The sequence below is a fragment of the Peribacillus frigoritolerans genome (assembly GCF_001636405.1).
In the GTDB taxonomy this organism is placed as follows: Bacteria; Bacillota; Bacilli; order Bacillales; family DSM-1321; genus Peribacillus; species Peribacillus frigoritolerans.
This window is the reverse complement of record NZ_KV440950.1, coordinates 4,947,648-5,005,318: the sequence shown is the minus strand read 5'-3', so window position 1 is coordinate 5,005,318 and position 57,671 is coordinate 4,947,648. Positions and strand designations below refer to the sequence as shown.

Annotated in this window: 42 protein-coding genes and 1 pseudogene (2 of these 43 cut by a window edge); 31 read left to right on the top strand and 12 right to left on the bottom strand. The window is 39.0% G+C overall.

The window, feature by feature from the left end; all coding sequences use genetic code 11:
* The 6 genes from A6755_RS23655 to A6755_RS23630 form a co-directional block, all read left to right on the top strand.
* A protein-coding gene (locus A6755_RS23655) for a non-ribosomal peptide synthetase (protein ID WP_063592156.1) crosses the window boundary here: on the top strand, positions 1-4,484 show its 3' portion. 3,052 nt of this gene lie to the left of the window's left edge; only the last 4,484 of its 7,536 coding nucleotides appear in the window; its start codon lies beyond the left edge, outside the window; its stop codon occupies positions 4,482-4,484.
* Between the two features lie 10 nt (positions 4,485-4,494).
* Positions 4,495-4,761 (top strand): phosphopantetheine-binding protein, encoded by a 267-nt coding sequence (locus A6755_RS23650; RefSeq protein ID WP_053533736.1) that lies wholly within the window; start codon positions 4,495-4,497, stop codon positions 4,759-4,761.
* Positions 4,762-4,787: 26 nt separating this feature from the next.
* Positions 4,788-9,506, top strand: a complete 4,719-nt coding sequence (locus tag A6755_RS23645) for a non-ribosomal peptide synthetase (RefSeq protein WP_063592155.1) — start codon at positions 4,788-4,790, stop codon at positions 9,504-9,506.
* A gap of 79 nt (positions 9,507-9,585) precedes the next feature.
* Positions 9,586-17,271 carry a non-ribosomal peptide synthetase gene (locus tag A6755_RS23640; RefSeq protein ID WP_063592154.1) on the top strand — a complete coding sequence of 2,562 codons (7,686 nt, stop codon included), beginning with the start codon at positions 9,586-9,588 and terminating at the stop codon, positions 17,269-17,271.
* Positions 17,268-20,171 carry a non-ribosomal peptide synthetase gene (locus tag A6755_RS23635; RefSeq protein ID WP_063592153.1) on the top strand — a complete coding sequence of 968 codons (2,904 nt, stop codon included), beginning with the start codon at positions 17,268-17,270 and terminating at the stop codon, positions 20,169-20,171. Before A6755_RS23640 ends, A6755_RS23635 begins: the two co-directional genes overlap by 4 nt.
* 20 nt (positions 20,172-20,191) lie before the next feature.
* Positions 20,192-20,923: a thioesterase II family protein gene (locus A6755_RS23630; protein ID WP_063592152.1), complete on the top strand. Its 732-nt coding sequence runs from the start codon at positions 20,192-20,194 to the stop codon at positions 20,921-20,923.
* Between the two features lie 358 nt (positions 20,924-21,281).
* Here the strand turns inward: A6755_RS23630 and A6755_RS23625 are convergent, their stop codons facing one another.
* On the bottom strand, positions 21,282-22,673 hold the full coding sequence (locus A6755_RS23625; RefSeq protein WP_063592151.1) for a hypothetical protein: 1,392 nt from the start codon (positions 22,671-22,673) through the stop codon (positions 21,282-21,284).
* A 789-nt stretch (positions 22,674-23,462) separates the two neighbouring features.
* Here A6755_RS23625 and A6755_RS28390 point away from each other — a divergent pair.
* The 10 genes from A6755_RS28390 (at position 23,463) to A6755_RS23570 (ending at position 32,304) form a co-directional block, all read left to right on the top strand.
* Positions 23,463-23,651: a peptidoglycan-binding domain-containing protein gene (locus tag A6755_RS28390; protein ID WP_063592149.1), complete on the top strand. Its 189-nt coding sequence runs from the start codon at positions 23,463-23,465 to the stop codon at positions 23,649-23,651.
* Between the two features lie 450 nt (positions 23,652-24,101).
* Complete coding sequence (locus A6755_RS23610; RefSeq protein WP_063592148.1) at positions 24,102-24,590, top strand: hypothetical protein; 489 nt, start codon at positions 24,102-24,104, stop codon at positions 24,588-24,590.
* Positions 24,591-25,031: 441 nt separating this feature from the next.
* The gene (locus A6755_RS23605) at positions 25,032-25,553 is read left to right on the top strand and encodes a hypothetical protein (RefSeq protein WP_063592147.1); all 522 of its coding nucleotides are present in this window, start codon (positions 25,032-25,034) and stop codon (positions 25,551-25,553) included.
* Positions 25,554-26,076: 523 nt separating this feature from the next.
* Entirely contained in the window at positions 26,077-26,346 is a 270-nt protein-coding gene (locus A6755_RS23600; RefSeq protein ID WP_063592146.1) for a hypothetical protein, read from the top strand.
* 342 nt (positions 26,347-26,688) lie between these two features.
* Positions 26,689-26,838, top strand: a complete 150-nt coding sequence (locus A6755_RS27345) for a hypothetical protein (RefSeq protein WP_174878767.1) — start codon at positions 26,689-26,691, stop codon at positions 26,836-26,838.
* 736 nt (positions 26,839-27,574) lie between these two features.
* Positions 27,575-28,639 (top strand): C45 family autoproteolytic acyltransferase/hydrolase, encoded by a 1,065-nt coding sequence (locus A6755_RS23590; protein ID WP_063592144.1) that lies wholly within the window; start codon positions 27,575-27,577, stop codon positions 28,637-28,639.
* A 203-nt stretch (positions 28,640-28,842) separates the two neighbouring features.
* Entirely contained in the window at positions 28,843-29,133 is a 291-nt protein-coding gene (locus A6755_RS23585; RefSeq protein ID WP_034305497.1) for a DUF3817 domain-containing protein, read from the top strand.
* Positions 29,134-29,271: 138 nt separating this feature from the next.
* Complete coding sequence (locus A6755_RS23580; RefSeq protein WP_034305495.1) at positions 29,272-30,039, top strand: ABC transporter ATP-binding protein; 768 nt, start codon at positions 29,272-29,274, stop codon at positions 30,037-30,039.
* Positions 30,026-31,945, top strand: coding sequence for an ABC transporter permease (locus A6755_RS23575; RefSeq protein ID WP_063592143.1), 1,920 nt, complete (start codon positions 30,026-30,028; stop codon positions 31,943-31,945). Before A6755_RS23580 ends, A6755_RS23575 begins: the two co-directional genes overlap by 14 nt.
* Positions 31,946-31,950: 5 nt before the next feature.
* On the top strand, positions 31,951-32,304 hold the full coding sequence (locus tag A6755_RS23570; RefSeq protein WP_063592142.1) for a YxeA family protein: 354 nt from the start codon (positions 31,951-31,953) through the stop codon (positions 32,302-32,304).
* A 57-nt stretch (positions 32,305-32,361) separates the two neighbouring features.
* On the opposite strand, the gene A6755_RS23565 is transcribed toward A6755_RS23570, so the two are convergent.
* Both A6755_RS23565 and A6755_RS23560 read right to left on the bottom strand, forming a co-directional pair.
* Positions 32,362-33,750, bottom strand: a complete 1,389-nt coding sequence (locus A6755_RS23565) for a sensor histidine kinase (RefSeq protein ID WP_034305488.1) — start codon at positions 33,748-33,750, stop codon at positions 32,362-32,364.
* Positions 33,747-34,457, bottom strand: coding sequence for a response regulator transcription factor (locus A6755_RS23560; protein WP_063592141.1), 711 nt, complete (start codon positions 34,455-34,457; stop codon positions 33,747-33,749). The genes A6755_RS23565 and A6755_RS23560 overlap by 4 nt, the downstream gene beginning before the upstream one ends.
* Before the next feature lie 352 nt (positions 34,458-34,809).
* On the opposite strand from A6755_RS23560, the gene A6755_RS23555 reads away from it, so the two are divergent.
* On the top strand, positions 34,810-35,985 hold the full coding sequence (locus A6755_RS23555; RefSeq protein ID WP_063592140.1) for an MFS transporter: 1,176 nt from the start codon (positions 34,810-34,812) through the stop codon (positions 35,983-35,985).
* 76 nt (positions 35,986-36,061) lie between these two features.
* On the opposite strand, the gene A6755_RS23550 is transcribed toward A6755_RS23555, so the two are convergent.
* From A6755_RS23550 to A6755_RS23515, 7 genes are all read right to left on the bottom strand, one after another.
* Positions 36,062-36,799 carry an amino acid ABC transporter ATP-binding protein gene (locus A6755_RS23550; protein WP_063592139.1) on the bottom strand — a complete coding sequence of 246 codons (738 nt, stop codon included), beginning with the start codon at positions 36,797-36,799 and terminating at the stop codon, positions 36,062-36,064.
* 29 nt (positions 36,800-36,828) lie between these two features.
* A complete protein-coding gene (locus tag A6755_RS23545; protein ID WP_034305478.1) occupies positions 36,829-37,533 on the bottom strand; it encodes an amino acid ABC transporter permease in 705 nt (234 codons plus the stop codon).
* Positions 37,517-38,341: an amino acid ABC transporter substrate-binding protein gene (locus tag A6755_RS23540; protein ID WP_034305475.1), complete on the bottom strand. Its 825-nt coding sequence runs from the start codon at positions 38,339-38,341 to the stop codon at positions 37,517-37,519. The genes A6755_RS23545 and A6755_RS23540 overlap by 17 nt, the downstream gene beginning before the upstream one ends.
* Positions 38,342-38,623: 282 nt before the next feature.
* On the bottom strand, positions 38,624-40,198 hold the full coding sequence (locus A6755_RS23535) for a PHP domain-containing protein (RefSeq protein WP_063592138.1): 1,575 nt from the start codon (positions 40,196-40,198) through the stop codon (positions 38,624-38,626).
* A gap of 235 nt (positions 40,199-40,433) precedes the next feature.
* The gene (locus A6755_RS23530) at positions 40,434-41,018 is read right to left on the bottom strand and encodes a YjgB family protein (RefSeq protein ID WP_063592137.1); all 585 of its coding nucleotides are present in this window, start codon (positions 41,016-41,018) and stop codon (positions 40,434-40,436) included.
* 609 nt (positions 41,019-41,627) lie between these two features.
* Positions 41,628-42,098 (bottom strand): DinB family protein, encoded by a 471-nt coding sequence (locus A6755_RS23520; protein WP_034305470.1) that lies wholly within the window; start codon positions 42,096-42,098, stop codon positions 41,628-41,630.
* A 522-nt stretch (positions 42,099-42,620) separates the two neighbouring features.
* Positions 42,621-43,034 (bottom strand): GNAT family N-acetyltransferase, encoded by a 414-nt coding sequence (locus A6755_RS23515; RefSeq protein WP_048687239.1) that lies wholly within the window; start codon positions 43,032-43,034, stop codon positions 42,621-42,623.
* A 171-nt stretch (positions 43,035-43,205) separates the two neighbouring features.
* Here A6755_RS23515 and A6755_RS23510 point away from each other — a divergent pair, with 171 nt between their 5' ends.
* From A6755_RS23510 to A6755_RS23475, 8 genes and pseudogenes are all read left to right on the top strand, one after another.
* Entirely contained in the window at positions 43,206-43,397 is a 192-nt protein-coding gene (locus tag A6755_RS23510; RefSeq protein WP_134402179.1) for a hypothetical protein, read from the top strand.
* 193 nt (positions 43,398-43,590) lie between these two features.
* Positions 43,591-43,959 (top strand): annotated as a pseudogene (locus A6755_RS23505) (DUF1731 domain-containing protein); the annotation flags it as partial.
* Positions 43,960-44,021: 62 nt separating this feature from the next.
* Entirely contained in the window at positions 44,022-45,215 is a 1,194-nt protein-coding gene (locus tag A6755_RS23500) for an LL-diaminopimelate aminotransferase (RefSeq protein WP_063592133.1), read from the top strand.
* A 335-nt stretch (positions 45,216-45,550) separates the two neighbouring features.
* Positions 45,551-46,267, top strand: coding sequence for a hypothetical protein (locus A6755_RS23495; protein ID WP_063592132.1), 717 nt, complete (start codon positions 45,551-45,553; stop codon positions 46,265-46,267).
* Between the two features lie 23 nt (positions 46,268-46,290).
* A complete protein-coding gene (locus tag A6755_RS23490) occupies positions 46,291-46,695 on the top strand; it encodes a GntR family transcriptional regulator (RefSeq protein WP_063592131.1) in 405 nt (134 codons plus the stop codon).
* Positions 46,695-47,546 (top strand): ATP-binding cassette domain-containing protein, encoded by an 852-nt coding sequence (locus A6755_RS23485; RefSeq protein ID WP_063592130.1) that lies wholly within the window; start codon positions 46,695-46,697, stop codon positions 47,544-47,546. Before A6755_RS23490 ends, A6755_RS23485 begins: the two co-directional genes overlap by 1 nt.
* Before the next feature lie 193 nt (positions 47,547-47,739).
* Positions 47,740-48,012, top strand: a complete 273-nt coding sequence (locus A6755_RS23480) for a phage holin (protein ID WP_063592129.1) — start codon at positions 47,740-47,742, stop codon at positions 48,010-48,012.
* Between the two features lie 186 nt (positions 48,013-48,198).
* Positions 48,199-48,678 carry a C40 family peptidase gene (locus tag A6755_RS23475; protein WP_034305456.1) on the top strand — a complete coding sequence of 160 codons (480 nt, stop codon included), beginning with the start codon at positions 48,199-48,201 and terminating at the stop codon, positions 48,676-48,678.
* Positions 48,679-48,765: 87 nt separating this feature from the next.
* On the opposite strand, the gene A6755_RS23470 is transcribed toward A6755_RS23475, so the two are convergent.
* Both A6755_RS23470 and A6755_RS23465 read right to left on the bottom strand, forming a co-directional pair.
* A complete protein-coding gene (locus A6755_RS23470) occupies positions 48,766-49,302 on the bottom strand; it encodes a GDYXXLXY domain-containing protein (protein ID WP_063592128.1) in 537 nt (178 codons plus the stop codon).
* Positions 49,295-50,353 (bottom strand): DUF2157 domain-containing protein, encoded by a 1,059-nt coding sequence (locus tag A6755_RS23465; protein ID WP_063592127.1) that lies wholly within the window; start codon positions 50,351-50,353, stop codon positions 49,295-49,297. The genes A6755_RS23470 and A6755_RS23465 overlap by 8 nt, the downstream gene beginning before the upstream one ends.
* A 228-nt stretch (positions 50,354-50,581) precedes the next feature.
* On the opposite strand from A6755_RS23465, the gene A6755_RS23460 reads away from it, so the two are divergent.
* The 6 genes from A6755_RS23460 to A6755_RS23430 all read left to right on the top strand — a co-directional run.
* Positions 50,582-50,902 (top strand): PadR family transcriptional regulator, encoded by a 321-nt coding sequence (locus A6755_RS23460; protein WP_034305446.1) that lies wholly within the window; start codon positions 50,582-50,584, stop codon positions 50,900-50,902.
* Positions 50,899-51,453, top strand: a complete 555-nt coding sequence (locus tag A6755_RS23455; RefSeq protein WP_034305443.1) for an HAAS signaling domain-containing protein — start codon at positions 50,899-50,901, stop codon at positions 51,451-51,453. The genes A6755_RS23460 and A6755_RS23455 overlap by 4 nt, the downstream gene beginning before the upstream one ends.
* Positions 51,446-52,240 carry a DUF4097 family beta strand repeat-containing protein gene (locus tag A6755_RS23450; RefSeq protein WP_063592126.1) on the top strand — a complete coding sequence of 265 codons (795 nt, stop codon included), beginning with the start codon at positions 51,446-51,448 and terminating at the stop codon, positions 52,238-52,240. Before A6755_RS23455 ends, A6755_RS23450 begins: the two co-directional genes overlap by 8 nt.
* Positions 52,241-52,464: 224 nt before the next feature.
* Positions 52,465-53,229 (top strand): sensor domain-containing diguanylate cyclase, encoded by a 765-nt coding sequence (locus A6755_RS23445; protein ID WP_063592125.1) that lies wholly within the window; start codon positions 52,465-52,467, stop codon positions 53,227-53,229.
* A 555-nt stretch (positions 53,230-53,784) separates the two neighbouring features.
* Complete coding sequence (locus A6755_RS23435) at positions 53,785-54,981, top strand: MFS transporter (RefSeq protein WP_063592123.1); 1,197 nt, start codon at positions 53,785-53,787, stop codon at positions 54,979-54,981.
* Positions 54,982-55,146: 165 nt separating this feature from the next.
* On the top strand, positions 55,147-57,671 hold the 5' portion of the coding sequence (locus A6755_RS23430; RefSeq protein WP_063592122.1) for a hypothetical protein. It continues 2,116 nt past the right edge of the window; 2,525 of the gene's 4,641 nt are visible here — the first part of the coding sequence; it begins with the start codon at positions 55,147-55,149; its stop codon lies off the right edge, out of view.

The window sequence follows — 57,671 nt, the reverse complement described above, 5'->3', positions numbered from 1 at the left end:
TTCAGCATTGGCTGTTAGAGATTACAACCAAGGAAAGCAAGCGGATAAAGGACATTACCTACTTAGAGCCTGCACAGTTGCGATCATTAATCGAAATGGGGACAGGCAATGTAACTCTAGAAGTGGAAGGTCATCGTTTTGAAGATGTAATAACCAGGTTTGAGAATAAAGTGAGTACAAATTTCAATGATGTTGCCATTGTTCATGGTGATGATCAGGTGACGTATAGCGAGTTAAATGCCCGGGCAAATCAGGTGGCACAACGCTTATTCCTAAATCATGTAGGTGTAGAGGATAGAATTGGGATTTTTATGGATCGATCGATCAATATGGTTACGGCCATTTTAGCCATTATGAAAGTTGGGGCGGCATATGTGCCTTTGGACCCTTCACAGCCAGTGTCACGGTTGAAACATATGATTGAGGATTCTCAAATCACATATTGTTTAAGTAATGAAGAAGGACTTCCAAAGTATCCCGGTGATGAAGGAAAACTTTTATGTATCGAAGACATACTAAAAGAACCAGAAATTGAATGCACAGTATTCGATTCAACAAAGATATCGGAAAGTGATCTGGCCTATATCATCTACACTTCAGGAACAACGGGAAAACCTAAAGGGGTCATGATTGAACATGGAGGGTTGGCCAACCTCTGTAATTGGCATATCAATTATTATTCAGTAGATGGAAAGGATGCAGCAGTACTGGTTTCGAATACATCTTTTGACGCTTCCGTTTGGGAGATATTCCCTTATCTGACGAATGGGAATAAACTCCTGATACTGGATTACTATGATTTATTGGATGTAGAAATCCTTTCGGAGAAGATGGAAAAGGAGAAGGTCACACTCGCGTTTTTTTCAACGGGGCTGCTCGAGCAATTATTTATTAACGATATGAAATTTCCAGAATCAATCAGAGCCATTTTGACAGGGGGAGATCGTTTAAAAACGATACCCGATAGTTTGAGCTTTGATTTATATAATAATTATGGTCCAACGGAGGGCACTGTCGTTGCAACAGCATATAAGGTACTTCCAAGTGATGATCAAGTGATTCCGATCGGAAAGCCAATCTTAAATGCAGAAGCATACGTGTTCAATTCCAGGATGAAGCCTGCTCCTAAAGGTCAAATAGGTGAGCTGTATATCGGCGGGAAAGGCATTGCAAGGGGATATATAAATAATCCGGGGAAAAACGATGAAAGCTTCATTCAAAATCCGTTCAATCCCTCAAGGAAACTATATAAAACTGGAGATTTGGTTAAGTATGCGGAGGGTGGAAATCTACTCTTTGCAGGCAGGGCTGATGACCAAGTGAAAATACGCGGATATCGTATCGAACTTGGGGAGGTCAGTGCAGTTCTAAATAAATGCCCTGGTATAAAGGATTGCTTCATAGCGATAAAAGATGAATCTAAATCGAAGAAATTCATCATGGCCTATTATATCTCCGACAATGACCTTGAAGAAAATTATATCCGGGATTATATGAAGAATCATCTTCCACATTATATGATTCCTTCTTATTTCATTAAAATGGAGTCCTTTCCGCTAACCGTTAACGGCAAAGTGGATGCTAAGAGCTTGCCGGATACAAAAACGAACCCGGAAGGCACTAACAGTAAAAGTGTCATGAATGGAACGGAACAAAAATTGTTAAAGATATGGAAAGAGGTACTGAATAATCAGGAAATAACCATCTTTGATAACTTTTTCGAATGTGGAGGAGACTCCATCCTAAGCATTCAAATTTGTTCACTTGCCAAGAAAGAAAATCTTCTCATCACTTCAAAAAACATCTTTGAAAAACAAAGTATCGAAGAGCTGGCAAAGGTTGTGGAATTGACGGGCGATGTAACGATAAATCAGTCAGATGTTTTTGGAAAGGCACCATTTACACCTATTCAAAGTTGGTTTTTCACTCAACAAATAAATAATTATAATCATTGGAATCAATCTGTAACGTTAAAGGGCTACCCGCAATTGAATGAGAAACGGTTGCAAAGAATCATGGCCCATATCGTCAGACATCATGATGGGCTCAGATTAAGGTTCAATAGAGAAGAATCATTTTCGCAGGTGGAAAAGCAAATCGGCCCGTCTGAAAATTGGACTTTGAATTACGTAAATCTATCAAACCTGAATAAGGACCAACAGGAACGGGAAATAGCTAGACTCGGGACCGGTGCACAACAAGGCATCAACATTTCAAACGGACCACTAATGAAAATAGTATGTATCAATACTGGGCAAAACGAGCATGTAATCATTTGGATCATTCATCATTTACTTGTTGATGGGGTTTCCTGGAGAATCTTGATCGAAGATTTTGACCGGCTATATATTCAGGATATAAACAATCAGGAACTAAAACTGGATAATAAAACGACATCATATAAGGAATGGGCGAATAACCTCAATGAATATAAAAATAGCATTCCTTTAGGCATTAAAGAGTACTGGCTGAATGAACATGAAACGGTATATGAAAACGCCCTGGTCAAAACAGGAAATGTTTACGATGGAAAATCATTTGAAATGAAACTGAATAAAGAGATTACAAGCAAAATCTATAATGATATGACAAAAACGTATAAAGCATCTATCGATGAAATATACTTATCCATTTTCGCAGCGCTAATAGGGAAATATTTTAATAAAAAAGATATTCATTTTACTTTGGAGGGACATGGTCGCGAAGAGTTATTTGCAGGTGTCGATCTATCCAGGACAGTAGGCTGGTTTACTACCATGTGCCCGGTCTATATAGAAAATAAAGAATCGATTTCGAACACGATTCAAGGTACAAAGAAAAAATTAAGGACCCTGCCTAATAAAGGGATTGAGTATGGGATCATAACCGAATTATGCGGCGAGACATATATGAAACAAAATAGGCCGATCATCAGTTTCAATAATCTAGGTAGATTTCACCAAAACAATGAATGGGCTGCAAAAGAGGTCACCTTTTTTAGTGAACAAGATATTCAACATAATTCCTATACCGAACATGAAGTCGATATCGAATTGCTTGTAGTGAATGAGGAGCAAACCATAAAAATAAACTATAACAGACATTTCGTAAGAGAAGATTTTGAGCAATATATTCAACACAATATGCCGGAATTGTTACGGACATTGGAAGAAGAAACAAGGGGAAAACAGATGTACCGTCCGGAAGACTTTCCATTGGTGGATATGCCCGAAGAGGAACTTAACCAACTATTGCACAACGAAACAGGCATTATTGATATTTATGAATTGACGGCTTTGCAAAAAGGGATGTTGTACCATAGCTTGTTTGATAGTGAAAGCAGCCAGTATAAAGTACAGCTCATTTTTGATATTAAAGGTTTCCTGGACGTCGATAAATTAACCAATGCCATTGTGACAACTGCAGGGAAACATGACATTTTAAAAACCAAATTATATTCAAGCAGAAAAGGGGTATTCTACCAACTTTTAATGAGTTCCATGGATACCGAGATTGAATATGAAGAAATGATCAATCATCAAGAGAAGTTGGAAAAGTTGTTAGCAGAACAATATAAGATCATAGATATCGAGAATAATAAGCTGAATCGCTTCATGATCGTTAAGCTTGCGGAAAATCAATACCAATTAATATGGACATTCCATCATATTATTATGGATGGCTGGAGTTACTCGATGGTGATTAATGACATTTTTGCTGCTTATCATTCAATAACACCATCATCATCCGTGAGTCCTTCATTTAAAAAGTATGTTGAATATATGAAAGATTATACAAGTAATAAGGAACTGCGGGACTATTGGGCAGGGAAATTGGAAGGTACCCGGAATTCCGGATCCAGTTTAATGGGAGTGCAAGAAGGCGAGGGGTACATTGAGAATAGCTATTTGAAAGTATTGGATGAGGAATTAAGTGATTCCATTCAACGATTCTGTCAGGAATACAAGATTACCATGAATACTTTCTTTCTAACCATTTGGCTAGCCACTTTGAAAGAAATAAAAGGTACGGAAAATGTATGCTGCGGCGTAGTGACATCCGGCAGGAATATTCCTATCCAAAATATTGAGGCAATGGTTGGTCCATTTATCAACACTGTGCCGTTCATCAAGCATATCAGCCACGAAAAGAGCTACATGGAAATACTGGATGAGGTTCAAAATGAATTTTTGGAATTAAGTGCCTATGAGAATACACCTTTATCAGAGATTTATGAGTGGGCTAATTTGGAAAACCAACTATTTGAATCATTATATGCTTTTGAAAACTATCCGATGAAACTAGCTAATAATGATGAAATCAATGTTAGTTTGAAAGAAGGACGGGAAACGACCCATTATCCAATCGTCATCATCATCACCCCTGGTTCAAGTGTTCAAATTAAATTTAATGAGGCAGCGGTCAATCCAAAGTTAAGGTCATCCGTACTTTCTATATTTAATCAAATCTTAAGTGAAATGCTGGAAAAATCAAAAGTGAAATGAGGGGAAATATATGGAGACAACAATTGCGGTGAAGGAAAGGTTAATTGAGGAAAAACTTATTGGATTTTGGAAAGAAATTTTAGAACAAGAGACAATAGATACAGATTCCAACTTCTTTGACTTAGGGGGGAATTCTCTTTTAGCGATGCAATTTATTCAAATGGTGAAGAATAACCTGGGAGTGAGATTACCAATCAAGGTGATGTTCGAACAATCCACCATCAAGGAACTATCTGTACTCATCAAACAATTGGACGATATGCATAAGTTAAGTTGAATGGAAAAGAATTGAGGTGTTTTTCTATGAACAGGATGATCAGTGAAACGGAAAATAGGCTATTAAACTTGATTTCAATTGTTATTGAACCTTTAAAACTATCACTAGTAGAGGACATGAATGAATCACTAAGCACAAATGAAAAAAAAGATGAGTTTTTGTCTTCGATAAAACAGGAGTTTGGTATTCAATTAACACCGGAAATCATTTCAAGTCAATGGAATATAGAAAAACTGGCAAGTTTTCTGGACATGCTCCTCGACATGAGGGAAGACGAGGTAAATAAGCCTTATAAACGTGGGAAAAGTGAAGGAATGCTTTCTCATAATCAAGATCGAATGTATCTGTTCAACAGCCTGGATGAAAGGAAAATGCTCTATAATATGCCATTTAAATTCATTTTAAATGGCGTTGTGGACATTGATGACCTGCAACAGGCATTAGATTTCATGATTGAACGCCATGAAACTTTGCGAACTAATTTCAAAGGGGAAGAACATCAAATCCTTCAATTCTTATCAAAAAAAAGCCGAAACATGATTGCCTATGAAGACTGCAGGGGATTAGATCCAGAAGTCAGCGATTTAATGGTCACCTCCCATCTTACTGAAGAAATGGAAAGATGCTTCGACCTGGAAAATGATCATTTATTTAATATGAAACTATTTCGAGTTGATGAAGAAAAACATTATGTGGTATGCAATTTTCACCATATCATTTTTGATGGAGTATCGTTTGTCACCTTTTTCGAAGAGTTATTGGAGATTTATGAAAGAATTCAAACAGGCAGGGTTGGGGATATTCCCCCTCTGGACATGCAATATTTAGATTATGCTGTCTGGCATAAGGAGTGGGTCGAGGAAAGCACGCCAAGCCAAAGGAGGTTTTGGGAAAGTTATTTAGATCAAGAGGAAGAAGCATTAGAACTTCCATTTGACTTTCAACGTCCAAAATCACCTTCTTACTCAGGCGAAAGACTGGAAATGGCCATAACGAATGAACTTCGTGCATGGATTGACAGGGTTTTAAAGGAGAATGGTACGACTTTATATGCTTTTATGATGACCGCCTATCAAGTGTTTTTAAGTCGGTATACCGGGAAGAATCAAATCATTGTCGGGAGTACCGTGGCAAACCGTGGCCAAGAAGAATTTGCCCGGACAGTTGGATGCTTTGTCAATACGTTGCCATTGAAGCTGACCGTTGATCCATCAGAATCATTTCATGAAATATTGAACCGGAATCGTAAAGTGATTTTGGATGTATTGGAACATCAGGCTTTTCCATTTGAAAAAATCGTTGAAATCATTAATCCAGACAGGGATCTCAGTCATTCCCCATTGTTCCAAACAGCTTTGGCAATGGAAGAAAGCTTTGACGGGAACTTTAGCAACGCATTCTTCACTCTTGAACAAGACAAATTCGAAATTCCTTATTCAAATTATGACCTGACTATAAAGGTGAAGGGTTCTCATGACTTAATCCTGGAATTCGAGTATTCCGATGAACTTTTCAGGCGGGAAACAATTGAAAGATTCATGCTGAGTTTCGAAAAATGGTTATTCCAAATTTGCAGAAATGCGGATATACCTATCTGTCATTTGGAATATTTAGATGACAATCAAATGAATCATTTGTTATTTGAGTGGCAAGGTGAGGTTTCGGATGCTCATCAAAATGAGACGATCACCTCCATATTCAAAAGAATCGTCAAGAAGCATTCAAACAAATTAGCCGTTGCTGATAATGGTCAGGCCATTACTTATTCGGAATTAGATCAAAGATCGAATGTGATTGCGAAATTGGTCAGAAATCATACCGTAAACGGTTCTAATAAGGTAGGCCTGCATGTAAACAGATCGATTGATATGGTAATCGGCATGTTGGGAATCATTAAAGCCGGGTGTGCATACGTTCCGCTTGATCCTATGCTGCCAGCTGAAAGATTGGAATATATCGTCAATGATTCGAAAATGGATATATGCATTACGAATCAAGTTGAGGCTCCCGCCATTAAAAAAATAGCTAAGGTGATTGATCTTGAATCCGTACATTACGTGGCTACCAAGTGCTGTATCGAATCTATTGCACCTTCCGATCTAGCTTACATAATCTATACTTCGGGAACTACAGGAAAACCAAAAGGCGTCATGCTATCCCATAGAGGCGTAGTGAATTTAATAATAAGCCAAAACAAGTACTTACAACTTGATGAGACCTCAAAGGTATTACAATTTGCCACTTTTAATTTTGACGCTTCTATATATGAGATTTTTGGAAGCTTATTAAATGGTGCAGAGCTGCATATCGGGAATAATAAGGAGGAAATGTTTGATTTATACGCATTGGAAAATCAAATCAAAAGTGAAAAATTAACACATCTAGTATTGCCGCCCGCAGTATTGCAAGAGCTCAATATAGAGGGCTCCCATGTGAAATTCGTCGGTTCAGCCGGGTCTGAATGTCCAATAGCCTTGCTGGATCGCTATCAAAATATAAATTTTTATAATGCCTACGGTCCAACGGAATATTCAGTATGGACCACGTTTGAAATGTTTAAAGCGTATGAAAACAATGAGACTACCAATAATAAAGTCTCAATAGGCAAACCCATCCTGAATACTGACGTCTATTTATTAAGTCCTGAGCAAAGACTTGTACCAATAGGTGCTGCAGGGGAAATATATATTGGTGGTGAAGGGTTAGCTGTTGGTTATGTGAATAATGTTGATTTAACAAAAGAAAAGTTCATTGAACATCCTTTTAAAGCTGGAAAGCGTTTGTATCGCAGCGGTGACCTTGCAAAATTCACGAGCGATGGTGAGTTGATTTTTCTGGGGCGTAAAGATAATCAAGTGAAAATCAGAGGTTTCCGTGTCGAAGTGGATGAAATTTCGGTCAACCTCAATGCGTATCCGCAAGTAAGTGACTCATTCATTAAGGTTCAGGATCAGCCAAACTTAAATAAACAAATAATCGCTTATTTCACATCCAAACAACAAGTTGATTACGATCACTTAAAAGCATTTTTAAAAGAGAGATTACCAAGTTACATGATTCCTTCATTCTTTATGCAAGTGGACAAATTTCCGTTAAATGCAAATGGGAAAATTGATTCAGCACTTCTTCCGGTACCCGTAACCAGAAGCAATACATTGGAAGAACCTGTGACGTTCAATCAGAAAGCGCTTCTTCAAATATTCAAAAGTGTCTTAGGGTTGGATGACATCAGTATCCGGGATAACTTTTTTGAACTTGGCGGCGATTCCATTCAGAGCATTCAAATATGTTCACTAGCAAGGCAGGAAAGTATAATCATCAGTCCAAAATCAATTTTTGAAAATCAAACGGTAGCAGAGCTGGCAGCGATAGCGAAAACTGAAAACAAGGTCATGATTCAACCTATAGCCACTAGAGGGAATGTGGAACTGACCCCCATCCAAGAATGGTTCTTTGCGGAGCATACTGCTTCCATCAATCATTGGAACCAGTCCATTGTTTTTAGTAAAGATTCCTGTGCTCAAATGGAGGACATTGAAAAAATTCTATCACATATCGTGGAACATCATGATGGATTGTTAACCCTATTTGAAAAACGTGACGATAAATATATCGGGAATATAGACTCCGAACACAAAACATGGGAGTTAGTCTATAAGGATATACATCATTTGGATGAGGAAACGCGAATAAGGGTGAGAGATGAATGGGAAAGTAAGGCTCAAGGTTCATTGGACATAAGTAATGGACCGATCATGAAAATGCTTGTTTTAAAAGAACAGCCGAACAAGTATCGCTTCTTTTGGGTAATCCACCATTTATTGATTGATGCCGTTTCCTGGAGGATCTTACTTGAGGATTTCAATACTCTCCATGATCTGGCATTAAACAATCAAACAGGAAGGCTTGCTCATAAAACGTCATCATTCAAAGACTGGTCAAACTTCTTGAAGAAATACAATGAATCGTTGATGGACCCTGAAACACTCCGTTATTGGGAACAAAAAACAAAAAGTGAAATAACGGATTTTAAGATAGCGGAAGACTTTATAGCTAAAGAAGAAAGAACGATGGAGAAACCATTCAGTGAGGAAGAAACTGAATTCTTGATCCAGGAATTATCAAGGCAATCAAAAGCGACTGTGGAAGAAGTATTGTTGTCATTAATCGCAAAGGGTTTGAAACAATCTTTTGAAGTGAAGAACTTCTGGTTGGAAGTAGAAGGGCATGGCAGGGAAATGGTGGATGAAACAATCGATGTTACTAGGACCGTTGGCTGGTTTACTGCGATGTATCCAATATTGCTGCATTCAGATGGGACGTTTGACGATACTTTAAAAAACACGAAGAATGCTATAAGGGAAATCCCGAATAAAGGTTTTGATTATGGCGTCATCAAGTATTTACGACCTGGGGTCATTCAGGAGCCGGATGTCTACGTTACTTTTAATTACTTAGGAAGATTGGATTCTCAATTTGAATCATCCAATAGCAGGGACTTTGGTGAGTTTGAAAATAAACCAAAATTGCATTTCCTGTCATTTATCCAGGCTGGAAAACTAACCATAAAAATAATTTCAAAATTAGCCGAAGAAAAGATGAATCTAATAATGGAAGCTATTGGTGATGTTGTCATGGAAATCAAGGGAACTGAATTTGACCAAGGTTCTTTAATAGAAAGTGATTTCCCGGATGCGATGCTCACTGAGGAAGATTTGTTTCATATATTGAATTCTAACAAATAAGGTGATTACTGGTTTAATAGATTGATTGTGGTCAGCGGGTATGGAAGACACGAAGATAATGGAATCGGGAGGCGCAAAATTGGAGAAATCTATTCAGAATATCTACTCATTAACTCCGCTTCAAGAAGGAATCCTTTATGAATTGGAAATGAACAATTCAACAGAGAACCTTTACATTTCTCAAATGCGAATCAGGATAACGGGCGCTCTTGAAGTGGATGCATTGTTCGAGGCGTGGAGTCAGGTTGTAGAACGACATGAAGCATTAAGAATGAAGGTCATCTCTAAAAATATTGAAAATAATGTTCAGGTTGTCTTCAATACAATGGATTATCAACCGGAAATGATCGATATGACAGAGTTGAGTGAGCATGAACAATTAATGGAAATTAAAAGAGTGACTTCCAAATCCCAGGAGATGGATGTTAATAACTCCAATTTGATGAAACTCCAGTTAGTGAAAATTGAAGAAAATCAGTTTAACTTGATTTGGACTCATCACCATATAATTTTGGATGGCTGGAGTACCAGCATAGTCATCGATGAACTCTTTGTTATTTACAGCCGAATTGTAGGTAAAGACTCCAAAGGACTTATTGAAAAGCCAAAGCAATATGGAGATTTTATCCGGTATATGAATAAAACAGATGCGGAAGATTTAAATCGTTTTTGGAAAGAGCTTGCAAAGGATATTGAACAGCCGACGATCACATTTCCCGTCGTAAAACATGTGAAGGAAAACCAGCAGGACAATGATCTCTTCTGGGAGCTGAATAAAACGCAAAGTAAGCTTTTAAGAGAGTTTGCCGCTAAAAACCATGTAACGCTTAATGTATTGCTGCAGTTAATTTGGTCAATCGTCCTAAAGGAAATGTCCAATCAAAATCGAATCGTCTTTGGAATCGTTAGCTCTGGCAGGTCGAATAACTTATTCAAATCGGAAGAAATCGTTGGGATGCTCATTAATACGATTCCTATGATAGCTGAAATAAACGATACAGACAGCGTTACCGATTTACTGAAACGATTCCAGGAAACATTGAACAATATGCTGGATTACTCCCAAATTTCTTTAGTGGATATCAAAAGGCATACGAAATTAAAGAAGGAAGATCCGATTTTCGAAACTTTATTTGTTTATGAAAATTATCCGGAAGCGAAAGATGAAGGCTTTAGCATTAACTGGGAGGTTGAAGGAGGAAAAGAGTCACATAGCTTTCCGTTATCGTTACAAGCCCAGGATAATAAAGAAACGATTACATGCAAATTGTACTTTAATACCTGCTTCTTACAGCGTTCGCTAGTATATGATATCCAATCAGCCTTCATGCAGATTGCCCATCAAATTACTGAAGCTCAGCAAATTGCTGAAATATATGTGGATATTGACTTTTCAAAACTAAACAATAATGTGAGTATAGACGATCAAGCAGCAACGGATGCCCATTCGATTACATCCACATCCGTTAATCAAGGACTTAAAGAAATTTGGCAAGAGTTTTTCTTGAACAGCGATATTAATGATGATTTCTTTCAATTGGGCGGGCATTCGATAACAGCCATGAAAATGGTGTCTAAAATAAATAAAAGACTTGATGCGAATATGAAATTAGCTGATTTGTTTGAAAATCCTACATTGAAAATGCTAAATCATAAGATCTTTCCGGAAATGAGTATACCTCCAAGAAATCAAACGCAGGTCGTATCATCTTTTGTGGAAAAGACATTTTTGGAAGTCTTATCAACAAGTCAAATCGATAAAGATGCCGATTTCTTTGAAATGGGCGGACACTCGATTTTAGCCATGAAATTATTAACGAAATTAAACAAAGAATACAATCAAATTCTAACTTTGAAAAATATTTTTCAAAATTCAACAATCGATTCGTTGACGGACTTCATCATTAATGAAATTTCAGATCATGACATGGAGTACATAGAAGTGCAACAAGAAAATCATCATGTTTTATCCAGTAACCAAGAGGCTTTATGGTTCAACGAAAAACTCAACGGTAAGACAGCCAATTATAATATCCCTCAGAAATATAAAATTTCTGGAACAGTTGATACTCCAATGCTGGAAAAAGCCTTAAATCATGTCGTTACTAGACATGAGATTTTGAGGACGACCGTCCGTGAAAAAGCCGGTAAAGGCTATCAGGAAATCAGGGAAGATTTGTACATAAAAATAGATGAAATCGATCTCTCTGCGTTAAAGCCCGAACAGCAAAAGACTCGTATGCTGCAAATTGAAGACGATGTCCAATCGGAAATCTTTGAAATTGAAAAAGGTCCACTCCTGACAGCGAAACTTGTTAAATTGAGTGCAAAGGATTTTGTTTTATTTGTGAATCTCCACCATTTTGTTTTTGACGGATGGTCAGTGAGCATATTTTTAGATGAATGGTTATCGTTTTATGACAGTGAAGTGAATGAAAAAGAACTTATCCTTGGAAAAGACTTTAAACAATATAAGGATTTTGCATTAGAGCAGAAAAACTGGTTGGAAAAAAACATGAAAGAAGAATCGCAATTTTGGGAAACAAACTTAGCTGGGGAATTGCCTAAATTGGAGCTTCCTTTAGATAAGATACGTTCAAAAGAAAATCGCAACGATGGCAGTAGTTTTATAGTGGAACTAACGAGGGAAGAGCTTCAGGGTTTAAAGCGGATGTCCCTGGAAAAAAACTCGACATTATTCATGACACTGCTAACGATGTACCAGTCTTTCCTGGCAAAATATACAGGTCAAAACGATATCATCGTTGGAAGTCCTTTGGCGAATAGAATGATTGAAGGGACAGAAAAATCGATAGGTTATTTTGTCAATACACTGCCCTTTAGATTAAAGCTGGGACATGAAGAAACATTTGAAGAGATACTTCAAAGAAATACAGGCCATATCATCGACATCTATGATCATCAGCAAATGACATTGGAGAAAATCGTTGAAGTCATTAACCCTGAAAGAAATTTAGCAAGCACTTCTTTATTTCAAACCGTCTTCATTTTACAAAATAATGCCAAAGCTGCATTGGAAAGTGAATACATAAAGATAACGCCTGAAGTATTAAAATCAAAGGCAGCAAAATTCGATTTGAGTTTAGCTGCAGAAGAATATGAAGATAAGCTATTATTCGCCTTCGAGTATAATTCAGGGATCTTCAATGAACAAACCATTCAATCATTAGCTGTAAATTTCCTGGAGTGGATCAGGAAGATTACTTATCAGCCTGAACAATCCATTGACAAGGTATCCGTCGTGAGTAAGCAGCAGGAGAAATTATTATTGGAAGAATGGCAGGGAGAAACCATTCGCTTTGAGGGGATCAATGACACACTCCCACAAGCCTTCCATAAAGTTGTCGAGCGATTTCCTGATAAGATAGCCATTGTTGATGGTTCCAAAACCATTACATATCGCGAATTGAATGATAAGAGCAATCGGCTTTCTCACTATTTACTAAGCAAAGGGATTTCTAAAGAAGAAAGAGTCGGAATTTATGTGAATCGATCAATTGATATGGTGACGGGGATGTTGGCAGTAATTAAAGCAGGTGCTGCGTATGTTCCATTGGATCCTCATTATCCTAATGAACGATTAAGCTACATGGTTGAAGATTCGTCCATTTCCTATTGCTTGAGTCACAAAGAACTCGGAAAGAATGGTTTGATTGACCCATCCAAAATAATATATTTTGAAAATATTGAAAATGAATCGGATTTGTTAATGACAGAGAATCTTCACATTGCAGATCAGCGGGACTTAGCCTATGTCATTTATACCTCTGGAACGACAGGCAGGCCAAAAGGAGTCATGCTGGAACATAGGGGAATCATTAACTTGGTTCATAACCAAAATAAAATGATGTGTTTAGATACTTCAGCTAAAGTGCTGCAATTCGCTACGTTTAATTTTGATTCATCCGTCATAGAGATTTTCAGCACACTATTGTTCGGTGCCGAGCTGCATATAAGCGTAGATAAAGAAAATCAATTTGACATGAATAAACTTGTTGAACAAATTAAGCGTGAAGGAATTTCTCATATCATTTTACCGCCTGCTGTGTTGAAGGAACTGCCAATCAATGAATTGAGCACGATTAAAGTGTTGGGATCTGCAGGTTCTGAATGTCCAGTCGAGCTCGTTTCGAAGTTTAAGCATATATCGTTTTTCAATGGCTACGGGCCTACTGAATATTCGGTGTGTACAAGTTTTAAAATGTTTCCCCCCAATGAGGATGCTACGGATGAATTCGTTGTTTCAATTGGGAAGCCACTGACTAACACAGTTGCACTTGTGTTGGATGAAAACCGGAAACTAGTGCCGGCAGGAGCGGTTGGTGAACTTTATGTCGGAGGAATTGGGTTAGCGAGGGGATATCTGAATAATGAGAGCCTGACAAATGAAAGATTCATATCCAATCCATTCAATCCTGCTGAAAAATTATACAGAACCGGGGATTTAGTTAAGCATAACAAAGCTGGGGAATTAGTTTATATAGGCAGAGCGGACGACCAGGTGAAAATAAGAGGATACCGTGTTGAACTATCGGAGGTTAATGTTTCATTACGAAAACTAGCAGAAATCAAAGATAGTTATGTAACGGCAATGGAAGATGGATTTGAGAATAAAAGCCTAATTGCTTATTATACGGTGAATGATGAGGTTTCGGTGGATTCAATCAGAAGAAGACTGAAAGAAACACTGCCTGCTTTCATGATTCCTGCTCATTTTATGCAACTGGATAAATTCCCTTTGACGCCGAATGGAAAAGTTGATCGGAAATCCCTGCCGAAATGGACGGAACAGTTGGATGAGAGGAAGAAAAAAGTGCCGGATGTGCAAGAGCTGTCCAAAACTGAAACAGAGCTTCTGACAATATGGAGAGATGTATTAAACGATCCCGCTATAGGACCGGAAGATAACTTCTTTGAATGTGGCGGTGATTCAATCATCAGCATTCAAATATGCTCGGCTGCAAAAGAAAAAGATCTATTTATAACGCCTAAAGATTTATTTGAATACCAAACGGTCCGTGAGCTAGGGAATGTTGTAAATGATCTGAAACTAAAACAAGTGGTCCAAGAAAAAATATCAGGTTATGTACCGTTGACGCCTATTCAATCTTGGTTTTTTAATGAAAATCATGACAATATCCATCATTGGAATCAGTCAGTCGTTTTGATGAAGGATCATGCATTGGCGACCGAACAATATAAACAAATCATCATGAAATTAATTGATCACCACGACATATTAAGGACATTATTTGAAAAACATGGTGATTCATATATTGGCAATATTTCAAATGCTGATATGGCATGCGGTTTTCATGAGTATCAAGTTTCCAGTTTTACAGATGAAAATAGTCTGAAAGTAATTAAGGAGCTGGAAGAAAACGCCCAACAAAGTTTAAACATACACAATGGCCCCATGATGAAGTTCCTTCTATTCAGGGATCAAAAGGACGTAAGGATTTTTTGGGTGATTCATCACCTTGTGGTTGATGGTGTTTCGTGGAGGATACTTCTTGATCATTTCGAAAGATGCTATCAACAGATAAAGAATGGACAAGAACCATCACTGCCTTTAAAAACGACTTCTTATAAACAATGGTCCGAGAAACTGAACGAGTATCAGAACACTGGCCTACCGGAAGATGCCGTTCATTATTGGGAAAAGGAAATGAATATTCCAGTTTCTCCGCTGACGCATAGCTTAGGAGAAACATGTGATTTTGAAAACATGTACAAAATACAGGTGGATGAGGACCAAACACAAAACCTCATTAAAAACACTTTAAGAAAACATAAAACGACGATTGATGAGGTTTTATTATCCGTTATTGCCCATTCAGTTTCCAATATAATGGGAATTGATGAATTTTGGCTCGATTTAGAAGGTCATGGCAGAGAGGATATTGAAGATGATATTGATCTATCAAGGACAGTAGGGTGGTTCACCTCCATTTATCCAGTAAGGATTAAAGGAATGCCGTCTTTGGGCTCAACCTTGAGAAATACAAAAAACAGATTAAGAAGTGTGCCAAACAAAGGGTTTGACTTTGGAATCCTAAAGTATATTTCCACTCGGAATCATAACTATCCAGACAGCCTTGTGAGTTACAACTATCTAGGTCAATTTAATAACACTGGTGATATGGAACAAACCAATAGCAGCAATATCGATTTGAACTATACATTTCCATATAAGCTCAATTTTGTCGCCAGCATCGTAAACAATAGGCTCATGCTGAATATTATTGGCGATAGCAACAATGAAAACTACCAAATGATATGTAAAGAAGTTGAAGTACACTTAAACAATATTTTAAGTGGAAGCGCATATTTGAATGACTCCATTGTCGAAACGGATTTTCAAGCTGAGAAAATAGTCGATGGAAGTACGATTACCCATTTCATTAATAAGTTTAATAACATTGAAGAGATTTACCCAGTGACATCACTTCAAGAAGGGATGTTATTCCATAGTGAAGTAACTCAAAGTCCTGAATATATTTCACAGCTATCCATTGATTTAATAGGTGATCTGGACTTGGACAAATTGGAAGAAGCCTGGAATGAAACCTGTAGAAAATACGACGTTCTTAGATCCGTTTTCAGGCGCAATCAATTGGGGGACCGTTACCAAATCATCCTTAATGACATTTATTATGTGTTTAATCATGTGGATCTAACGACGTTTAGCGAGGACGAATCGGCATCCAAGATAGAAAATCTTTTAGAGCATAGCAAAAACAGACAAATGGATTTAGAGAATGGTCCGCTCATGAACATCACCTTGATCCAGCTATCGGATCATCGCTATAAATTCATATGGACACATCATCATGCTTTAATGGATGGCTGGAGCCTGCAAATCGTCATTAATCATTTTTTGGATAATTATCGAAACTCATCCAATTTGGTAAAAGACAGTGATGAACATAAGATTGCCTATAAACAAGTCATGAATCATGTCAGGAATATGAATAAACAGGATGAAGCAGCTTTTTGGAATGAAGAATTGAGGGATTTTGAACAAGTAAAAGCACTAGTAGGTAAGAAAACGGATAAGGAAGCTTTTACATCGGATAAAGTTATTGAATATAGCCTACCTGAAGAGCTTACCGAAAGATTAACAGAATTATCCAAGCAGCATAGAAAGACGATCAATACCGTTGTTCAAGGAGTTTGGAGCATCGTTCTATCGTGCTTCAGTGAGAGCGACTCAGTATGCTATGGGGTGACAAGCTCAGGAAGGAACCTCAGCATTCCGCATATTGAAAAAGCTGTAGGATTATTGATCAATACTCTGCCATTCTCTTTGAAAATCGATTGGGAAGATGATTTGCAATCCTATCTTACTGCGATTCAAAACAAGCAATTACAAATGAGAGAGTATGAGTTCAGTTCACTTACGGATATAAAGCGATACGCTGAAATTCCATGGGATAAGGAATTGTTCCAACATATATTTGTATTCGAAAATTATCCGAGCACAGAATCGGCAGAGGATTCGCGAATCATGATCGAAAATTCAGTCGGAAGTGAATCGACCAATTTTGATCTTACGTTCTCTGCGGCTGTAATGCAAACCAAGCTGCATTATAAGATCATTTATAAAGACAGTAAATTCTCCGAAAATGAAATTTTACGTTTTATGGATTCCATGCAGGAAATATTCTTAAAACTAACAGAAAATGAAACACTGCCATCTATTGAAAAATTAATAAATCACTTGAAAGTTGGGGCCCGATGATAAGTAAATCGATGACGACGAATAAATTGATGTCAATAACTGAAGCTTTTAAAAAAATCGTGGAAGATAATCAATCAAAAGCGGCACTTTGCGAAAATGAACGTCAAATTACTTATAAAGAATTAGACATTCTTTCAGATAATCTTGCCAAAAGGATCATTGATTTGGGGATTCAGGAAGAAACAATGATCGGTATTCCAAGCAAAAGGTCCATTGAACTGATTATAGGGATGCTTGCCATAATAAAGTCAGGCTGTTGCTATGTTCCAATCGACGAAAATTACCCATTAAAAAGATTGGAATATATGCTTGCAGATACGGATATGAAGTTCTTCTTATCGTTTAATGGTCAAGAAGGGAAGCTAAGGGAATTGGATATTGAACCAATTCCATTTGAGATGAATGAACTAAGCAGGGACGGGCATATTCCCGTTAACCGTTCCTCGGAGAATGGTCTCGCATATGTCATCTATACATCAGGTACGACTGGAAAGCCAAAAGGTGTAATGATAGAGCATAAAAGTGTAGTCAATTTAGTATTGAACTCTGAAATACTAAAAATTAATGAAAATAATAGAGTGGCCCAATTTTCCAACCCATGCTTTGACGCCGCAACCTTTGAGATATGGGGAGCTTTATTGAATGGAGCGACTTTATTCCTGATGCCGAATGAGTTCACTTCTTTTGATGATTGGAAAGAAGCGATATCGATTGGAAAGGTGGATGTAGCTTTTTTTACGACAGGTCTTTTCAATGCAATGGTAGATGAGGATCCAATGATTTTTGAAGGATTAAAGAAAATTGTGGTTGGCGGAGATAAAATCTCGGTTTCCCATGTGAGGAGATTGAAGCAAACAATCGGTCACTTCTCCTTGATTAATGGGTATGGACCAACTGAATGCACCACTTTTGCCATATGTCATGAGGTCGAAGAAAAAGATGCAGATGTTATTCCCATTGGAAAACCATTGAGCAATGTAGAAATCAAGATTCTATCTGAAGGACTAGTCGAGGTAGCAGATGGGGAAATAGGCGAAATCTACATTGGCGGTCAAGGGGTCATGAGAGGCTATTTAAATCAGCCGCAATTAACGGATCAAGCGTTGATCAAGGATGATTTGAATCAGACGAAGTGGTATAAAACAGGTGATCATGGCATCCGGTTACGAAATGGTGAGATCCTGTATAAAGGTCGGAAAGACAGTCAAGTGAAAATTCGCGGTTTTAGAATTGAACTGAATGAAATTCAAGACAAGCTTGATCAATACATGAAGATTGAAAGTTCAGTCGTTGCTGTTAAAAACATCAATGATGAAAATTATGTGATCGCTTATTACAAACATGAAGATGAAAAAGCGGAAAACGCTGAAAAGGATATTAAAGATTATCTGAACAATGAATTGCCGAAATATATGATTCCCCACTTTTTTGTCAGAGTGGATGATTTCCCGCTTAATGCCAACGGTAAAGTCGATAAAGAGAAATTATTGGAAATGGAGATCGGGCAAAATAAAACTTCCTTAGCCAATCAGGAAACTGGAAAGAAAAAAGAAGTATTGGAGATTTGGAGAAATGTATTAGGAAATCAAAGTCTAGGATTGGACGACAACTTCTTTGAACATGGAGGCCATTCCATTTTAGCTACCAAACTGGTCTATGTAATGAAGGAAACGGTACTTCCTGAAGCCACTTTACAAATCTTATTGGAAAATAATACAGTGAATAAATTCGTTGAAGCACTTGAAGTCGATTATTCTTGCAGCATGGAAGCAGTGATGGAGAAGGGTTCCGTGCTCGATCGAGAATTGATGGAGAAAATAAGGGAAATATCCGCTAAACCCGTTCAAATTGAAAAAAATATGATGATTACAGGTGGAACAGGTTTTTTGGGAGCACACCTATTAAACAAATTATTACTGGAATTGGAAGATGTCAAAATCTATTGTTTGGTTAGATTTCCTTCGAGAAATAGATTGAAAGATACTTTAATGAAATATGGTCTTTGGCAGGATGAATTCGTAAGTCGAATCGTTGTCATTGAAGGGGATCTTAGTAAACATCATTTCGGTCTGGATGATGTGACATATGAGAAATTAAGCAATGATGTTTCTCATGTGTATCATGTCGGTGCTGAAACGAATTTCTTCGAGCCGTATAGCAAATCAAAAATATCGAATGTGGATGGTGTAGTGGAAGTCATTAAGTTTGCTTCATCATGCAATCGGAAAAACATTTATTATGCATCAACGCTTTCTGTCTTGACCGGAGAAAGGAAATGGGACGAGGAAGACGAATTGGTTTATTCCCCCGATTTAATGATCGGATACAGCCAGTCCAAATGGGTTGCCGAGAAATTGCTTTTTCAAGCAAGGGAACTCGGACTGACAATCGATATTTTCCGGTTAGGCAGGATTTCATCTAATTCAAATGGGGTTTGGAACGAGAAGGATATGTTGTACAAGGTTTTTGAATCATTTATTGAACAAAGGATATTGCCATTTAAAGAGGAAATTCATTTTGAATTGATGCCAGTCGATTTTGTAAGTGAGTTTATTTACAAAATATCAAGATTGAAAGAGAATCAGAAGCTCGGGATCTATCATATGTTCAATGATCAGAGAGTTTCAAGTGAATTCGTGACCTCCTTCTTCGAAAAGAATGAAATACCTTACTCCAATATGGATTTGGAAGAGTGGTTACAATCTTTAAAAGAAAAGACACAATCTAACGAGATTCATTCATTAAGTGCTTTGTCCCAGTTAATAGATGAATCAACTAAATTAAAAGAGTCGGAAATCCTGCAAGGAAAAACCAAGAAGGAAATGGAACTACTATCAATGAAAATGCCGGAAATCGATTCAAGGTATGTTGAAAGCTTTATGAAGTACATGTTGAAATAATTGATCATAGTAGTAGGGGGATGGAAGGACTGAAGAAAACACTTTTTTGTTTCCCTTATGCTGGGGGAAGTGCATCTTTTTATAGAGAATGGAAATTTGATGATGATGTAATAGAGGTAATCCCGCTGGAATACCCTGGACATGGCAGTAAATATAGTGAACCACTATGTGAACATATGACGGATTTGACGGATATATTATTGAAGGAAATGGAAACGAAACATCAAATGAATTCACTGGAAAACATCTCTTTGTTTGGACATAGCATGGGTGCGATCGTAGCCTATGAAATTGCGGCAAAATTAGAAGAGAGAGATGATAATAAAGTTGAACATTTATTCATTTCAAGTAAGTCATCCCCAGAATATAAAGTAGATCAAATCGATTGCTCTAATACAAAACATTTAAAACGATCGCTTGAAAAAATCGGGGGAACAAACAAGGAACTCCTGGAAACGGAAGATTTCATGAATATATTCCTTCCGATAATCCAGTCGGACTTGAATGTATTAGCCAACTACCACCATGAAAAAAAACGCGAGAAAAAGGTGGGAAACAAAGCCGTTTTGCTATTGGGATCGAATGATACCGTGACGAAGGAAAGTATCGAAAGCTGGAATGAATATATTGAACAAATTGAAGGATTGCATATATTAAAGGGTGATCATTTCTATATAAAGCAAAACCAGGATATCGTTTTAAAAATCATTCAAGAGTATGTACTTAATAGTCGTTGTGAAGTTCTGATTTAAGATAGCTGACTGACTGCCTTGCACCAAAACTTGCCTTAATGTAAGCATCCGTTTGGATACCAATGAAACCCAATCTTCATCTAAAAAAGGACTGATTTATTTCAGTCCTTTTTACTGTAGACAAATTTATAAAGTTCCAGTTGCTTTCAGAAATCCACTCCCATACGCCGACAAGTCTGCTAAGCCTCCTCGACGGAAGCGCCTGTGGGGTCCCAGCTAGCCAGTTATTGGCAGGAATGTGCTAATTTCTTCAATCAATGAGGGTCCATCCTTATAAAGTAAAAACCAATCGAACCTTCTTTTAAAAATGGAACGGAAATGGAGATCCGTTCCGTGTTTTAGAGTCCACACAAATCGATTAAATGAGAAACATCGCGACTATTGTAGTCACTGCTAAACCAATGGTTACCGGAAGCAGATTCCGGCGGGCAAGTTCAAAGGGACTGACATTACAAATGGCAGCTGCCGGGATCAGTGCCCATGGAATCAGGGTACCTCCGCCAACCCAAATCGCGGTAATTTGCCCGAGTGCAGTCAAGGTGGCGGTTCCGCCTCCGATGGCCGTGCCAAAAAGTTTGGCGACAGATCCCGCTAAAGAAATGCCTGAGAAGCCCGATCCATCCAAGCCGGTGATGGCACCGATGCCGGTTAATGTGACGGCGGCTATTTCTTTCGTTAAAGGAACGGAGGCCGCCAATGCGGCACCGAGGTCATTGACGATGCCGAGGGATGTTTTCGGTAAGTAGTCACCGATGATCTGATTGAATCCAGAATCACCTAAATAGAAGAATGCGGCGATCGGAATGACGGGTCCGAATACTTTGAAGCCAAATTGAAAACCCTGAATCAAATAGCCCGTTGATTTTTCAAGCCCTTGCTGTTTATGTGCGACAAGGGATAAAATCAGCAAAATGAAAACCGCTGTACCGCCAACCAACGCGGTTGCATCTCCGCCTTGCAACTTCAAAATCGACAATGCCACAACATCCAACAGAAAGGCAATCGGAATGAAGACGGCAAAAAATTTCTTTTGTCCCAGTGTAAGCAGGTTTTCACTGATTGTTTGATCTTGGACAAATCCCTCATTATCCGCCGCCTTGATTCTTCCAAGCTTCATATCCCGCTTTAAAAGGATAAAGGCGGAGAGGGTGGTGACAACCCCCATTGTAATGACAAGGGGAATGCTCGCAGCGATTACATCACCGACTGGTATGGAAGCCGCATCGCCCGTAAGTTTAGGGGCAGCCTGAATGATGAAATCCCCTGATAATGCGATTCCGTGACCAAAAAGGTTCATCGCCATCGCCACGCCAAGGGCCGGTAAACCAGCCCGTAAGGCTACGGGGAGCAGAACAGCCCCAAGTAAGGCAACGGCAGGTGATGGCCAAAAAAACCAGGATATCACCATCATGACGATGCCAATTACCCAAAAAGCAAGTGTAGGGTTCTTAATGAATTTCGCAAATGGTGTAATCATGACATCATTAATGCCCGACTTCGTTAAAACCGTACTCATGGCTACGATGATGGAAATGATTAAAATCGTGGACATTAATTCCGTGATTGCGAAAATGAAGCTGTTGAATATCCCGCTTATGGAAGAGGCTAAACTGCCTGTAGCCACTAAGGCCAAAAGGAAAATGCCAATTATGCAGATGAGGGTAGTATCACGACGTTTTACCATAAACCCGATTATCAATGCAATAAATACAACATAAATCCAATGGAGTGCCGTTAATTCCATCTCCATGATTCGTCCCCCTCATAAATGTGCCTAGTTACAGTTTATGAGGGAGGTACGGGGTGGTGAGTTGTTTCAAAAATTTAAAGGCTTATCTTATTTTCAACTTATGATGTGAATATCGAATTAGGAGATTACTGGGTGTGTTTTTTCTTTTGCTTAAGGCTTAGTTGAAATAGGGGAATGTTGTATAAGATAATTCTACTGAATCAGTTATCATCCGTACAAAGTAAGTAAATGAACTTTACAAATCTTCCACAAGTAGTCGATAGAATTGGCAAATTAAAAGTCAAAAGGCATATATTCAATGCCTACTAAAACAATCACTCACCGTGTATGGCATCATTCATTAACAAAAAAGAATTTGGGTGGATCTGATGCTGAAAGCTTCGCAGATTATCATGTAAACACGCTGGGTTGGCCTGGAGTTGGATATACATTTATTATCGAGCCCAAGAATCTAATTAATTCCCCAAATGGTAAAAGGGCCAGGATTGCATTGCACATAAGGATGGAACAGGCGGGGTTCAAGTTGAAGATTTAATAAAAGCAAACCCTGGTATCGATCCAACTAAATTAAAAATAGGTCAGAGAATCAATTTTGGAAATGCTAAAAATAAAGAAGAGAGCAAACCTTCAATCAGTGGAGATGAAACAGTTAAGTCGATTCAAAACACGTTAATTAGCCGTTATAAAACTGGTCTTTATGTAGATGGATTTAATGGCCCTAATACAAAAACAGCACTTATCAAAGCCCTACAAACAGAACTTAATAAGCAATTCAATAAAAAGCTAGTTGTGGATGGTAAATGGGGAGTAAAAACTAAGGACGCCATCGTTACGGTCGAAAAAGGTGCAAAATACAATCTCACGTGGATCCTACAGGCTGTACTTTATTTGGAAGGATATAACCCTGGATCACTTGATTCTATATTCGGAAAAGGTACAGAGTCGGCTTTATATAAATTCCAGAAAGATAAAAGATGACTGCAGATAAGAAGGCGGGTAAAGCTGCCATCACGGAATTGTTTGCTGCATAATATAAAGCGAGGAATAAAAGGATTTTACAAGGTTAAAATACTAATGTGAGAAGCCCTCACAAGTCTCGTCAGTTGTAAAACCTTCTCTACTGGAGAGGGTTTTATCTTTTGGTAGGATGAATAAAAGGTAATCGAATGGATAAAGTATCAAATGTGTTAATACTTCCAATAGACACTCCTTTTCCAAAAGCCCTTCTCTAATGAGAGGGCTTTTCTATTATCATTAATTGGATAAAATATAATTGTGTTTCCAACAACACTCCTTCAGACAAAAAAGCCCTTCTTTTAATCGAGAAGGGCTTTTTTATTGGTGTTTTTATGGATATTTACCGCAAATATTGAACAGGTTAATAAATGGCCTTTTTCAAAGGGTTAATTTCAATATGGAGGGATTATTATGGATAATAATACTAAGAAAAAGATTGAATCAGAAGTTAAAAAAACGGTGGATGTTGAAATTGCTCAAGAATTAAGTGATTTTAGAGCTCAATTAAATCATCTTCAAAATTCACTATCAAATACTGGACAAAATTCAGGGCAACAAACAGGACAACAAAATCAACAACAACAAAATCAATTAATGCAACAAATCCAACAATTTGCTAGCCAGGCACAAAATCAACTACAACAAACTGATCAACAATTACAACAATCCATTCAACAAGCAATTCAAACTTTAAACCAATGTCTTCAATATGCTCAAACAAACCAAGCGCTTAACCAAATCAATCAGGTAGTAGGTCAAGCACAACAGCAATTCAACCAGTTGGGTCAACAACAGGGTCAACAACAAGGTCAACAACAAGGTCAACAAGGTCAACAAGGTCAACAACAAATGAGCAATCAACAATATGGTCAAATGGGACAACAAAATCAACTACAATAATATAGTTAATATAATTTTATGTGTGAAAGTACTATATTAGATTCTGAGCATTAATGGCAAGAAGTCCGACCTAAAGCCCTTCTCAAATCGAGAGGGGCTTTTTTTACTTTTGTAAGATGAATTATTAATTGAATAAACTATAGTACCCTAGAGTCTCTTCATACCCCTCTATTAATTGGAGAGGGTCTTTTTATTTCTGTATATAAAGTAATTGAATGGATAAAATACTTTTAATGTGTTACCCAAAAGGGTCACTCCTCCAGATTTTAACCCTTCTCTTAATTGAGATGGGCCTATTTATATGCAATTCAATAGTGGATTGGTGATAGGGTTTTGATTAGTCGTATTTTTTGTATATTAAATTTTTTATGGATATTTATCAGGATATTGAACAATTTAATAAAGTGCCTAAGGGCGACTATTGAATACGGAGGGATTTTTATGGATAATAATACGAAGAAAAAGATTGAATCAGAAGTTAAAAGAACGGTGGATGTTGAAATTGCTCAAGAATTTAGTGACCTTAGAAATCAATTAAATAATCTGCAAAGTTCACTTTCTAGTCTACAACAACGGCAACAACAGTCCGGCCAACAAACGGGACAACAAAATCAGCAACCACCACAAGGGCAAAATCAATTGTCACATCAAATTCAACAATTAAGTGGTCAAACTCAACAACAATTACAACAAACAGATCAACAACTCCAACAATCTATCCAACAGGCAATTCAAACTTTAAATCAAGCATCTCAATACATTCAAAGTAATCGAGCATTAACTCAAATGAATCAAGCTGTAAGTCAAGCACAACAGCAGTTACAACAAATGACAGGTGGGCATCAACAGTCCGGCCAACAAATGGGGGACCAACAAGGGCATCAACAGTCTGGCCAACAAATGGGAAATCAACAAGGGCAACAACAATTTGGCCAAATGGGACAACAAAATCAACTGCAGTAATCAAGAAGTTAGACTGAGAATAATTAAATGTTAAAAAATGTATATTAAATAATTGATTGGAAAAAATATTATTGTGTTTCCAACACTCTTCAGACAAATAAATCCTTCTCTAATGAGAGGGATTTTTTAATTTACAGGAATATTAAGTAATTAAATGAATAAAATCAAATAATGTGTTACCCTTCACTTATTCAGATAAAGCCTTCTCAATCGAGAAGGCTTTTTTTAAATAAAACGGTATATGGTTTTTTAATCAAACTAAATCGGCAAGTTCTACAAAGGCGGACTATATTGGAGATGAAACATTGAACGGTTGAACATGCTTCAGGAATGATTTTGCTATTGGGACTCATACTTTTAAACTTAAAAGGGTATAAAACTGTTAATGGTCAAACAGAGGCCTATTGGTAATTGGTAATAGAAAAATAATGAAGAGATATGCTCATTGCATATCTCTTTTAATTAGAAGAAGATTGGTTTATGAAAAAATACTACATATCTGCGCTATCTATTTTGGTATTGCTTGGGGTTTTTACTTGTTTTATTCTTATCTCCACCTAAAGAATTAACCACTTCTAATATCGATGTTATTGAAAAAGAACGTGAAGTAACGAATGCTGCTGCTGATTTTGGTACGGTTGGATATGGGGTGGGAAAATTGAAAAGTAAAGTTATCGATGAAGGAAGTATACTTAATAGTACTGACAATGAAGTGTCAGTTGTTGCCTCAGTAGATAACCACATTGATGAGGTCAGAAAGTATGCTTTACTTGTTTTTGAAGATTATAAATAAGTGAAATTTAAGGTTAAAAATAAGGAGCAGGACGTAAATAAATATTTCTTTGATATGAAACCTAAATAGCTCCATAAACTTTAATGTTACTGTTCCTATTCGTTCCGACTCAAGTGAATTGACTTTTGTAATCGTTCAAAAGCCAGAGTATAAATTGAAGGAGCTCGACCTAAACAGGGCAGGGATTTTAGAACAAGTATTAAGTATTCGGTATTCCTCAACAAATCCGCCAAACGGGAAAGTTGTTAAAAAGTAAAGCAAGAAAAACCTGATGCTATTATAAAGGATGGATTCAATGAAAATATATCTATGACAAATAGTCAGGAAAAGTTGCAATCAATTATGACTGAAAAAGAAGGCAAGGAACTTAAGTTCTCTGCCGGAAATGAGACAAATGCTGGAATCAGATATGCAATCATAGCTATAAAAGATTGGGAACAAGTTGCAGTTAGAGATAACACAGACGTCTTATATACCACTGTTCCACCATAAACTAATCTACCCGACGTTGAATGAAGAAATAATTTCCAGCTCACCACCTTCCCACTTCCTTATTAAGTAAATGCTGATAATTATCAGAGTCAACAAACTTTTGGTTCCTTTAGAGTTGTTATTCAAAATAATGAATAAGATTATTAACGGAAAGGAAGAATCGGATTGTCTACTATAATTAATATATTAGGTTTCGTCGGTATTATCGGATTTATAGTTCTTTTAGCAATAGCAAAAACTATAAAAGATAAATCTAAAAGGTAGTTGGTTTTATTAGTGGAATCACTTTCCCCGATAAGAGGTCTGGATTACTAGGCCTTTTTTTGTTCCTTACTTATACAGCATGGTAAAACGAGTCAAAAATCAAAAGGAGAATTCATATACCCTTTTACAACATGAAGCAGGTCTTTTCTATTTTAGGATAAGTTTTCCATAAGCAGGACTCCTCAAATACAGTATAAGTTCGTCTTATTAAAGTGAATTCTTCCTCGTTTACCCTGATAATGCTATTCCGTGACCAAAAAGGTTCATCGCTATCGCCACGCCTAGCAATGGAGTGCCGTTAATTCCATCTCCATGATACGTCCCCCTCATAAATGTGCCTAGTTACAGATTATGAGGGGGGTACGGGGTAGTGAGTTTTTTCATGAATTTTAAAGGCTTATCTTCTTTATTTTCAACAATAGTTCAAGTATCCTTAATTTGAATAGCAACTATTGTAAATGAGGGATAAGCCGTGAAGCAAATATATAGTGATGTCATACAATTTCGGGGTACACATTATGAGTTTGGATACATGCAAGGGAAGGAATTAAAAGATTCGCTAACGGTAAAGAACCGTGAAGATCAGTGGAAGATCAGGCAGCCGAGGTTTACGGTTGAAGAAGAAGAGGTCAAGAGAGCCATTACACAATTCGCCCCTGGAGTTTGGGAAGAATTACTCGGATTGCAAGAAGCGTTGAAATGGCCAATGGACCGCGTGCTTCAAGAGTTCGGTGGATACCGATTGGATTATGTCCGGTCGGGCTGTTCGATCATGACAGGCAATGATTATCTCATTCGCAATTATGATTACCACCCGAAGACTTATGAAGGACGCTATGTCTTATTCCAGCCAACCGATCAAGGGTACTCAAGCATCGGCCCTAGTCAGCGAGGGACTGGCCGGATGGATGGAATGAACGAAAAAGGGTTGGTGATAGGCTATAATTTCATGAATCGCAAGAACCCTGGTGATGGTTTCATCTGCTGCATGATTGGCAGACTGATTGTTGAATCTTGTGCGGACGTTCAGGAAGCGGTGGCGATGTTGAAGGAAATCCCGCATCGTCATTCTTTCACTTACGTCGTCTATGATAAAAGCGGAAATACCTATATTGTGGAAACCTCCCCAAGAAATGTAGAGGTGCGCACGTCAAATGCCTGTACCAATCACTTTGAAATCATGAAAAATGAAAACCGTAACCATCTTATCGATTCGAGACGCCGATTGGAGATCATCCAGGATCATGAAGGGAAACTTTCTTCAGCCTACGATGCTTATCGGTTGTTTAATGATACCAATCAAGGTGTCTTCTCGGATTTATATAGCAGCTGGGCGGGAACGATTCATACATCCGCTTATTTACCTAAAGAGATGAAAGCTTGGATTGCCTTGGGAGGGAACCAAGAGCCGACTTCCATAGATTTTGCGAAATGGCTCGAAGGGGAAGATGTTGATTTAAGACAAATCAAAGGTGTAATTGATACGGATATTCCCTTCGTGCACATGGATGAGGGAGCGAATTGGTTTCGGAATTGAACATCTTTAAGTGAAATTTCACCTACTTTGTTAAGGGTCCAATCCTTTGATTGGGCTTTTGTTGTTCTACTTTTAGGAAAACCTGGTACTATTTATTAGTGGGTGTCTCCGTAATATAATATGATAGAGTAACGGATTTTGGATTGAGGACAGGAAGCTGGATTTGTGTGCCGTACTTGTACAATGAATAAGGGGATGAGCGAATGTTTTCGACAGCTATTGGATGGTTTCGGTTTATTACAATAATTGAGGGAATCTCATATGTTTTATTGCTTGCCATTGGTATGCCCATTAAGTACATATTGGATATTGGGGAAGCAACACTCATTTTAGGCAGCATCCATGGTTTCTTGTTTGTCGTGTTTGGGCTTTTATTACTTTATGTGAGCATCATATCAAAATGGTCCTTTTTAAAAATGGCGATGATTTTCATCGTTTCATTCATTCCATTTGGTAATTTTGTTATCGACCGCAGGCTTCTGAAGCAAAGTTAAATACTTTTACTTTAACGTCTTCCATAAGTGGAAGGCGTTTTTTTGATGGATTTAAGCTTGCTGTAAGGTTGGCACAAAGATGCTGTAAGAATGAGCATGTAAGATAAATGTATCAACAATACTGAAGAGGTGAAACAAATGGAACCATTATTAAAAGTGGAAAATATAAAAAAAACATATGGTAAATCAAGCGCTGCCTATACGGCGTTGGAAAATATATCTTTTGACATTCATGCAGGGGAGTTTGTAGGAATCATGGGACCTTCTGGAGCGGGGAAATCGACATTGCTTAATATGTTGGCAACTATCGACTCGCCGACTGAGGGGAAAATTTATATGAATGATACGAGCATTCACGATATGAAAGGGGCGGAATTAACGGATTTCAGACGTGAAAATCTGGGTTTCATCTTCCAGGACTACAATTTGCTAGACTCATTGACTGTGAAGGAAAATATATTATTGCCACTGGCGATTGCGAAAATTCCAGCGAAAGAAATTACTGCATTGGTGAATCGTATTGCTAAAGTATTTGGGATTGAAGATTTATTAGCTAAATATCCATACCAAATCTCCGGTGGGCAAAAGCAAAGAACAGCTGCAGCCAGAGCGCTTGTGACAGAGCCGGCATTGATCCTGGCAGATGAGCCAACAGGTGCACTTGATTCAAAATCTGCAACAGGTCTGCTGGAAAGCTTAAGTGAACTAAATGAAAATAATAATTCCACCATCATGATGGTGACACATGATGCATATGCCGCAAGCTTCTGCCGGCGGATCATTTTCATCAAGGATGGTACACTTTCAACAGAAATTTATCGTCGTGGCCAATCACGTAAAGCTTTCTTCCAAGAAATCATGGATGTCCTTGCAACAATTGGAGGTGAGGTAGATGACGTTATTTAGTCTGGCGAGAAAAAATATTGCCCGGAACCTTTCCCAATATTTTATATATATCGCATCCATGGTATTTAGCATTATCATCTACTTCACATTTGTAACATTGAAATATAGTGATGCAGTTGCAGAACAAACGGCTTCATCACAGAAATTAGGTTCATTAATGAGTGGTGCGGCCGTCATCCTGATTTTTTTCGTTGCCATTTTTATTGCCTATTCCAATTCATTTTTCATGAAAAAACGTAAAAAAGAAGTGGCATTATATGCATTGCTTGGCGTACGTAATCGCCAGATTGGCTTTATGCTCTTCTTTGAAAATCTATTGCTAGGCTTGGTTTCATTAGTTGTAGGGATTTTACTTGGATTTCTATGTTCAAAAGGGTTCATGACGATCTTGATCTATTTAATGGGCTATGATGTCATCGCACCTTTTACATTTTCAGGATCTGCAGCTTTGAACACCTCTATCGTATTTCTTATTATTTTCTTGGTGACATCATTCCAGGGCTATCGTTTAATTTACCAATTTAAACTAATTGATCTTTTCCATGCATCGAAAAAAGGGGAAGCGGCTCCGAAGCCATCTATGATTGTAGCCTTTCTGGGAATTTTCCTGATTGTCATCGGATATTGGTTGGCGATGCAAGATCTTTTTACTTCTAAAGTGTGGGAAAAGATTGGCTTTTTGATGACGGCACTCATTATTTTGACAACTGTTATTGCCGGTACATTTTTATTGTTTCATAGCGTGACAGGCTTTGTGTTAGCCGTGATCAAGAAAAATGAAAAATGGCTATGGAAAGGCCTGCATCTGATGACGGTCTCGCAATTGCTTTATCGCATTCGGGGGAATGCAAGGACATTGACCGTAATTGCGGTGTTAAGTGCTACAACGGTAACGGCTGGAGGTTCGGTTTATGGTCTTTATTACAACGCGAATGACCAAGTTATGACCGTTGATCCGAATACCTTCATGTATCAGCAAACGGATGCTAAAAGCGATCATCAAGTCACCGCCGTTTTGCCAGATACAAAGTATGATGAAAATGTTGAAGCGCTATCCATCACATTTAATACGAAAGAACTTAGCGAGGAATCAGCATTCGATAACTCGGATAAAAAGATTTACACGGTAATCGATGAAAGAACATATAACAAATTGGCAGATGTACAGGGTAAGGAAGCATTGCATGTGAATCATGGCAAAGCAGTCATTTTAGATATTGGATATGACAAAAGATTCTCACCTGAATACAAGGACAAGACAATAAGGACAGAAAACAACACGGCGATAACATTCCAAAGCTTTAAAACACAAACGGTTTTAAATGCCAAAACAGCAGGCATTGCAATGGTTGTATCGAATGATCAATTTAAATCATTGCAAAAAGAAGGGGAAGCCCTGAACTATCGTGCTATCGGTGTTGATCAAGCCTCCGTGGATTTATCTGAAAAAATATCAAAACAAATACCTGAAGAAGCTCTATTTTCCAGTGCGCCTCAAGATTTTCAAGCAAGCATTGAAAGTGTAGGATCATTGCTCTTTATCGGCAGTTTTCTTGGTCTGGTTTTTTTAGCGGCAACAGGCAGTATCATTTACTTTAAAGTTCTAACGGAAGCTGAGGAAGATAAATCACAATACAATATGCTTCATAAAATGGGCGTTAACGCAAAAGAAATGCGGAAATCCATTGCATCACAAGTGTTTGTAATCTTTTTCGTCCCGCTGGCAGTCGGGCTATTGCACAGTGCGGTTGCGTTAAAAGCCTTCTCCGGCTTATTAATGATGAATCTGGCAAAACCTGTATTGATCTGGATGATCGCTTATACGATTATTTACGGTCTGTATTATATCTTAACGGTAGCTTCTTATAATCGTATTATCACACAAAATAATAAAACAGAAGGATGATCTAAATGAAGAAATTTTTTATGGTAGTTGGCATATTGTTCATACTTGGAGCGGCAGGAGTATTCGCGCTTACCAAAATTGACTTTAATCGCATGAATGCCGATAATTATTATTTGCAAATTACAGAGGATGGGGTGCAGCATGAAACCAAACTGGATGATGGTACAGTGATGACTTACTATTCTTATAAACTTGACGCCAAAAATGCAGATGGTGAAACGATACCGCTTGAATTCACGGCACAAAAAAATCTTCGAAAAGATGCTTACTTAAAGATGTACGTGAAAAATGGTGATGAGGTTTCGTCATATGATGAAGTGAAATTTGAGGATATTCCAAAAAAGGCACAACCAATATAAATAGGAAGAAGGGCTGTCTGTAAGTTAGGACAGCCCTTTCTCTGTAAGAAAAAATAATTATAAAAGTATCGTGATGGTTGTTCCCTTATTTTCAATGCTAGTCAAATCCAGTTTACCTTTATGAGCCAGGATAATGTCCCTTGCAATGGCCATTCCTAAGCCGGTCCCATGTTTACTGGCAGTATTCGTACCTCGATAGTAGCGTTCAAAAACCTGATCCAAATCTTTGGAGGGAATACCGCGGCCATTATCGGCAATGGTGATCTGGGTATGATGTTCTGATTGTAGATGAATATCATCAATTTGTATTTTCACGACGACATTTTCATCATTATGTACGAGCGCATTGTAGATAAAGTTAAAAATTGCCCGTTTCAGTAAATTTTTATCGACTTTATGCATTGCTTTATCCACATTTGCCTCAAATTCGACCTCTCGATCACCAAATTGTGAATCATTTAAGAGCTCTATCGTCATTTCTCTTATAAACCCAACGATATCAAGATCTTCAAATTGCAAAGGAAGTCTTTGGTTGCGTAAACGCATCGTTAAATTGAGGTCATCCAACAGATTTTTCATATATACGGACTGTCTATTAATAATGGATGTAAACTCATACAATTCTTGTGGTGTTAATTCATGGGCATTGTCTTTCATCAACTCTGTATAACCATGGATGGATGCAAGTGGTGTCTTCATGTCATGAGAAACATTGCTAATCCATTCCTCACGCATTTGGTCGAGTTGATCACGTTCTTTTTCATACTGATCTAACTTTACCGATAGTTCATTCATATTGTGAAATACATCTTCATAGACGCCTTTTGGTATACTCATCTTTTTAAAGCGTCTTTCACGAAGCTGCTGAATTCCTTCTATTAAAGTGTTAAGTGGTGTCGTTAATCTTTTACCAAATAATAGTCCAATGACTAGGGCAATAATGATATCCACCGTTAAAAACAGTAAAAGTATGATGTTGAAGTACTTTAAAATGTGAACATAATTATAGGACAGTACATATCGGCCTATTCCTCGATCTTTAACCCCTACAAAATAGCTGAAATCATGAGCTTCGCCGGCAAAAACAGTCGTCTCTGCATCAATTTCTTTATACTTATACATTTGGACGATTTCAACAGGAGAATATACGGTTTGCAATTTTTGAGGTGTGTAATAGGCTGCTACTTGTTCACCCTTATCATTCAAAAATTGTATCCAGGCGTTCGTGTTCCGCAGTTTTTCCAGCCCTTCTTCATTTACCATTGGTTTGTCATCTATTAGTTCTACATATTTTGAAAAAGATCGGCTAAAGTTCTCCGCAGATTCCTCTTCCGTGTCGAAATGAACAAAGAGTAAGCATAAAAGTAAAATTGTATTTACGATTCCTACGATTACGACAATTGTCACAACGGATCCTAAAAAGCGCCGTGTCAATTTCCACTTCATCTTGTTTCACCCTTGGTCTGTAATTTATAACCAAGCCCTTTAACGGTTATTAAAAAAGATGGCTTTGAAGGATCTGCTTCTATTTTTTCGCGTAAACGGCGAATATGGACCATCACTGTATTATCAGAGCCAAAGAAATCATCGCCCCACACATGTTCAAACAAAGTTTCCTTGCTCAAGATCTGATTCGGATGATGCATAAAACAGCTCATCAGACCGATTTCTTTAGCTGTCAGCTCAAGGATTTTGCCATCTTTTTTCACTTCATTTTCATTTGAACTAAGTTCAAATGGACCAATTTGCAATTTTTTCGGTGAGGTTTTTTCCTCTGTATAGCCCGCCCGCCTAAGCTGCGCCTTTACTCGATAGGCAACTTCTTTCGGACTGAATGGTTTGGTAATATAATCATCCCCGCCAATCGCCAACCCCAAAAGCTTATCAATTTCCTCATCCTTTGCCGACAAAAATAAAATCGGCACATTCGACACTTCACGAATTTGCTTGCATAAGTCATAGCCTTCACCATCTGGCAGCATGATATCCAGTAAGACTAGTGATGGATCGAACTTTTGAAACTTTGCCCACCCATCCGCAATTGTCCCCGCCGTAATAATATTGGGGATACCTTCTTTATGTAAAACTGTCTCCATGAGACGTGCCAAATCTTCTTCATCGTCAATAATTAAAATCCACTGATCATTAGACATTCTTCTACCTCCCAAACATCAATCATACCCTACAGTATAGAGTACCCCTTAAGAAAAAATAAGGGGAGGAAAAGATTTTTAACGAACTCATGCCATTGATTTCACGAAACACAGTGAAAATAACGAAGTGCCATTACAGGAGAAATGACTGTAGAGTTGAGGATATTTATGCCTGGTTCTTATTTATTTAAGGGAGTTTCCGAAAGAAGGTCGTGCTTCATACTGATTTGGTAAAGGTTGTATGATAAACTGTTTAAAGTATTGCCAGGTAGATTATGCTAAGTAATGGGATTTTAGGAATTCGTTCCAATGTACGTAGTGAATGTGGAAGAAATAAAAGGAGAAAAATATAATGGAAACAAAAAAGGTGTTACCCGTACTTTTTTTAGTGATGTTTTTAGTCATGGTCGGATTTGGGATCATCATTCCCGTCATTCCGTTCCTTGCTGAAAAGGTTGGTGGCAGTCCCACAGAGCTTGGCCTTTTAATGGCTGTTTATTCACTGATGCAATTATTTTTTGCCCCGATATGGGGACGTATATCTGACCGGATAGGGCGTAAGCCTGTCATGATTATCGGGATTGCTGGACTGGCCCTTTCGTTTTTCATCCAGGCATCGGCAGATTCCCTATGGGTATTATTTGCAGCCAGAATCATTGGCGGGATTTTGTCATCGGCAAACATGCCAACCGCAATGGCGTATGTGGCTGACATCACGACGCCGGAAGATCGGGGAAAAGGGATGGGAATCATCGGGGCCGCCACAGGGCTTGGATTCATCTTTGGACCTGCGATTGGCGGGGTATTCTCCAAAACAAGTTTGAACTTGCCGTTTTACATTGCTGGAATATCCTCTTTGATTACTTTATTCTTAGTGATTGCGATACTGAAGGAATCACATACAGTAGAGAAGAGGGCCCAACAGTCAAAAAATAAAGAGTCCATGTGGAAAGCCTTTAGAGGGCCGCTTAAAACCATGTTCTTTTTGCAAATGATCGTCACCCTTTCAATGGCAGGACTAGAAACGACTTTCGCCTATTTTGCAGCCAAAAAAGCTGATATAAATCTTGTGCAATTAGGCTATATCTTTATGATCATGGGGTTTGGGAGTGCGATCGTTCAAGGTGGATTAGTAGGCAGGATGACAAAGAAATATGGGGAAGGCGCGGTCATCCGAATGGGAATCATCGTCTCGGCAGTCGGTTTCATTCTCATCCTGTTTTCTTCCGGGTTCTGGACATCGGCGGTCTTCCTGACGATTTTCGGAGTGGGTAATGGGTTCATCCGGCCTGCCATTTCGGCCCTGCTTACCAAAAGTTCCATGTCGGGCCATGGCAGTGTCACGGGATTGCTATCTTCCTTCGACTCGTTCGGCAGGATTGCAGGTCCTCCGATCGGCGGTTGGTTATTTTCGATTTCGATTGATTTACCATTTATATCGGGTGCCATTCTTTCCGTTTTTGCTTTGATTCTTTTTCAGTTATACCATGCACGGACACAGACTAAACAGGTTCAAGCATCTCATTGATATAATGATGGGCAAAAACCCCCCATTTCAAAAAATGGGGGGAAGTTGCGAGCGGTGCTTGAATAGTACCGTTTTTTTATTGAATCATATTGAGGAATTTTCGTGTGCGCGCTTCTTTAGGGTTTGTGAAAATCTGCTCGGGTGTTCCCCGCTCCATTATTTTTCCTTCATCCATGAAAATGACTTCATCGGCGACTTCGCGGGCGAAACGCATTTCATGGGTTACCACGATCATTGTCATGCCTTCATCTTTCGCCAGGTCTTTCATGACCTGCAGGACGTCTCCCACTAGTTCGGGATCCAAAGCGGAAGTGGGTTCATCGAATAGCATCACCTTAGGCTCCATGGCCAGGGCCCTTGCAATTCCGACCCGTTGCTGCTGACCGCCGGACAATTGAAACGGATAAAAATCGATTTTTTCACCTAAGCCCACCTTTGTAAGCAGGGCAGCCGCCGTTTCTTTCGCTTGATGTTTGGCGATGTTTTTTACAATGATGGGGCCTTCCATTACATTTTCCAAAGCTGTTTTGTGGGGGAAGAGGTTATAGCTTTGGAAAACCATCCCTGTCAAACTGCGAAAAGATGTAATCGAATTTTTTCTAACGGGTTTTTTGAAGTCCATTACCGTTTCATCGATTTCAATCGTCCCGTCCGTGGGCACCTCAAGGAGATTCAAACACCGAAGAAAGGTTGTTTTTCCTGAACCGGAAGGACCGATCAATACAATGACTTTGCCTTGCTCCACTTCCAAATCGATGCCCTTTAATACTTCAAGGTCACCAAACGATTTATGAAGATTCTTAATGTTGATCATTTTAAAATCTCCTTTAACTACTGCGGTTCTTATTTTGCTACATAACGATTAAGTCTCTCCTCTAAACTTCCTTGAATGAAAGATAGAATCGTACACAAAATCCAATATAAAGCAGCTGCTTCCATGTAAAGTAGTAAAAATTCATAGTTTTTTGCAGCGATTTCTTGAGCTTTACGGAATAATTCCGTTACAAGAATGAGTGATGCAAGCGATGTATCTTTTAAAAGGCTAATGAACGTGTTGGATAATGGGGGAACGGAAACCCGTGCTGCTTGCGGCAAGACGATCCGCTTTAACGCTTGGGTATATGTCATCCCGATTGAATAGCCTGCTTCCCATTGCCCTTTTGGTATCGATAAAATGGCTGCTCGTATAATTTCCGAAGCGTATGCTCCTACATTTAAAGAGAATCCTATAATAGCCGATATGAAAGGATTGATGGTTACACCTAAATTTGGAAGTCCATAGAAAATGATAAATAATTGCACAAGTAAAGGTGTCCCGCGGATGATTGACACATATACACGCGCAATTATTTGAAGAATTCTAATGGAAGATAATCTAGCCAATGCTGTGAGTACAGCAAGAATAAGGCCGAGAACGAATGTGATCAATGTTAGTGGAATCGTATATTGAATAGCTCCCTCTATCATCGGATAGAGGGAGGTTTGAGCGATGGAAACAAGCTGGTTCATACGCTCGGGGTCGGTGAAAATATTACTTAGGAGAAACATCTTCACCAAACCATTTATCCGAGATCTTCGCGTACGTGCCGTCGTCTTTCATTGCTTTAAGTGCTTTGTTTACTTCTTCCACTAATTTGCCGCTGTCTTTTCTGAACATTAAACCACTTGCGACTCCGCTTTCTTCCTCATCAGCCACTTTGATAGGTGCATCCGGATGTTGCTTTTTATAATCAAGGTACGATAATTTGTCATTGATCGTCGCATCTACACGTTTAGAACCAATAAGCTGTACGGATTGTGAAAATCCTTCAATGCCTGTAACTTCAGCACCATGTGATTTGGCTAGATCATTGTAGTTACTTGTTAAAGATTGTGCAGAGGTCTTGCCTTTCAAATCATCGAAGGATTTAATATCCGTATTATCTTTGTGTACAAGCAATACGGCCCCTGATTGAATATATGGGTCAGAGAAATCATATTTCTTTTGACGGTCTTCATCGATGCCCACTTGGTTTGCGATCATATCAAATCGTTTTGCATCCAAGCCTGCAAACATGCCGTCCCATTGTGTTTCCTTGAATTCAGCTTTCACTCCAAGGCGTTTTGCCACTTCTTTAGCAATTTCAACATCAAACCCCGTAAGTTTATCTGAATCATCGTGGAATGTGAAAGGAGGATATGTACCTTCTGTTCCAACAGTTAATACGCCATCTTTTTTTACTTTATCATATAGACTTTCTTGTGAAGAAGATTTATTGCCGGTATCGTTTGCCTCATTTTTTGTATCGGTACCACATGCGGTAAGTACAACCGTGAAAGCTAACAATAGCGATAAAAGTGCAACCATTTTTTTCATTTGGGTAAACCTCCTAGTAATCTGATAGGGATTGATACTCTGTGATACTATACAAGAAAAGGAAAAAAGTCAATGAAAATAACTTATATCATTAGTGTTAATGAAACTTGGTGAATTATACGGTTTTTCATGCATGGAAGTGAAATAAAACGAAAGGGTAGGGAAGTGTACGTTAAGATTCTAAGGGGTCAAAAAGCCCCTCTTTCCGCTAAGTGGGAGAGGGGCTTTTTAAGGCCGTCCAGAACTATTGCAGTATTCTTTTTAACTTAGTGTTTACCACGGTTATTTATCCTCTACGCTGACGAATATAGGGTTTGAATAGAACCAAAGGTCTTTATAGTTACGTTTGTTTATTTCTGAAAAACGCGTTTCGTTATCCTCGATTTCAGTCTTTTTATCGATCAGCGGTTCACCGTCCATCGTTTCTCCAGATACATTTTCCCCCAGATTCGTGCCGCGCAAACGGAAATATTGATCCTTATTGGCTTTGACTTTGTAAGTGATGGCATGAAAACCATCGCGATCGGTTTTCCAGTCTTTACTTGTAAAGCGTTTAACCACTTTTGTCGTATCATTGGTGGCTTTATTATAAGCAGGTGTTCCAGGCTCAGCTTTCCCGGTTACTTCACCGGAAATTAGATCCACGTGATCTACCTTGACGGGGTCCCCGTTATTGTTCTTTTCGGGGCTCTTAAATCGGACGGTGATCTTGACCATCTGTCCTTCCTTCACTTTAAGGTCCCCGCCCATATCCACCGTATTGTTTCCGTTTTTAGCTTGGAATTCAAGGGTATCGATCAAATCACCAAAAACGGAGAAGGATTTTCCGGATCGCATGCCATCAAGGACAGATTTTATTGATGAGCCATTTACCCATGTATAATTCTTGGAATATTCTCCAGGCCAGTAACCGCTTGAGTATAGGCGGTTTTCACTGATTTCAAAATGGGAGTCCGAATTGGAAAAATTCCAGAACTTGCGACCTTCCCCAAGTAGCGCATCCCATGAACCTCCTATCTTAGCAAGCATGTAATCGGAACCGCCATATGTCCGGTTTTCCGGTGTTGTCAGATTTAAACCGCCTCTGTCCGGCTCCATCTGGTTACCTGGCATACCTTCAAATCCGAACATGACATCCGGGGCGATATTGTTGAAGTCGCGAAAATCAGATATGCTGTACACCCTCTTTCTTGATGGATGGTTCAATATGGCATAACTTGTATTCTTATAATTTTTTTCGAGCCATGCCAATGCCGTTCGGGCATCATCGGATGTTTTATTGGCTCTTTGATCCTGTGACTTCCATATGGCTACATCCTTTGGATCAAACATCTTTTCATCCTGGTTGGTGAACAGATATTCGAACTGATTGCCAGCTTTCAGACTTTTGGGCGAGCCCGGCTGATCTCCCAAAATGCCTATGCCGACATGCTCGTATATGGGCATGTCCCATTCGAAGCCTGAAAAGATGACTTTATTTTTAAATTTGCCCTCTTTTTGCAGTTGTTTTATTTTGGGTGCTTGATATTGAATGATTCCCTGAGACAGCGGTATCGGCCCTCCTGGAATCAAATTACCTTCATCATCCCTCGAAGACATCCTCAAGTGATCGGAAATTCCCATCCAATCCATGCCATACTTATCAAATGCGTTATTCAGCAAGCATTCAAGGCTCTGTGATCCCTCGGCATCATCTGACTGAGTGGTATGGGCGTGATATTCCCCCTTCATCCATCTGCCTCCTGGATTTGTCTGATTGTCTTCTGCATCTTTTGCTGAAACCGCGGGTGGAAGACCCTGAAAAAGGATGGCCAGGCTTAGAACCGATACTGTGAAAGCCCTGAACTTATTAATCATTTTATGACACCCTCCATATATTGAAATAATATTGAACAAGCTAATTTTATTGTAAAAATATTAAGAATCCGTTTGGGGTGAGTATGGTTTATGTAAATGAAATGATTGCTTCCATTATATGCTTTGGGGCGGTTACAGCGGTTTGGAAGTTGAAGGGGAAGGGGGTTAAGCAAAAAAAGGCTGTAGAGAAAATTTTCCTTCTCTACAGCCTGCGACACCTATTTTGCCGTACATATTATTTAGCTTCGAGTAGGTTGATATGATCTACAGTTTGATCTTCACCGACAATGAATTGCAGTTCATAATTCCCTGTCTTGTAAATGTAGTTGATTTCATTCGTACTGGAAATATGGCGTATTTCGTCAGCACTGCCGAGTTGATTTCCTAATACTTTAGGTGTGATGCTTCCTAGATTATGGTCCCGTTCCACATTTGTCCCGAAATATCGGATTTGTGAGATGGTCTTGTCAGCGTTATAGGCAAATGCAAAACCTGGATGCCCCATTTCTGCATGGTAATAGTCAAAAGTTTCATCTGTGTTACCTGGTTCTGGGGGAGAACCAAATGTCTCATATACTTCTTTTTGGGTGTTTTCATTAATTTTCAAACCCATGGCTGTATAAGGCATTTCTCCTGAAAAAGCTTTGTTGTAGATTTCATGTAAGGTGGTAAGAGCGTGATCCTTAGCTATGGCAGAAGCGGAATCCATTGTGGATGCAGCCTCAACAGGTTCTGTTGAAAACGATGCACCTGCCCCTAAAAGAGAACCGGTCAGAATAAAGGCGCTGACCATTCTGGCCGCCGGTTTTTTTGATAACATTTCTTATCCCTCCTATATCATTACTTTTCCACAATTTTCTTGCATGAAACATTTTCTTGAAGATATTTGGATTGTTTGATCATGGTGGAGCATCAGGAGATTTATAAGCTGCATCTGCGGCAACAGTTGATTTAAAGTAAACATATCAAGTTGATCCCTAGAATCATGTTTAGCAAGCATCCTCATCGCCACAGGTTTAAATACTTCCATTTAAAACAATAAAGAGTGCCTGAAGCGGAAATCAACATCCAAATCATACCAGCAAAAAAACTGCAGGCCATGCAGACCGGTCCCCCCAGTTTGTAGGCGGAAAACATATCTTTGATCAAATGATGTTCTCAAACCAACCTTCAACTCCCAGGTATGGTTTCTAACTAAATGCTAATACAAAGTTGGTGCGGAAGGTACGAGACTCCTGCGGGAAAAGCGTGTCTGGGGGAGACCCCGCAGGCTTAGACCGAGGGCCGCCCGCCCGCGGAAAGCGAGTGCCTGAAGCAGAAATCAACATCCAAATCGTACAAGCAATAAAAAAACTGCAGACAAACACGACATCGAGTTGCCTACAGTGTGGTGCTTCAGCATGATGAAACACCACTGAAAATGATTTGATTAATCCCAAACGCTTATTCTAGGGACTCCAGCAGTTCTTAAATAGTCCAATAATTGACCAGTATGTACAGACTCATGATAAGCGATTCGTAGCAACATGTCTCCTAAATCCCTGATATATCCTACGTCAGATCGATCAATTTTAATTGTGGATAAGTCGTCTTCGCTGAAGGACATGATTGTTTCCAAAAAATCACGCCTGTATGGTTCAGCAAAGGTTAATTCCGCTTCCACGGAGCAAAGTGGCTGTTTTTCATATGGTGATTCATAAACTGGTAAGCTGCCTTGATTTTTAATGGATAAATGATAGTAATGCTCACTATCAAGGACATGTCTAACCATTTCTAAACAGTTCATTGCCTTGTCGTCCGGTTTCCAATGGAGTGTGCCTTTAGGTATTGAAGTCCATAGTTTAATGTTTCTTCTTCTAACCTCTTCCAGATTTAAGATGATTAGTTCTATCGATTTCATTATATCTCCCCTTTTAGAAGGTATACACTAACTATACAGGAATGGGTTTATTTTGAAAATACAGGAAAATGTTATGTCTGGGGTAATAAATTATTGCGATTCCTTCCAATATAGTAGCGCTCCAGTTTTATTCAAAAAGATAAACATATGATAGGTTCACTAGTGTTTACTGGTTGACCTTTTTAATGGGAACTCTACGATCAAGCCTAGGAATGACAAACGTTGCATACTGTTTTTTTAATAGAATTGCCTTGAATTAAGCATCGGAGAGTGAAGTAAGATTATAAGAAAGGTTGAAGAGACTACAGGGAAAATGCCTATGAATCCGTGTAGAATTTACAGGCTTTCCTTCCCTAGTTATTCATTGTATGGAGGAACAGGGAATTCATATATCCCTATAATCCTATTCCCGCTTATTTGTATTGGTATCAGGAATGAAATTCCAGTTAATAGGGGGTGAAACAGAATGTATTTTGGTCGATCTTTCTTCTTATTTACGCTATAAGCTTCAAGAGACCCTTCTTAAATCAGTGATTGAATTAGAATGTCATCATGATAAATAAAAATCGGTTTAAAACCAAGGGCTCTAAACTTTTGCAATGCCTCATGGTTATTTTTGTTCACGAAACCGGACACTACAAGGATTCCTTTATTTCTCACATATTCTACTAATTCGGGTAAAAGGGCTTGCAGAATTCCCTTTCCTCTATATTTTTTGTCAATGACTACATAATTAATATGAGCCACTTTATATAAATAAAGATTATAACAAATGAATCCCACTACTTTACCTTTATCATTACAAATCACAAGTACCTTGTGTGACTTTTGCAGAATTTCATTCACTTTATCGGAAGAAACCCGAAAATTTTTTACGGTGATATCCGTTAATTTCTTTATATCCTTTTTAGGTTTCCAGTCTCGAAAAAAATACATCATAACTTCTCCTTTATCTCTATTAGATATAACAGTTATTCACTAGACATATATAGCTGGTACATGTAAATACATAAAACGGAATCCCTTTAGATAGGTCCAAAGGGATTCCATGTTAATCTCAAAAAAGCAACCTTCTAATTTTCAAATTTTTTGACAGAAGTGGGTTTCTTGATGGAAGTAGGTTCCTTAATTGAAGTACCTCTATTATTGTTTAATAAATTTTGTAAGACTCTTCTCAAGGCAGACCTAAGGCTGCTATTGCCAGTCCCGGAATTACCAGTTCCAGAATTACCAGTTCCAGAATTAACAGCTCTTCTTAGCTTTTTGTTTGACACTGAAATCATCCCCTTTGTTTTATAAATTTCCACATTACTAATTTATGTGTAATTTTCCCTTTTGCTTGGACAAGTTCACCAATTATTGCACAGCGGCAGGTGTTGCTACCATTTAATGTAATAACATGGTATAATCTATGTGAATTACTTCACATAGAAGACGTTCGTTATTATTCATACTATTGACTCATAAACGAAAGTGGGTTGGTTATATGCGAGATGGGGGAGTGATGACCCCATATAGGAATTTGGTTAAATTCGGACTGCGAGGCCATCAGGGATCAGGAGATCAGAAATTCAGTTGGATACATATAGAAATTGTCCATTTTCTAAGAAAGAATCAGGAGTTGAGCGGGGTGTTCAATTGTTCTTCGCTGCATCCAGTTACAAATCGTGAATTGATGGCTCATTTGAGAAAGCTCATGAATATTCGGATAGGACTCCCCTTTCCAACTCTTATGGGGGCCGAAACGGAATTGATATTAAAAAGCCGGTGGGGCATACCTGAGAGATTGGAAAAGTCGGGGTATGCATTTAAATTCTATCATCTTGATGGGGCTCTCGAACAGATACTGATGAATTCTTAAAATACTCGAGAAAGATTGCTATAATGATAGATAGAAAATCATTAATGGAGGGGAATCGCAGAATGAATATGACTCCATCTGAAAAAGTCGGAAGATTCACAACAGGGATATTTTCAGAGTTGGCGGCCCGCAAGCAGGATGCAATGAAACGTGGGCTGGATGTTATCGATTTGAGTGTTGGAAGTCCGGATCTACCACCTCCTGACTTTGTAGTGGATACGCTTGTGAAGTATGCGCAGGATCGCAATTCCTACGGGTATACGTTAAAAGGTACGCCTGAATTCCATGAGGCAGTCCGTTATTTTTATCGAATGCGCTATGGAGTGGAGCTGGATGCAGAAAGGGAAGTCCTCCAACTGATGGGGTCACAGGATGGCCTTGCGCACTTGGCAACGGCGATGATAAACCCTGGAGATTATGTGCTGGTGCCAGATCCAGGATATCCAATTTATGAAGCGAGTGTGGAACTTGCCGGCGGAATCATTCATCCGATGCCGCTTACTGCCGAAAATGGATTCCTGCCGCAGCTCAACGAAATTCCGGATGAAATACTGAAAAAGACGAAAATGATGATCATCAGTTATCCAGGAAATCCTGTCACGGCCCTTGCTGATGAGACTTTCTTTTCGGACGTTATATCGTTTGCGAAAAAGAATGAAATAATGGTGGTTCACGATTTTGCTTATTCGGAATTGATTTTTGATGATCATCCGCAAATTAGTTTTATGTCCATTCCTGGTGCAAAGGAAGTGGGGATTGAATTTAACTCACTTTCCAAAACCTTTAATATGGCCGGCTGTCGCATTGGGTATGCAGTGGGCAATCAAGAGGCGCTGAACATCCTGGAAACGCTGAAATCACACATCGATTATGGGGTTTTTTATCCTATTCAAAAAGCTGCCGAAATGGCGCTAACTTCCAATCTTTCGCTGCTATCCGAACAGGTTAAGGAATACCAGGCCCGACGTGATGCCTTGATTTCAGGTCTTGCGGAAGGGGGATGGCATGTACCGAAAACATCAGCTACGATGTTTATTTGGGCCCAAATTCCTGCTGGCTGGAAATCACGGGATTTTGCCTATGCATTGATTGAAAAAGCAGGGGTAACGGTCGTTCCAGGCGATGCTTTTGGGAAGCAGGGTGAAGGGTATGTCCGGATGGCCTTGGTCCAGCCGGCCGAGAGATTGACTGAAGCTGCTGAACGGATCAGAGTGTTTTTGCAGGAAAAAATGGAGTGTGAAAAATCTAGCATTTAATATATTCAGGTTTTAAGAACGCCCGGTCACGGATCGGACGTTCTTTTTTTATTTTCCTGCTTTTATATAAGGTGAAATGTACAAGTATCATTAAGGCATTTGAGAAAGTTGACCCTTATGGAATGATGTCCTGACCTAAAACACCTGGAGCAAAAAGCCGCTGTTCTTTTTCATACCTTGTCATGCTGATATTCGAAAGATGTGTTCCTATATCAAGTTTAACTTCGCTTTGTTATGGAGATAAAATCCTATTTATGGTTGCAAAGTGGATATTATTAACATATACTGTGTATATAGATATAAACACTATAACAATTTGAAAGGGGCTTACGTACATGGATACGTGGAAAGATGCTTTCTGGTTAGCAAAAATGGAATGGAAAAAATCATGGATCGGGATATTCAGTTTGTTTTTCATCCTTCTTGCGGTCGCTGTTATGTATACGGTTGTTTGGAATGATGGGGACAAACTGCCCTCCATTTTTATTGATATTGCTTTTCTGCTGCTATTTGGTTTGGTTCCTTATATGGTTAGATCCAAAGAATTACAATATCAAAAGGTGGATGGGGAAATTTGGGGTTCGCCATTTTTCATGATGTTAAACACACTGCCTATAGACAAGGAAGTGCTGATGAAGAGTCGCTTAGTTCAAGCACTGTTTCCCGGTTTGCCTTTTCAACTATTGTTCTTGATTTTATTTTCGCCAATGCTCCTTGAATCGATGGACATTCTTGAATACATTGCATTTATGCTTATTTGGTTGGTTTTTGGGGTAGCATCTGCCTTCACTTATGCCGCAAGCGACGTAGGAGACAGGATCACTCCAATGATGCTGTTAGTATGGAGTATCATCATATATGGGGGAGTAACGTTAATTCTCGTATGGTTCTACGTGAAAACAGATACAGGGATCGTTGGCTTATCGATGGAAGCGGCGAAGGCATTCCCTATTTGGTCAATGGCTGTTTCAGGAGTGATAGCGGTCAGCGGTTATTATTACTGTAAGCATTATATGGTAAAGAAAATGAAAAAAATAGATTATTTAAAATAAGATATCCGGGGAGGAAAAGGAAAGTGGAGCTACCGGTTCATTTATCAAAAGAATCAAGAGTCCCCATTTATCATCAGATAGCTGGTCAGATTCAAGCCATGATAGCAAGTGGGCAACTGGCTCCAGGTGCCCCTTTGCCGTCAATAAGAACGCTATCGAAGGATTTGGAAATCAGTGCAATTACCACCAGGAGAGCCTATCAGGATTTGGAACTGGAAGGATTCATCACTACCATCCAGGGAAAAGGGACCTTCGTTGCAAAAGTGGAGGAAAGTCTCATCCGAAGTGTGAAAATCAAATCCGTCCAGCAAGCGATGGAGAAAAGCATTGAATCAGCGCTTCAACAAAATTATACATTTGAAGAAATCGAGACGATTTTTGCAGAACTGATCGAAGAGCTTAAAATAAAAAAGGGAGGGAAAGGTTGATGACGGCATCACTTGAGGTACTTTCCGTTGAAAAGAAAATCGAGGATTTTTTGTTAGGACCGATTAACCTTAAGCTTGAATCGGGTACGGTTACGGCTTTGGTCGGTAATAATGGTGCAGGTAAAAGTACACTGCTGAAAACGATCATGCAGCTGGCGAGACAAGATATGGGTGAGGTTATCGTTTTTGGAAGTAATACAAACCAGGATGATGAAAGTTGGAAAAAGCAAATTGCTTACCAGCCTCAAACTTTGATGGGCTGTGACTCATTTACGGGAAATGAATTAAAGGTCTTATTCTCTAAATGGTATCCGAATTGGGATGATAATTGGTTTGGGAATATGGTGGATACCTTCGACATACCCATGAATAAGAAGTACGGAAAATTATCACAGGGTAATCAACAGAAGTTACTAGCGTCCCTGACTTTGTCCAAAAATGCCCAACTATTGATTCTGGATGAACCGACAGCACATATGGATATTGTCTCAAAACGGAAGTATACGGATTTTTTGACTGAGTGGATGGAAAGGGAAGATAAGACGATTTTCATTTCCACTCATCAAATGGAGGATATCCGTAAACTTGCCGATTACCTGATATTTATAAACCGGGGACAAATGGCAGGAAAGTTCGAAAAAGACAAATTGGCTCAGCAGTATAAACGATATTGGCTGGCAGAGGACTTGCCGCAGGTATCCATTCCGGGGGAAATTGAGAGAAAAGGTTTGCGGACGGTGACTACCCATTTACCTTTAGAGGCAGAAGCTTATTTTCTAAAGGCAGGAATGAAATGGCACGCCGAGGAGTATATAGAGCTCGAGGAAGCTGTTACTTACTTGTTAAAGTGAGGCGCTCTCTAGTGTTTTTAAAAACTACTTTGAAGGTCCATCCTCTGATGGGCTTTTTTATGTTTATGTGGATACTAGAGTAATAGATGATAATGGAATTTTTGAACGTAAGAAGGACAAGCCGCATAAAATATAGCAGGTCCGCGACAATCTTCATGAAGCGGACTTAATAGGATAGAGAGGGGGAAAAGCAATGATCAACTGGAAAGTGCGTCTTAAGAACCCTACGTTTATATTCACTGTACTCCTTCCTGGGCTTTTAATATTGGTGCAGATGGTTGCCGCGTTCATAAACAATTTCATTACTCCTATAGGCTTTACCATTTCTGATGATGCCTTGAACGGCGCTTTAGGCATCATTAACTTCATAGCGCTTACATTCTTTGGGATCGGCGGTGTGGTCGATCATACAACTAAAGGTTTAAGTGACAGTGAAAATGCACGACAATACGAGGAACCTAAGTAATGAACACTATTCTTTCAGCTACTGAAAAGTAGAGTATACCAGATAGCACCGTATTAGCTAGACAACGGCGTTATCTGGTTATTTTTTTTGCAGGGATGACGATCGCCGAAAATGATTTGGTCTAAAAACCGAAAATCAACATACATTTAAAATTGTGGTTCATTTTCAGTTTGGGGAGGAAAAAGGATGAGTTATCGTTTACCAGTTTCAAAATGGTTTGCAGCCATAGTTTTAGTCGGGGCATTATTGACGGCATTCATATTCAGTCCGGCTAATGCTTCAGCCTCTATCAATTATGGTGATGAAGTTGCCGCTTTGGCAAAGAAGCAGGTGGGAAGCAAATATAAATATGGGGGGACGACCCCTAAAGGGTTTGATGCTAGCGGTCTTACCCAATATGTATATAAAAATGCGGCCACAGAAATGAAGATTCCAAGAACGAGTGCGGACCAGTATAAAACCGGAAAGGCCGTGAAGCAAAAAGATTTGAAAGCGGGCGATTTGGTCTTCTATGCGACAGGGAAGAAAGGGCAGGTCTCTTTTGTAGGAATCTATTATGGAAATGGCACATTTGTCGGGACCACCACCAAAGGGGTCAAAGTGGTCAAAATGAGTGATGAATATTGGAAAGAAAAATATATAGGGGCAAAACGGGTCATTAAGTAACAATCTGAATTCACATGATAATAGTCCAGAAAACAAAAGAGCATCGAAAAACCGATGCTCTTTTTGCTAGTCATATCCGGGGGCCATTCATTCAATGATGATATCGGTTAAAACAACATGGCCATTACGAACTTTTACGACGGCCACTGAAGGATTGGCCAATGCTTCCTTCTCCATTTCCTTTGCCTTTTCTTCGGATGCGAAATAATTGTCCAGACCGTATCTGATCTGAATGGTTTTAGCATTTTGCAGGTCATAAGGGACTTCCAATTCCCCTTTTAGGTACACGCCTTCGCCGGGTTTTTCTTTCGTTACGTAATCGACAACATATAGTCCATCCTTATTTTGTTTTAAACGTACATATACCTTTTTATAATCACCCATATTCCTTGTATTGAACTCGGTTTTAATCGAGTCATCGACTTGCGACGGCTTTACTGATTCAATTTCGTATTTCAAAGCCACATAGCTTCCCCTAAACAAATCAGTCGGGTCGACCGGGGCTGTTTTGATTTTGATTACATCTCCTGTCATTGTTGTCCAGACCGGGGGAAACGCCAAGATTAACAAAATCAAGACTGGAATGGAAAATATGATGAGTGGCCGGAATGATGGATTACTCATTGAGTTCCCCTCCTTTTTTTCGTTGGTTTTCAAAGAAGAAGCCAAAACCGATGAGCATGATTCCACCGATGATGAATGTAAGCGATTTTGGCAGGAAGTCAAAGGAGTAGATGTAATATCTGAAAATCAGTGCACATATTATCACGATGCTGGTCAAACTGCCTTTTAGAATCAGATAAAGCAGAAAAACGAAATAAGCTATAGGAAACCAGATTGAAAAATCAAAGGTAAGGAAGAGTGCGGTTAAACCATGTAAGATATGCCCTTGTATGTGTGTGATGTTTTGTAATTTGGCTCTTACCGGAATATAGGCAAGCACGATACCCAGTACAAACAAGATGGAAAGGACAATCGTATTCGAATTTTCAAACCCTAGTTTCGGCACGAATTCCATAAGAAATAAGGCAATTGTATTGATGGCTAAAGCGTTAATGAAAAAGGTCAGATAATTAGGGTAATCGAATTTCTTTAACAGAATGTATAAAACCGGTAGAAACACAAGAATGGCAAGCGGATAAGATGTTTCATCAACGAATATACTTCCGTTCAAATAAATGAAAAGCAGGAAAGATGTAAAAAGGAGGATGAAAGCATCCTTCAAATAGTATCCAATGAATACCGTTCCAATCGCCCATAATAAAAAGGAATTGTTGAAATTGATGCTAATGTTAAACATCTGCTCGACTAGAAATATCCCTGCACCAAAGATCAGGATACCTGCATAATGCAGACTTCGTGCCGTTTTGGGAAAGCGTGCCTGCACCTTCACGCCAGCAAAGTTCACTCCGAATAGGCATGCAATGATAAGCAGTAATTTAACCGCTTTACTTAAATAGATCCAGTTGCTGGCTACGAAGGTCAATACGCCTAAACCTAAAAGAAGTGCCCCAATGGATAATAGAATCGTGATGAAGTTCAAATTGCCTTTTACATCATAGGAACCTAACATCCTCACTTTCTCTTGCCGGGAGATGACTCCTTCCTTTTCAAGGTAATTAAATTCATGTTCAAGAAAATCGAATTGCTTCTTTGTTATTGCTTTATTGGCCAAAGTAACTCCTCCTTCCACATTTTACTATTATACATCGTATTCTCCTGCAGCTTTGAATATAATGCTAATTTTCTTCCTTATTGGAATGCGTGTAAGACATAAAAATATTTATAGTACCTTGCAATGAACAGTACCATGTGGTAAATTATTTACATAAGATGTATTGTTCGGTGTTCAGTACTGTTTATTGAACTATACTGAAAAACTTTTGGAAGGAGTGAAGGTGCTATGAATGTACAATTTAAGAAAGGTGTCCTGGAACTGTGTGTTCTGGTGTTACTGGATAAGCAGGATCGCTATGGGTATGAACTTGTACAGAAGATTTCGGATCAAATTGAAATATCGGAAGGGTCGGTATATCCACTTTTAAGACGATTGACGAAGGAAGAGTATTTTACGACATATTTGCAAGAATCAACAGAAGGGCCTCCGCGCAAATATTATACATTAACAGAAAAAGGACGGAGATACCTTCAAGAACTGCTGATGGAATGGAATGAATTTTCCAATGGGGTCAACCAATTAATCAAGGAAGGTGTGAACCAATGAATAAAGAACAATTTTTAAAACAATTGAATGCCTCTTTAACCAGACTTTCCTTAGAGGAACGGGAAGATATCCTTCAAGATTACGAAGAGTATTTCGAAATTGGAATGGAAGAAGGGAAGTCAGAGCAGGAAATCTCCAAATCCCTTGGGAATCCTAAACAGATTTCCAAGGAACTGATGGCAACCTATCATCTTGGTCAGGTTGAACAAACGACTTCTGCAGGTAATGTTATGCGGGCAGTTTGGGCAGTCATTGGTTTGGGGTTCTTTAATTTAGTGATCGTTTTGGGACCATTTATAGCCTTGATCGGAGTTGTCATTGCAGGGTGGGTTTCGGCGATAGCGTTCATTCTTGCTCCGCTTGGCGCTCTGTTTAACCTTGTGTTAGGTAACTTTCAATTATTCGATCTTTTCTTCGCATTGGGACTATGCGGGATTGGCATTTTCATTGCCATGGGAATGTTTGTCGCTACGAGTGCTTTAACTAAAGGATTCATTCGCTATTTAAAATTTAACGCTTCCCTTGTGAAAGGCGGTTTGAAAAATGATTAATGTAAAAAAATTATCGATCATTGCACTTGTATTGTTATTGATCGGGGTAATAGGAAGTCTGTTTACGTTTTCCCAAATGACGAATAAGGAAACGACTACAGAGGAAAAAACGATTTCGGAAATCGTGACGGACATTCAGATCGACGCTGACAATGCAGTTGTAGAGATCGTGCCAACGAGGGAAAAGGAGACCAGGATAGAGTTGGTTTCAAAGGGGATGGATGTTTCCAAGTTGGATTTCACTGCAGATGTGGAAGGGAAGAAGCTTTCGGTACAATTAAAGGATCGACGTACGTTTAGCTTTGGTTTTCATATTCAATCCTTACATTTAAAGGTGTATGTGCCTGATGAATCTTATAAATCCTTTGTCGCCGAATCCGATAATGGAAAATTGCAAATAACAGGATTGAAAAGTGAAAATCTAAATGTGAAATCTCAAAATGGCCGGGTAGAATTAAATGATATAATAACCGAAAAAGTTGAAGTGAAATCTGCTAATGGAAAAGTAGAGCTTAATAATGTGGAGGGAAAGCTAATTGGTTCTTCGAATAACGGTAAAATCACATTAGTCACGAAAGACTTGGATAGGGAAATCGAACTCGAAAGTAATAATGGTAAAATCATGATCAAAACGGAGAATGAACCGACGAATACAACTTTCGATGTTCATGTTGACAATGGGAGAGTGGATATCCTTGGTAAGTATGAGGGCGATACTGTCATTGGCAAAGGTGAAAATCTAGTTAAATTGGAAACGAATAATGGGAAAATCGAGATAACGAAATAGTCGTGAAGCATGAAAAGCCGATCCAATTGGGATCGGCTTTTTTCAGTTATGCATCCCCTTTTCTTAAGGAGATAAGGAAAAACATTTATAGTTTTTCCTTTTAGATGTTTTTGGAATTATAATATAGAAAGGATAATTATGTTAAGAGTAATGAGTGTAAGTCCGCCCTCAAATCTAAGGATGGGGTTTTAAGGAAACGACTTCAAAAGTATGGGGGCTGTATAATGAAATTCAATAAATGGTCATTGGATATATTTAAGAGTATGATCTTTGCTCGCAAGAAAAGGGAAAAGGATTATCTTAAAAAAGGCTTCGAAGTGCAAAAAAAGGTTTTTAATATAGTGGAAAGTTCTAAGGATATTATCTACTGCTACGAATCGAATCCAAGTTCCAAGTTCAGGTATCTAAGTCCATCCATCAATTCACTTTTAGGTCAAGGCGTCTTGGAAGAAGCATACAATGACCCTTCCTCTCCTTTCGAAAGGATTCATCCTGATGATTTTGAGCTCCTAAATGAAAAGATATATGGTGGGATAGATTATACTAAGCCGGTCATTCAACGCTGGAGAACTATCGAGGGTGATTTTTTGTGGTTCGAGGAATATGCTACACCCATATATGAAAAAGAGCAATTGGTAGCCGTTCAAGGAATCATTCGCAATATCGATGAAAGAGTGAAATTCATACAGGATATTGAGTATCAAATGTCCCATGACCCTTTAACGAACATTCATAATCGACAGTTTTTAGATAATATAGCTGCAAAATCCAATCTGGTTTTTGACACTCCCGTTGCCATGATATTGTGTGATTTAGATGAACTGAAATTTATGAATGATACGCATGGCCATAAGAAAGGAGATGAATTGATTAAAGCAGCGGCAAATCTATTAAAACGGATTTTTTCGGAAATCGCTGTTGTAGCGAGAGTGGGAGGAGATGAGTTCGCCGTGCTTCTGATTGACAGAAGCAAGCGAGTGAATTATTAATGGAAGAAATCCTTTTGCAAAACTCCCTAAACAAAGGCCCTCACATCAGTATGTCATTCGGGCATGCTTACCGTTCGCATTCCAAAGGGAATATGGATAGCTTATTCATGGAAGCGGATCAAAAAATGTTTCAAGATAAACGGCGAAGAAAAGAACAGAAACTCGTTCGGGCGGGCAGATGAAAGAAATGGAAACAATAAGATAGGGTATAGAACCATTCTTCACTTGCAGAATGGTTGTTTCAGGGGATGTTTTATGAAAATTTGAATGTATGGAAAATCCATTATGCTTGAGGGATGCGTTTCAGCTAAGAGCCGTTACGGATGAATAGAGGCAATGGTTTAATGCATTACAGCATGGAGAACCTAAATTATTGGTTTGCATACGGAAGGTAAGTGGACGGAAATGATCATGAATGTTAAAGGGGGAGCCCTATGTCATATTGGGCTTTTATTTATATATATATATATTTAGGTACACGAAATAAATCATTCGCTTATTTTAACCAATTTTAGTAAACTGGCAATGACTATTATAATTAGAAGGTGAAGGAATATGAGGGAAACCTTAGTGGATGAACGGGTAAGAGGGACTGATAAAATCTGGACACGTGATTTCATCATGATCTGTATGGCAAATATGTGCATCTTCATGGGTTTTCAAATGACGATGCCGACCCTCCCGTTGTTTGTGGAACAGCTTGGCGGTGATGACCGTCTTGTGGGGGCTGTCCTTGGAATCTTCACTTTTTCGGCCTTGCTTGTCCGGCCAATTGCCGGAAGATTATTGGAGACGAAAGGAAGGCGCATCGTTTTTCTTGCCGGGTTAGCCATTTTTGCATTGTCAGTGGGTTCCTTCGGTTTCATGGGGGGCATCGGCTTGTTATTCATGATGCGGATTGTACAGGGCGTCGGCTGGGGATTTTCTTCAACGGCTTCAGGAACGATTGCTTCCGATATAATCCCTGCGAAACGGCGGGGTGAGGGGATGGGGTATTACGGATTATCGGGTAACTTAGCACTGGCATTCGGGCCATCATTGGGCCTTTTCCTAGTTACGGTACTTCCGTTTCAAGAGTTGTTTTTAATCTGCTCTTTATTAGGATTGCTTGCCATCATTGCAGCATCACTTATTCGGTATCAAAAAGTGGAAAGTGATCCTTCGGCGGCTGTCAGAGCCAAAAGGTTTGATATTTATGAAAAAAGTGCCCTTCAGCCATCTTTGCTCATTTTCTTCATCTCCGTTACATTTGGTGGAATTGCAACCTTCCTTCCCCTGTATACAGCGGAAAAAGGTGTAGATGGAATTCAGTGGTACTTTTTAGTATATGCAATGGCCCTTATGGTCACGAGATTATTCGCGGGCCGACTATATGACAGAAGGGGACATCGAGCCGTATTCGTCCCTTCAACGGTACTCATCATGGCTGGAATGCTGCTGCTTGCATGGATGCCGAGTGAAGCAGTACTTTACATTGCGGCAGTGCTTTATGGATTTGGATTCGGTTCTGTTCAGCCGGCGCTGCAGGCATGGTCGATTGAAAAGACGGCACCCAATCGGAAGGCGATGGCGAATGCCACTTACTTTTCATTTTTCGATCTTGGCGTGGGGATAGGTGCCATCGTGTTCGGGCAGATTGGCTTCCTCTTCGGATATAGGAGCATCTATATCACGGCAGCCGCCTCGATTTTCATTTCGATGATCGTTTATTTATTCATCATCAGGAGCGAGGATAAAGGAAAATCAATATAAGGATGTTGAATGGCTTCAATGGAAGTCATTCTTTTTTTTGAGTCAGCAGGAACACCCTTGGTGCATTATCCTAAATATTTTAAAAATGGAAAAACTTTGTTATTATCGAAAAGAGATTATACATAAGATGATAGAAGGTCTATTTGAAGGAAGGGGAAGCTTGGAATGAATGACTCTTCAAACGAAGAAATGACATTGGAAAGAAGGAAGCGTATTTTCCAAGAAGAGCTGGATGTTTTATGGGAAAGGCGGCTCATCCCTAAATCAGAATATATCCGGATTAGCAGGGCTTACAATCGGCATTTCCAATTAGCCCTCCATAAACAAAAGCGCTTAGAGCAAGAAAAGAAGAAATCCACCCATGGAACTGAAACGACAATCGGTGAAAGTGCCGATAAGAGGATTCAGGATAGCCTGATCGAAGAATCTTCATTCCCATTACGGGAATCCAGTGGATTGAATGAAGCGCCTGCTGAATCTGGTTTCGAGGAGAGCCTTGAACCTGTCAAGGAGATCAATGATAGGAAATCGGTTATTCAAAAGCAGGCCATCAAGCGGGAGAAACCGGTAAAGCCGGCAAAGCCGAAGAAAACACCTGAACAAATCAGGGAACGGAATATTTCTGTCATCCTGCTCACTGGGGTCATATTGCTTCTGTTTGGCGGGTTGATTTTAGCAACCACTTCATGGGGGGATCTGAATGCGGTCCTGAAAGTTCTCTTCATTGGAATGGTTTCCGTCATTTTTGCAGGGATGGCCTTCATCGCGTCGAAGTTGAAAATTAAACAAACCGCTTTTGCATTCCTGACGCTAGCGGGGCTGTTCATTCCGATTACGATATTATCAGCTTCATATTATCGGATTTTTGGAGAGTACCTTTCCCTTAATGGTGATGGGCGGGGGCTTCTGGGGTTTCTTGGGGGATTACTTTGCTTAGCCATTTATTGTAGGATTGCTGACTACTTCAAGTCGAAAATATTCATTTTCATTTCAATATTCACTTTTGCCATTACCTGCTATTTCGGATTGGCTTTTGTGACGCCGACTATCGAGTGGATGTTTTTGGCGATTGGCATTCTTAATTTAATACTAGTATGGAATATGGAGCAATTGAAAAATCAAAAAGCCTTAACGTTATTCAAACCATATATTTTTCAATTCATCCAGTTTAAGCTCATAGTGGAAGCCTTTGTGATCCTGACGTTATTTTCAAGTAACTTGGTGTATTCGCTAACGTTGATGGTCTTTTCTGTTTTGTTTTTGATTTTTTCGGTCAAATTCCAAAAAAAATATTATGAAATGGCTTTTAGCGCCGTTTTCACGTATGGATATATCCATCTTGTTTATAACTCGTTTTTAAGTGAGTACATGATCACCGCATTTGCACTTGTTCCAATCATTTTTACTATGCTATCGAAATATCTGGCTAAAGCCACAAGGACTAACCTTTCGAAGAACTTCATGATTACCAGTTTGATTGAGAGCGGGATCGTTTTCTTATATAGTAACGCGATGGTGTACCAGGATAACTATGCGCAAATATTCATCGCGCTCATGTTAGTATCCGCACAGCTTGCTTATGTTTCCCTTCATTCGGGAAATTCAAGCTTCACGTACCCGGCTGTTGTTGTTTTCGACTTAGCGTTCCTATATCTTTTCTTTGCCTTGCCAATCTCTTTTTCTACCATTTTAAATCTGTTATTTGTTGTTCAGGTCATTCAATATCTTGGAGTATATCTATATAACCGTCACCCAAGGTACAGCCTGTTTAGGAAGAGTATCTTACTTATCTCCCCAATGATCATGCTAGTGATACTGACCAGTAAATTGAGCGAAATGGCTTGGCTTGCTGTTAGTGCGGAGCTCGCCATGATCTCTGGGCTTTTCTTCATCACCTATATAAAAGACGAATCAAAGCATATGAAGGAAAACGCCATATACGGATTTCCAATCACTTTCATACTTGCTTTGGTTGCTTTCTATCCATATTTGCTGGAAAGCGGAGGGTGGGTCCAATCAAATATCCCGCTCAGTGTCTATTTAATCGGGGTTTCACTGATTTCCCTCTGTGCAGCTTACACATTTAAAAAGGGATACCTTACATTCTTCCCTGTTTTTGCATATAGCGGACAGATTCTTTCCTTCCTTTCCTTGATATCGATTCCCTTCGATTCAATGAATCCTTTGGAGGCAAGCGGAGTAATGGCCATAGCTACTGCAATGAACGGCTGGTCCGTCCATATACATCGGAAGCAAATATTCTGGGTGCCTGTCGTGATAACAAGTGCCGGACTATATGCCTCACTCTACGATGTTTTTGATTTTGGTTCAATGGTGCTGAAGATTGCGTTTGTGCTCCTAGGTCCTATCGTCTTTTTCCTTTTAGGAGAATGGCTTGGGAAATATTCAAAAAATGGGAAATTGTACTTCCAATATACGAGTCACCTTGCCAATTTACTGGCGATTCCCGTTGGCTATTTGCTCATCATCCATACGGAAAGTTCTCCGTTCCTATATGTTGCACAACTCTTGATTTATATTTTGAGTGCTTTAAGGGCACATGTGAAATGGGAAAAATACGTTTTTACTTACCTAGGGTTTTCGACCCTTTTCCTACAGGTCCATTTATTTGTGGTAAACATCGAGCAAATAGTATTCATTACATCAATATGCATGATGATTACAGCAGG

Excerpts from the sequence above, each read along its gene's own strand:
- A6755_RS23650 (WP_053533736.1), top strand. The coding sequence starts at position 4,495 with ATGGAGACAACAATTGCGGTGAAGGAAAGGTTAATTGAGGAAAAACTT.
- A6755_RS23645 (WP_063592155.1), top strand. The coding sequence starts at position 4,788 with ATGAACAGGATGATCAGTGAAACGGAAAATAGGCTATTAAACTTGATT.
- A6755_RS23635 (WP_063592153.1), top strand. The coding sequence starts at position 17,268 with ATGATAAGTAAATCGATGACGACGAATAAATTGATGTCAATAACTGAA.
- A6755_RS23630 (WP_063592152.1), top strand. The coding sequence starts at position 20,192 with ATGGAAGGACTGAAGAAAACACTTTTTTGTTTCCCTTATGCTGGGGGA.
- A6755_RS23625 (WP_063592151.1), bottom strand. The coding sequence starts at position 22,673 with ATGGAGATGGAATTAACGGCACTCCATTGGATTTATGTTGTATTTATT.
- A6755_RS23610 (WP_063592148.1), top strand. The coding sequence starts at position 24,102 with ATGGATAATAATACTAAGAAAAAGATTGAATCAGAAGTTAAAAAAACG.
- A6755_RS23605 (WP_063592147.1), top strand. The coding sequence starts at position 25,032 with ATGGATAATAATACGAAGAAAAAGATTGAATCAGAAGTTAAAAGAACG.
- A6755_RS27345 (WP_174878767.1), top strand. The coding sequence starts at position 26,689 with ATGACTGAAAAAGAAGGCAAGGAACTTAAGTTCTCTGCCGGAAATGAG.
- A6755_RS23585 (WP_034305497.1), top strand. The coding sequence starts at position 28,843 with ATGTTTTCGACAGCTATTGGATGGTTTCGGTTTATTACAATAATTGAG.
- A6755_RS23580 (WP_034305495.1), top strand. The coding sequence starts at position 29,272 with ATGGAACCATTATTAAAAGTGGAAAATATAAAAAAAACATATGGTAAA.
- A6755_RS23575 (WP_063592143.1), top strand. The coding sequence starts at position 30,026 with ATGACGTTATTTAGTCTGGCGAGAAAAAATATTGCCCGGAACCTTTCC.
- A6755_RS23570 (WP_063592142.1), top strand. The coding sequence starts at position 31,951 with ATGAAGAAATTTTTTATGGTAGTTGGCATATTGTTCATACTTGGAGCG.
- A6755_RS23565 (WP_034305488.1), bottom strand. The coding sequence starts at position 33,750 with ATGAAGTGGAAATTGACACGGCGCTTTTTAGGATCCGTTGTGACAATT.
- A6755_RS23560 (WP_063592141.1), bottom strand. The coding sequence starts at position 34,457 with ATGTCTAATGATCAGTGGATTTTAATTATTGACGATGAAGAAGATTTG.
- A6755_RS23555 (WP_063592140.1), top strand. The coding sequence starts at position 34,810 with ATGGAAACAAAAAAGGTGTTACCCGTACTTTTTTTAGTGATGTTTTTA.
- A6755_RS23550 (WP_063592139.1), bottom strand. The coding sequence starts at position 36,799 with ATGATCAACATTAAGAATCTTCATAAATCGTTTGGTGACCTTGAAGTA.
- A6755_RS23545 (WP_034305478.1), bottom strand. The coding sequence starts at position 37,533 with ATGTTTCTCCTAAGTAATATTTTCACCGACCCCGAGCGTATGAACCAG.
- A6755_RS23540 (WP_034305475.1), bottom strand. The coding sequence starts at position 38,341 with ATGAAAAAAATGGTTGCACTTTTATCGCTATTGTTAGCTTTCACGGTT.
- A6755_RS23535 (WP_063592138.1), bottom strand. The coding sequence starts at position 40,198 with ATGATTAATAAGTTCAGGGCTTTCACAGTATCGGTTCTAAGCCTGGCC.
- A6755_RS23530 (WP_063592137.1), bottom strand. The coding sequence starts at position 41,018 with ATGTTATCAAAAAAACCGGCGGCCAGAATGGTCAGCGCCTTTATTCTG.
- A6755_RS23520 (WP_034305470.1), bottom strand. The coding sequence starts at position 42,098 with ATGAAATCGATAGAACTAATCATCTTAAATCTGGAAGAGGTTAGAAGA.
- A6755_RS23515 (WP_048687239.1), bottom strand. The coding sequence starts at position 43,034 with ATGTATTTTTTTCGAGACTGGAAACCTAAAAAGGATATAAAGAAATTA.
- A6755_RS23500 (WP_063592133.1), top strand. The coding sequence starts at position 44,022 with ATGAATATGACTCCATCTGAAAAAGTCGGAAGATTCACAACAGGGATA.
- A6755_RS23495 (WP_063592132.1), top strand. The coding sequence starts at position 45,551 with ATGGATACGTGGAAAGATGCTTTCTGGTTAGCAAAAATGGAATGGAAA.
- A6755_RS23485 (WP_063592130.1), top strand. The coding sequence starts at position 46,695 with ATGACGGCATCACTTGAGGTACTTTCCGTTGAAAAGAAAATCGAGGAT.
- A6755_RS23480 (WP_063592129.1), top strand. The coding sequence starts at position 47,740 with ATGATCAACTGGAAAGTGCGTCTTAAGAACCCTACGTTTATATTCACT.
- A6755_RS23475 (WP_034305456.1), top strand. The coding sequence starts at position 48,199 with ATGAGTTATCGTTTACCAGTTTCAAAATGGTTTGCAGCCATAGTTTTA.
- A6755_RS23470 (WP_063592128.1), bottom strand. The coding sequence starts at position 49,302 with ATGAGTAATCCATCATTCCGGCCACTCATCATATTTTCCATTCCAGTC.
- A6755_RS23460 (WP_034305446.1), top strand. The coding sequence starts at position 50,582 with ATGAATGTACAATTTAAGAAAGGTGTCCTGGAACTGTGTGTTCTGGTG.
- A6755_RS23455 (WP_034305443.1), top strand. The coding sequence starts at position 50,899 with ATGAATAAAGAACAATTTTTAAAACAATTGAATGCCTCTTTAACCAGA.
- A6755_RS23450 (WP_063592126.1), top strand. The coding sequence starts at position 51,446 with ATGATTAATGTAAAAAAATTATCGATCATTGCACTTGTATTGTTATTG.
- A6755_RS23445 (WP_063592125.1), top strand. The coding sequence starts at position 52,465 with ATGAAATTCAATAAATGGTCATTGGATATATTTAAGAGTATGATCTTT.
- A6755_RS23435 (WP_063592123.1), top strand. The coding sequence starts at position 53,785 with ATGAGGGAAACCTTAGTGGATGAACGGGTAAGAGGGACTGATAAAATC.